Here is a 52654-nt window from a genome sequence, read left to right on the forward strand (position 1 = left end):
ATGTCGCGCAGCGCCCGCGAGAGGTGGCCGATCTCGTCCGAGCGGGTCGTGAAGTCGGGGATCTCCTGGCGCGACTTGATGCCGAGCCGCACCCGCTCGGCCGCCTCCGACAGCCGGCTCACCGGGCCGACGATCTGGCCGGCGACGAGGAGGGAGAGCACCACCATCACCAGGGCGGCGATCAGGAACACCTGCAGCAGGGCGAAGCGCTCGGAGGCGATGATCTTGTCGATGTCGCCCTCCTGCGTCGAGAGCAGGAGGGCGCCGCGCACCGCGCGGGCGCGCAGGATCGGCACCGCCACCGACACGATCGTCTCGCCATGCGCGTTGCGCCGCACCAGGGTGCCGCGGCTGCCGGCGAGCGCCCGCTGCACCTCCGGGAGGCTACGCCCGTCGGAGGGGCCGGCATCCTCCGCGGCGGCCTCGCGGTGGGGCAGGGGCAGCAGCCCGCGCACCCCGTCCCAGGCCCGCTCCATCAAGCTCGGCTTCTCCTTGCGCACCGGCACCTCGGGCCGGGCGAGGTCGCCCCGCACGTTGAGGTTGCGGGAATCGATCAGGCTCGTCCCGTCGAGGTCGTAGACCCGCGCCCGCGTGCCGGTGGGCGTGATCAGCCGCCGCAGGAGCGGGGCGACCCGCTCCGGATTGAGGGAGAATTCCAGGGCCGAGGGCGGCTCCTCGCCCGCCGCGCCCGGATCCCCCGCCTGGAGCTGCAGCAGCCGGTCGGGGTCGATGCTGATCGCGTCGGTGTCGACCGTGGCCGAGGCGGCGATCGCGCCCGCGATGATGTCGCCCTGGATCAGCAGGCTCTTCACCCGCGCCTCGATCAGCCCCTGGCGGAACTGGTTGAGGTAGAGGAAGCCCACCAGCAGGGCGATCAGCCCGGCGAGGTTCAGGACGACGATGCGCCGGGTGAGGCTGGAGGAGGCGCGCTGGGCGATCCAGCGGCCGACCATGCGCGGCGAGAAGGCTTCCCGCGGCGCCTCGGCCTCGGGATCGGCCTCGCTGCCCGTCCCGGGTGCCCCGGCCCCGAGGAGACGCCGCACGGCGCCGAGTGCGAAACCGCTGCTCACTTGGCCAAGTCTCACGCTTCCTTGAAGCGGTAGCCGACGCCGTAGAGCGTCTCGATCATGTCGAAGTTGGTGTCGACCACCTTGAACTTCTTGCGCAGCCGCTTGATGTGGCTGTCGATGGTGCGGTCGTCGACGTAGACCTGGTCGTCGTAGGCCGCGTCCATGAGGGCGTTGCGGCTCTTCACGACGCCCGGGCGCTGGGCGAGCGCCTGCAGGATCAGGAACTCCGTCACGGTCAGCGTCACCGGCTCGCCCTTCCAGGTGCAGGTGTGCCGCTCGGGATCCATCATCAATTGCCCGCGCTCCAGCGAGCGGGCGGCGGCGGCCTCGGCCTCGCGGGCGGCGGCCGCCGGCCCGGCCTCCTTGGCGGCGAAGCGGCGCAGCACCGCCTTCACCCGCTCGACCAGCAGGCGCTGCGAGAACGGCTTCCGGATGAAGTCGTCGGCGCCCATCTTCAGGCCGAACAGCTCGTCGATCTCCTCGTCCTTCGAGGTCAGGAAGATCACGGGCAGGTCGGACTTCTGGCGCAGGCGGCGCAGCAGCTCCATCCCGTCCATGCGCGGCATCTTGATGTCGAAGATCGCGAGGTCCGGCGGCGAGTGCTTGAGTCCGTCGAGGGCCGAGGCGCCGTCCGTGTAGGTCTGGATCCGGTACCCCTCGGTCTCGAGCGCGATCGACACCGAGGTGAGGATGTTGCGGTCGTCGTCGACGAGGGCGATGGTCGGCATGGAGGAATCCCTGGGACGAGGGTGGCGTGCCCCGCAGGATCGCAGGATCCTCCTGAACGCCACCCGACTTCCGCCGGTGCGAGCCCGGCCTTGGCGGAGGCCCGTGCCCGTCCCGCAAAATGGCTGGACAGTGGCGGGCGGGCCACGGTTCGGACACCCTTACGGCGAAAGCCATCAAAAAGCGAGCGCCCGACTCGGCGAGGCCGCGGGCCGCGACGCGAGGGGCGCTGGACGGCCCCGATCGCCCGCGCCAGGGTGCCCGGCGCACGAGGGAGACCGGACGCCATGGCCGAGACCGAGAGACCGCAGGCGGCTCCGCTGCCCGCCGCGCAGGCGCCCTTCGACGCGATCGGCCTCGCCAAGGACATCCTGCGCAGCACCCGCGCGGGGGCGCTGGCGACGATCGACCGGAGCGAGGGCGCACCCTTCGCCTCCCTGGTCACCGTGGCGACCGACCTCGACGGCGCGCCGCTGATGCTGCTCTCGCGCCTCTCGGCCCACACGCTCAACCTGGAGGCGGAGCCGCGCTGCTCGCTCCTGCTCAGCCCCGGCGGCAAGGGCGACCCGCTCGCCCATCCGCGCCTCACCGTGTCGGGCCGGGCGGCGCGCAGCGACGACCCGCGGGTACGCGCCCGCTTCCTCGCCCGCCACCCCAAGGCCAAGCTCTACGCCGACTTCCCGGACTTCGCCTTCTTCCGCCTGGAACCGCAGGCCGGCCACCTCAACGGCGGCTTCGCCAAGGCCGCCACCCTGAGCCCGGCCGAACTTCTCACCGACCTCGCCGGGCTGGAGGCCCTGGCGGAGAGCGAGGCGGGCGCCGTCGCCCACATGAACCAGGACCACGCCGACGCGCTCGCCCTCTACGCCGCGCATTTCGCCGGCGCGGAGCCCGGACCCTGGCGCCTCACCGGGCTCGACCCCGAGGGGCTTGATCTTCTCGCCGGAGACCGGACCGCCCGCGTCACCTTCCCCGAACGGCTGACAAGTCCCGGAACCCTGCGGCAGACCCTGGTCGAGATGGCGCGGAGCGCGCGGGAGGTTCCGGCGCAGTCCGGACAGGCGGAGTGACAGAAGATCCGGTCTGTTACCCCAGTCTCGCGCCTTTGCGATTGAACCGCGAAGTTTCGCCACCTACTAACGGCCCTGGTCCGGCCTCGCGCGTGCGCGGTCCGGGTGCGGCGGTCGCCACGTCCGGGAACCGGCAGCGTCCGACGAACGAGGGCATCGGCGCGCGCCGGGTGGACCCCCGCCCCCCGGCCCGGCGCCAGGAGGAACACTCGTGAGCGATATCGGCGTCCACAACGCTGCGGTCGGCCCCGACCGGGTCGGCCTGCGCAACCTCAAGCGCGTCTTCTGGAACCTGGAGGCCCCGAGCCTCTACGAGCAGGCCCTGCAGCGGGGCGAGGCCCAGCTCGCGGCGGGCGGCGCCCTGGTGGCCGAGACCGGCGTCCACACCGGCCGCTCCCCGAAGGACAAGTTCGTCGTCCGCGACGACGCGACCGAGAACGAGGTCTGGTGGGACAACAACGGCGCCATCACGCCGGCTCAGTTCGACCAGCTCCACGCCGACTTCATCGCCCAGGCGGAAGGCCGCGACCTCTTCGCGCAGGACCTCTACGGCGGCGCCGATCCGGCGCACCGGGTCCGCGCCCGCGTCTACACCGAGTATGCGTGGCACTCCCTGTTCATCCGCAACCTGCTGATCCGGCCGGAGCGCGACGAACTCGGCACCTACGAGCCCGACCTGACGATCATCGACCTGCCGAGCTTCAAGGCCGACCCGGCCCGCCACGGCGTGCGCTCCGAGACCGTGATCGCCTGCGACTTCACGCGCAAGATCGTGCTGATCGGCGGCAGCTCCTACGCCGGCGAGATGAAGAAGTCGGTCTTCACCTACCTGAACTACATCCTGCCGAAGGCCGGCGTCATGCCGATGCACTGCTCGGCGAATGTGGGCGCGGCGGCCGACTCGGCGCTGTTCTTCGGCCTGTCGGGCACCGGCAAGACCACCCTGTCCAACGATCCGGCCCGGGTGCTGCTCGGCGACGACGAGCACGGCTGGAGCCCGAAGGGCATCTTCAACTTCGAGGGCGGCTGTTACGCCAAGACCATCCGCCTGTCGCGGGAGGCCGAGCCGGAGATCTACGCCACCACCGAGCGCTTCGGCACGGTGATGGAGAACGTGGTCATCGACCCCGTCACCCGGCTGCCGGATTTCGACGACGCCTCGCGCACCGAGAACACGCGCTGCGCCTACCCGCTGCCCTTCATCCCGAACGCGAGCCCGACCGGCCGCGCCGGGCACCCGAAGAACATCGTGATGCTGACCTGCGACGCCTTCGGGGTGCTTCCCCCGATCGCCAAGCTGACCGGCGCCGAGGCGATGTACCACTTCCTGTCGGGCTACACCGCCAAGGTGGCCGGGACCGAGAAGGGGCTGAAAGGGCCGGAGGCGACCTTCTCGACCTGCTTCGGGGCGCCCTTCATGCCGCGCCACCCGAGCGTCTACGGCAACCTGCTGCGCGACCTGATCGCCCGCCACCACGTCGATTGCTGGCTCGTCAACACGGGCTGGACCGGCGGGGGCGTGGGCACCGGGCGGCGCATGCCGATCCGGGTGACGCGCCGGCTGCTGACCGCGGCCCTCGACGGTTCGCTCGCCAAGGCCGATTACCGCCGCGACCCGTATTTCGGCTTCGCGGTGCCGACCTCGGTGCCGGGCGTCGAGCCGCACATCCTGTACCCGGTCAAGACCTGGCAGGACAAGGCGGCCTTCGCGGAGACCGCCAAGAAGCTCGTCGAGATGTTCCAGGCGAACTTCAAGCGCTTCGAGGCCCATGTCGACGCCGACGTGCGCGCCGCCGAGCCGACCATGTCGATCGCGGCGTGATCGGTTGAGGCGCCGTGCCCCCTCCCCCCTCTGCAGGGGAGGGTGGCGAACGGAGTGTGCGCAGCGGGACGAAGTCCCCCCGAGAGGGGGTGGCGCGACGCTGATTCAGGTGGCGCCCGTCACCACGGTCCCGCTGCATCCTGACGCGTGGTTCCCCTCTCCCGCCCGGCTCCGCCGGGCACCCTCCCCCGCATAGGGGGGAGGGGGAGGCGGGCGAGAGAGACGGACGGGCATGCTGATCCTCGTCATCGGCGCCGGCGTGGTCGGGCTCGCCTGCGGGCGGGCGCTGGCGCTGCGCGGCCACGAGGTGATCGTGGCGGAGGCCGAGGGCCACATCGGCACCGGCGTGTCCTCGCGCAATTCCGAGGTCATCCACGGCGGCATGTACTACCCGGCGGGCTCCCTGCGGGCGCGCCACTGCGTCGAGGGACGGCGCCGCCTCTATGAATTCTGCGCGAGCCACGGCGTGCCGCACGCCCGGACCGGCAAGCTCATCGTGGCGGCGACCGAGCCCGAGCGCGCCAAGGTCGCGGCGATCTACGATCAGGGACGAGCGAACGGCGTCGAGGGGCTCGACCTCATCGACGGCGCCGAGGCGCGCCGGCTCGAACCCAACCTCGCCTGCGTCAGCGCCCTGCACTCGCCCGAGACCGGCATCGTCGACAGCCACGCGCTGATGCTCGCCCTGCAGGGCGACCTGGAGGCCCATGGCGGCGCGCTCGCCCTGCGCACGCCGGTCGAGCGGCTGCTGCGGGACGGGACCGGCTGGGTGGCGCAGTATGGCGGCGAGGCGCCCGGTGAACTGCAGGTCGATGCGGTGGTCAACGCCGCGAGCTTCGGGGCGCAGGACATCGCCCGGGCGACCGAGGGCTACCCGGAGGCGCGGATCCCGCGGCTCGTCCTCGCCAAGGGCAACTATTTCGGCTGCCTCGGCCGTCCCGCCTTCACGCGGCTGATCTACCCGGCCCCGGTCGAGGGGGGCCTCGGCATCCACCTGACCATCGACCTCGCCGGGCGCATGCGCTTCGGCCCCGATGTCGAGTGGATCGACGCGCCCGACTACGCGGTCGATCCGGCCCGCGGCGCGCTGTTCTACGCGGCGATCCGGCGCTACTGGCCGGACCTCCCCGACGACGCCCTCTTTCCCGACTATGCCGGCATCCGCCCGAAGCTCTCCGGCCCCGGCCAGCCCGCGATGGACTTCGTGCTCGACGGCCCGGCCGGGCACGGCCTGCCCGGCCTCGTTCAGATGTTCGGCATCGAGAGCCCGGGCCTGACGTCGAGCCTTTCGCTCGCCGAGGAGGTCGCGGACAGGCTCGGCGCCTGAGCCTGTCCGTCGGGAGCGTGCGGCCCGCCGCCGACATCCTCCGTGCGGCCCGCCGCCGTCTTGGCGCGGCGGGGACCCGCTGCTATCTCCCGTCGGCCTCTTTCCATTCGACCGCCGTGCGCCACGCCCCTCGGTGCGCCTGGGCGCCGGAGACCGCCTGCTGATGACCGCGTCCCCCATCGACAACATCCGCAACTTCTCGATCGTCGCCCATATCGACCATGGCAAGTCGACGCTCGCCGACCGGCTGATCCAGATCACCGGCGCGGTCGCGGCCCGCGACATGAGCGAGCAGATGCTCGACTCGATGGACATCGAGAAGGAGCGCGGCATCACCATCAAGGCGCAGACCGTGCGCCTCGAGTACAAGGCGCAGGACGGGCGCGACTACGTCCTCAACCTGATGGACACGCCCGGCCACGTCGATTTCGCCTACGAGGTGTCGCGCTCGCTCGCCGCCTGCGAGGGTTCGCTGCTGGTCGTCGACGCCTCGCAGGGCGTCGAGGCGCAGACGCTCGCCAACGTCTACCAGGCGCTCGACGCCAACCACGAGATCGTCCCGGTCCTCAACAAGATCGACCTGCCGGCGGCCGAGCCCGACCGGGTCAAGGAGCAGATCGAGGAGGTGATCGGCATCGACGCCAAGGACGCGGTGCCGATCTCGGCCAAGACCGGCCTCAACATCGAGGCGGTGCTGGAGGCGATCGTCACCCGCCTGCCGCCGCCGAAGGGCGACCGGACCGCGCCGTTGAAGGCGTTGCTGGTCGATTCCTGGTACGACGTCTATCTCGGCGTCGTCGTGCTGGTGCGCATCGTCGACGGCGTGCTCAAGAAGGGCATGACGATCCGCATGATGGGGGCCGATGCGGCCTACGGCGTCGAGCGCCTCGGCGTGTTCCGGCCCAAGATGCAGGACGTGTCCGAGCTCGGACCCGGCGAGGTCGGCTTCTTCACCGGCTCGATCAAGGAGGTCGCCGACACCCGCGTCGGCGACACCATCACCGAGGACAAGCGCCAGACCAAGGAGGCGATGCCGGGCTTCAAGCCGGTGCAGCCGGTGGTGTTCTGCGGCCTGTTCCCGGTCGATGCCGCCGACTTCGAGAACTTGCGCGGCGCGATGGGCAAGCTCAGGCTCAACGACGCCTCGTTCTCCTACGAGATGGAGACCTCGGCCGCGCTCGGCTTCGGCTTCCGCTGCGGCTTTCTCGGCCTCCTGCACCTGGAGATCATCCAGGAGCGGCTGGAGCGCGAGTTCAACCTCGACCTGATCTCGACCGCGCCGAGCGTGGTCTACCGCCTCAACATGGCGGACGGCGAGGTGCGCGAGCTGCACAACCCCGCCGACATGCCCGACGTGATGAAGATCGCCTCGATCGAGGAGCCCTGGATCCGCGCCACCATCCTGACACCGGACGAATACCTCGGCGGGGTGCTGAAGCTCTGCCAGGACCGGCGCGGCACCCAGGTCGACCTCAACTACGTCGGCAAGCGCGCGATGGTCGTGTACGACCTGCCGCTCAACGAGGTGGTGTTCGACTTCTATGACCGGCTGAAGTCGATCTCGAAGGGCTACGCCTCGTTCGACTACCACATCTCGGATTACCGCGAGGGCGACCTCGTGAAGATGTCGATCCTGGTCAACGGCGAGCCGGTCGACGCGCTGTCCATGCTGGTCCACCGCACGCGGGCGGAGTTCCGCGGCCGGGCGATGTGCGAGAAGCTGAAGGACCTGATCCCCCGCCACCTGTTCCAGATCCCGGTCCAGGCGGCGATCGGCGGCAAGATCATCGCCCGCGAGACCATCCGGGCCCTGTCCAAGGACGTCACCGCCAAGTGCTACGGCGGCGACATCTCGCGCAAGCGCAAGCTCCTCGACAAGCAGAAGGAGGGCAAGAAGCGCATGCGCCAGTTCGGCAAGGTCGAGATCCCGCAGGAGGCGTTCATCGCCGCCCTCAAGATGGACAGCTGACAAAAATACAAACGGCTCCTGCGAGAGACTTCCCGTGCCGCGCGCCGGGGTGGGGGTCTGTTAACGCTAGGTCAGATGCGGAGTCGCGGCTCGTTTTCCCTTGAGGTACCGTTCCGACGGTGTTGCGTCAGAACGGATGAGCCGCTTGATGCCGGGTTTCCTCTCCCATGCGATGCGCTGCTTCGCCGGTGCCCGGGGGGGCAACGTCGCGCTCATCCTCGGGGTGGCCGCGCCGGTGCTGTTCGGTCTGGTCGGGGTCGCGGTCGACTACGCGTCCTGGCGGGCCCACACCCAGACCCTGCAGCAGGCCGCCGATGCCGCCGCCCTCGCGGCGATGTCCGACATGCAGATCGCTGCCGCGACGGCGGAGCGGATCCAGGCGGTCGCCGAGCAGCAGGTCCGCGCCCAGGTGCCGATCCGCGACGGCGACGGGCCGCTGACCGTGCGGACGCAGGCCGTATCCCGCTCGCAGGAGGGGGGTGATTTCGTTCCGACGCCTCTGGGAAGCGACTCCGCCCCGCCCACCGGCGTGACCGTGACGCTGAGCCAGCGCAAGCGGGCCGTGATGAGCCGCATGGTGACGCCGCAGCTCACCGACATCGTCGTGACCGCCACGGCCGAGACGTTCGGAACGGTGAAGGTCTGCGTGGTGGCTCTGGATCCGGCCGGCGAGGCCGCGCTCGGCCTCACCGACAGGGCCCAGGTCTCGGCCGGCAACTGCTCGATCTACGCCCTGTCGACCAGCGGCGCGGGGCTGCGCGCGGACGCGTCGTCGCAGGTGACGGCCCTCAAGACCTGCACGGTCGGCGGTTACGGCGGGAGCAGCGGCAACTACCGGCCGACGCCGATCACCCGCTGCCCGCCGATCAGGGACCCGCTGGCGGCCCGGATCGCCCCCGCGGTCGGGGGATGCAAAGAGCGCAAGACAGTCGTCATCAGGAACGAGACGCGGCTCCTCGCACCCGGCACCTATTGCGGCGGTCTGGTGATCGGCCCGGGTGCCGTGGTCACGCTCTCCCCGGGCATCTACATCATGAAGGACGGACCGCTGGTGGTCGGCCCCCCGGATACCGAGACGCGAGCCATGGTCGGCACCGCCACGGCCTCGGCGACGAGCTCCACCTCGACGAGTTCCAGCAGCCTCGCGTTCGACGGGACCGCCACGGCGAGCGTCAGCGCCGGGGGAGCCACGGTCAACGCGAGCGCCAGCGCCAGCGGTGCGAGTGTCAGCGCGGGCGTCGGCGGCGTCAGCGCCGGCTTCGGCTTCGGTTCCGGCTGCGGGAGCGCCAGCCTCCCGTTGCTCGGCACCCTGGGCCAGACCTGTTCGAGCGGAACGGCTCCCCCGTCCAACTCCGATTCCACGTCTACGACGACCTCCTCGCGCTCCTCGTCCGAGACGGTCGCGCTCCCGGCGGGTTCGCTGAAGGGCAGCGAGGTCGGCTTCTACTTCACCGGGGCGGTGGACGCCGATCCGGACGGGGTCGTGCGTCCGGTGAACTTCATGCAGGACTCGACCGTGACGCTCACGGCGCCCAAGAGCGGTGACATGGCCGGCCTGCTGTTCCACGAGGACCGCTCAGCGGCGGCGGGCCACGAGTTCCGGGTGGGCAGCGACAACGCCCGGCGGCTCGTCGGCACCATCTACCTGCCGGAGGGCACCTTCGCGGTGCGGACGAACCAGATCGTCGCCGACCAGTCGGAATACACCGCCATCGTCGCGCGGCGGATCGCCCTCGCCAAGGCGCCGAACCTCGTGGTCAACGCCGATTACGGCAAGTCCGACATCCCGGTGCCGAAGGGCCTCGGTCCCACGAGCGCGATGCCGACGCTCACGCATTGAACGCACAGGTGGCGTACATGGAGTAACACAACCTTAACGCACTTCGCCGGCCGCCCCGCTCCGGCAAGGTCGCGTTAGCCAGAGTGGCCGCCTGATGCGTCCGTCGAGGACGACAGGGTTGCGGCGATGGTCGGGCGCGTCTGGAGAGCGCTGCGGCGGTTCGGGGCCGAGCGGGCCGCGAACGTCCTGGTGATGTTCGGGCTGGGGGCGCCGGCCCTGTTCGGCGCCGTCGGCGTCGCGCTCGACTACGCCTCCTGGCGGTCGCAGGTCCAGGTTCTGCAGAACGCCGCGGACGCCGCCGCCCTGGCGGTCGTCTCCGACATGCAGGTGGCGGCCGCGACCTCGCAGCGCATGCAGGCCGTGGCGGAGAGCCAGGTGCGCGCCCTGGCGGCGTCCCGGGACGGGGACGGGCCGGTGAGCGTGGCGACCCAGGCGGTCTACCGCGCGTCGACCGGCGGGGCCTTCGTGCCGACGCTCGTCGCCGGCGACAGCACCCCGCCCACCGGCGCGACCGTGACACTCACCTGGCGCAAGCGGGCGATCATGAGCCGCCTCGTGACGCCGCTCCTCACCGACATCGCCGTGACCGCGACGGCGGAGACGCTCGGCACCGTCAAGGTCTGCGTGGTGGCCCTCGACGCGGCCGGGAGCAGCACCGTCGCCCTCACGGACCTGGCGCGGGTGGAGGCCGGCAACTGCTCGGTCTACGCGAGTTCGCCCAGTCCCACGGCCCTCGACGCCCAGGCCGCGTCCCTCGTCACCTCGCTGCGAACCTGCGCGGTCGGCGGCTACGCCGGGTCGGGGGCGAATTTCCGGCCGGCGCCGATCACCGGCTGCCCGGCGATCCGCGACCCCCTCGCCGACCGGGTCGCCCCGGCGGTGGGCGGCTGCAGCTACACCAACCTCACGGTCTCCGGCGAGAGCCGGGTCCTGTCGCCCGGCACCTATTGCGGCGGCCTCACCGTGGCCGGCGACGCGACGGTCACGCTCAATCCCGGCGTCTACGTGATGAAGGACGGCCCCCTGGTCGTCGGCCCCGCGGCGGCGCGCCTCGGCGTGACGGCGGCGGGGCTCGGAACGCCGAGCGCCTGCGCCGATCCCACGGCGACGATCAACGTCAACCTCCTCAACTGCACGGTGGGCCTGAGCGTCGCGATCGGGTCGCTGAAGGGCACGAATGTCGGCTTCTACTTCACCGGGACGGTGGCGCCGGATTCGGACGGCGTCGTGCGCCCGCTCAACTTCCTGAAGAATTCGCGGGTGGAACTCACCGCGCCGCGGACCGGGGACATGGCCGGGCTGCTGTTCCACGAGGACCGAGCCGCCCCGGAGGGCCGCCGCTTCGAGATCACCAGCGACAGCGCCCGCCGCCTCGTCGGCACGATCTACCTGCCGCGGGGCACCTTCGCGGTGGCGGCGAACCAGGTCGTGGCCGACCTGTCCGAGTACACGGCGATCGTGGCGCGGCGCATCACCCTCGCGCAGGCGCCGCGCCTCGTCATCAACGCCGATTACGCCGCGACCGACGTCCCGGTCCCCAAGGGGCTCGGCCCCACGAGTTCGATGCCGGTGCTGACGCGGTGAAGCAGAGCGATCGGCCGACGCCGCCCCGCCGTGGGATTACGGCTTCGCCGACGGCGCCTCGCCCTCGGCATCGGGGCGGGGCTCGGCATTGGCCCAGGTCTTGGTCTCGATCACCGGCTTGAGCTGCTGCTCGAGGGCCTGGGCGAGGTGGCGGGTATAGGCGCCGCGAAAGTAGCGCGCTCCGGTCCCCGCCCCGTACCGCCGGTCGTGATCGCGCATCATGGCGTCGACCTCGGGGCGGCAGAGATAGCCGATCACACCGGCCGCCTCGTACCAGCGCCCAACCCGGGCGTGGTTCAGCGCCGCCGGGTTGCTGCCGATGCTCTCGGCGAAGCAGGCGGTCGCGGCCGATTCCGCGGGCGGCACGGCCGCGCGCCGGTCCTGAGTGTCGCGGGCGACGGCCGCGCTGGTGGCCGCCGCGCAGAGCATGCCGAGGAGCAGGGGTCTCATCATCCGGTGCCGGCCGAATCATCTGGAGGATCAGTCCGGCGAGCCTGCCCCCCGTCCGGGGCGATTCTGCGGCAGATGCCGCGGCTTGCGGCGGGTGATCCGGTTTCCGACCGATGGCGTCGCGATGCCGAAACCGGCGTCGCTCGGGCGTGCGGAGCGACGCTCCGCCGCGCGGGCCCCCTGACCTGCCGCCCGCTTGATCAGCGGATGGCGGGTCAGCCGCGCTTCTCGGCGTTCCAGTGGCCGCCGCAGCGGGTCGAGCCGGAACTGGTCCAGGTGCCGTTGCCCCAGCCGTCGGCGAGGCGGCCCACCACCTGCGCGCTGGCGTCGCCGCGGCTGATCGACCCACGGACCGCCCCGTTCGGCTGGACCCGGCCCGCGATGACGAAGTCCGAGCCGCCCGCGTAGCGGGCCTGCCCGTCCTGGATGATGATCCCGTAGCGGTAGGCCCGGTCGCAGGTGCCGGACTCGGTGATGACCTCGACGCTCCAGCTTCCGTCGAAGCGTTTGACCGACGGGGCCTGGCGCTTGGCGGCCAGCGCCGGCGCGGCGGCCGTCAGGATGAGGAGGCCCGCGCAGGCCGCCCGCAGCATCGTCGTCACTCGTGTCCCTCCTGGCTCAAGCCCCCGCCACAAACGTGCGAATCCGGCGACGGTTGCCGCTCCGGTCAGGCCGGCTGCCGCGCGAGGCCCTGCGCCTCCTCCAGCAGCCGCAGGAGGTCGCAGCCGGCGTAGAGGTCGCGGCTGACGCCCGCCTTCCGCAACTCCGCCTCGAGGGCGCCCGGCCGGCCGGCGAGGTAGAGGGTGCGGGCGCCCGCCGCGGCGAGCGCCGCCGCGGCCGGGACGGCCTCTGCCGCGTAGATCTCGTCGGAGGCGCACAGGCAGGCGAGCGGCGTGCCCGCCTCCCGGAAGGCCGCCGCCATCGCGGCGTGGTCGGGGAAGCCGTCATTCGTCACGGCCTCGATCCCGCCGGCCTCGAAGGCATTGCGGGCGAAGGTCGCCCGGGTCGTGAAGGCGGCGATCGGCCCGAGATTGGCCAGGAACACGCGCGGGCGCCGCCCGGTCTCGGCGAGGAACGCGTCCGAGGCGTCGCGCAGGCGCTCGAAGGGCTCGGCGAGGCGCCGGGAGGGGAGGGCTCCCGGCGGCACCGGCTCCGGCGCCGGGGCCGGCCGCAGCACCGCGACCTCCGGCTCGGCGAGGAGCGGGAACTCGCTCGTGCCGGTGATCGGCTCCCGGCGGCTGGCGAGGTCGCGGTCACGCGCCTCCCGGGTCGCGGCGAGCCGGCCGGCCAGCCGGCCCGACGACAGGCTCTCCACGATGCCGCCCTCGCGCTCAATCTCCTGGAACTGCGCCCAGGCCTGGGCGCAGAGATCGGCGGTCAGCGCCTCGAACCCGCCCGCGCCGGCCGCCGGGTCGACGACGCGCCAGAGGTTCGACTCCTCGAGGAGGACGAGCTGCGTGTTGCGCGCGCAGCGCCGCGCGAAGGCGTCGGGCAGGCCGAGCGCCGCCGTGAAGGGCAGCACCGCCACGGCGTCGGCGCCGCCGAGGCCGGCCGCGACCGTGGCGCAGGTCGTCCGCAGCAGGTTCACGAAGGGATCGCGCCGGGTGGTCATCCGCCACGCGGTCTCGGCGTGGATGCGCAGGGGCTTGGGCGCGAGGCCGCAGCTCTCCTCGATCCGGGCCCAGAGCCGGCGCATCGCCCGGAACTTGGCGAGGGTCAGGAACTCGTCCGCATCGGCCACCAGCAGGACCGCGAGCGCGTCGCGGGCCCGCTCCAGGCCGATCCCCCCCGCCTCCAGGGCGCGCAGCAGCGCCACCGCGCTGGCGAGCGCCGCGGCGAGTTCGCCGGCCTCTGTCGCGCCGGCCTCGTGGAAGGGCCGGGCATCGGCGAGTACCGCCCGGCCGGCGAAGCCCTTCGCGTCGAGGTCCCGCAGCAGGGCGGCGAGCTCTGCGCTCGTCTCGGGCCAGGGTGCCGGAAGGGCGCCCGTCGCCGCGAGGGTGCCGACCGGGTCGATGCCGAGGTCGAGGTCCAGGGAGCCGAGCGCCTCGCCGCGCCGTTCGGCGAGGGCGACGAGGGCTCTGGCGGCCTCGACGGCGCGGGGGCCTGCATCGAGACGCAGGCCGATCAGCGGCAGCATGACGCCGTCGAGGGCCCGCTCGATCGCCTCGGGCCCGGGCAGGCCGAAGCCGCGCGCCGCCGGCGCTCCGGCGAGGACCAGGGCGAGGGCGTCGGCCCCGCCGTCGAGATCGGCGAGGGCGAGGGCGTTGGCCTCCGCCGGGTCGGGGTGGTCGACGCGCTGGACGACGCGCCAGGGCGCCGGCTCGCCGGTAGCGCGCGGGGGTTGCGGGGCGGGCTCGGCCGCGTCGTAGAGGGGTTCGATCCGGATGCCGTCGCGGGTGCGGCGCACGAGGCGCTTCTCGAATTCCGCGCCCTTGAGGACGCCGTCGACCAGGGCGCGCCACTGCTCCCGCGTGGCGGGGGGGAAGGCGGCGGCGAGCGTCAGATCGTCCATGGCGTGTCCCTTGCCCTGTCCCTTGCCCTGTCCCTCAGGCCGGATCGTGCTTCCTTGCATCACAGGAGACCGCGAGGCCAGCCGTCAATGGTCGAGCCAGGCCGAGCCCGGCCCGCCTTCGCTGCCGAGATTGACTTCGGCCCCGCGCCTGATAGGGGCCGGTTCCGGACGCGAGGCCGGCCCGCCATCGCTTGACGGCGGCGCGCGCGTGGCAGCGGAGCGCGGCGGCCCGTCGTCCCTCGACGCGCGGACCCGGCGGTGGTCGGGAGCATTCCGAGGATCCCTGAATGGACACTGGATCGCGTGCGGCCGGTCCGCTCCCGGTGGAAGCCTCCATCATCCACGGCGTCACCTGCACGATCATCTGCAAGAACGAAGAGGACGTCATCGAGACCTGCATCCGGTCGGTGATGGGGCTGGTTCGGGAGATCGTCGTCGTCGACTCGGGCAGCGTCGATCGCACCGTCGCGCGGGCCGCGTCGCTGGGCGCGCGGGTCGTTCACAACCCGTGGAAAGGGTTCGGGCCGCAGAAGCGCTTCGCCGAGGAGGTCGCGTCCTACGACTGGGTGCTCAATCTCGACGCGGACGAGTGGTTGAGCGAGGCGGCGCGCGCGGAACTCACCGCCATCCTGAGCGCTCCGATCCCGCAGGCCGTGCAGGGTTTCCGCTTCCACATCCGCACCGTCTACCCGGGGCGCGACCGGCCGCGCCTCTGGGCCGACAGCCACAACTACGTCCGTCTCTACGATCGTCGCAGATGCCGGTTTCCGGAGAGCCTGGTTCACGACGAGATCAAGCTGGCGGCCGGGCAGTTCCTGCAGGTGAAGTCCCCCGTTCTGCATAATAATATGCGTTCCTTGGGATTTTTGATTGAGAAGAATCTCAACTACTTCAAATTGCAGCAAAAGGAGATTCCGAAAAACAAGTGGGGATCGCTCGCGCGCATCCCGATCGAACTCGTCTACAACTTCTTCAAGTACTATATCGTTCGTCGGCACTTTACGGGTGGCGCCTACGGGTTGGCCGTAGCAACCGTCCTCGCGTATCTGCGTGTAAGACGACTGATCATCTTGTCGTTTGGAAGGTAGGTGTCCGCCGTTACAGCATTTTCGTCAGTATCGATTTCGGTTCGTTGCAGAAAATGCGGCAGAAACAAAGACGGAGAGCGACGCCCGATCGTGGCGCGATCGGGCGTCGCTCTCGTCGGGGGGACTGGGCGCTCGGGCCAGAACCGATGCCGTCGGGCGTCACAGCACCCCGCGGCGGATCTGGTCCTCCTCGATCGACTCGAACAGGGCCTTGAAGTTGCCCTCCCCGAAACCGTCGTCGCCCTTGCGCTGGATGAACTCGAAGAAGATCGGCCCGATCGCGTTCGAAGAGAACAGCTGCAGCAGGATCTTGGTGGTGCCGCCCGCGACCACGCCCTCGCCGTCGATCAGGATCCCGTTCCTCTCAAGCCGGTCGAGCGGCTCGCCGTGGCCCGGAATCCGCTTGTCGATGCGCTTGAAGTAGAGCGGCGGTGGCGAGGGCATGAACGCGACACCGTTCGCCCGCAGGGTCTCGATCGTCTCGTAGATATCGCGACAGCCGCAGGCGATGTGCTGGATGCCCTCGCCGTTGTAGGCGTGGAGATATTCCTCGATCTGGCTCTTGTCGTCGGCCGATTCGTTGATCGGGATGCGGATCTTGCCGTCCGGACTGGTCAGCGCCTTCGAGAACAGGCCCGTCTGCTTGCCCTCGATGTCGAAGTAGCGGATCTGCCGGAAGTTGAAGAGCCGCTCGTAGAAGCCGGCCCAGACGTCCATGCGCCCGCGATGCACGTTGTGGGTCAGGTGATCGAGGTAGTAGAGCCCGTGGCCGACGGGCGAGGGGTCCCGCTCGCCGAGCCAGTCGAACTCCGCGTCGTAGACCGAACCCTTGGCGCCGTAGGTGTCCACGAAGTACAGCAGCGAGCCGCCGATGCCTTTGACGGCCGGCACGTCGAGCGCCTTCTCGCCGTCCCTCGGGTCGGCGGGCTCGGCCCCGAGGGCCACGGCGCGGGCGAAGGCCCGCCGGGCGTCGACGACGCGGAACGCCATCGAGGGCGCGCATGGACCGTGGGCGGCGACGAAGCCGTGGCCGTGCGTTCCCGGCTCCTCGTTCACGAGGTAGTTCACGTCGCCCTGACGGTACAGGGTGATGGCCTTGCGGCGATGCTTCGCCACCGGGATGAAGCCCATCGCGCGGAACAGGACGTGGAGCTGCCGCGGGTCCGTGTGAGCGTATTCCACGAACTCGAAACCGTCGGTGCCCATCGGATTGGCGTCGGTGATCCGCGGCGGCGGCGCATCGTGCGGATAGGGGCCCATGGATTTCCTCCTGTGCTCGGGCCGGAGGAGCCTCCGGACCGCGGCCCGTGTTCGGGCGCCCCAAGACCACCACGACGCCGCCGCGCAGTCCGTGCGAAATATGCGAAGATGACGCCGATTCATGCACGCTTCGTGCGAGGAGAGCTCCCGCCATGCTCGATCCGGACACCCTGGACGGGTTCGACCTCAAGATCCTCGCGGCACTCCAGGCCGACGGGCGGCTCACGAACCAGGATCTTGCCGAGCGGGTGAACCTGTCGCCGAGCCAGTGCTCGCGGCGGCGCATCCGCCTGGAGGAGCGGGGGATCCTGCGCGGCTACCTGGCCGACATCGATCCGGGCCGCCTCGGCCTCGACGTCGTGGTCTTCACCAAGGTGGCCCTGGCCGCCCACAGCCGCGACAACGCCCGCCGCTTCGCGGACCTCGTCCGCGGCCTCGACTGCGTGCTGGAGGCTCACGCGCTGACCGGCGACAGCGACTACCTGCTCAAGATGATCCTGCCGGACCTCCGCGCGCTGTCGGCGGTGGTGAACGAGATGCTGCTGCCGCACGAGAGCGTGGCGAGCGTGCGCACCTCCGTCGTCCTCACCACCCTGAAGGAGGCCGGGACGCTTCCCCTCGGCAGCGTGCCGCGCCTCTCCGAACGGGAGGTGTCCCCTCGGACGCCTGGGCAGGGCGGTCAGGTCTCGTCGATGGCGACCTCGAGGCGGGTGCCGACGACCCGCACCGGATAGACCCGCAGGTCGACGCAGACTGGCGCGCCCTGGGCCTCGCCGGTCGCGATCGCGAAGAGACCGAAATGGAGTGGGCACTCGATGCAGCCCTCGACCACCTCGCCCTCGCTGAGCAGGGCGTTCTGGTGAGTACAGACGTCCGAGGTCGCGTAGTAGCGGCCGGCGACTCGGTAGAGGGCGATCCGGTGCCCGGCGCAGTCCCGGCCGATGACGTCCTTCTCCGCGAGGTCCGCGATGTCCGCCGCGTGGTGCCAGGTCATCTCTTGCCACCTCATCTCGTGCCAACTCATCGGCCCGCCTCCGTCGATGGCCAACCTTCCCTGCCGCAGCGCGCAGATGCCAGGTACGGATGCGTCGCGGCGGTTCGCGCTGGACCCGGGTCGCGATCCGGTGACGCTGCATGCACCCGGAAGAGGGGTGAGCGTGCCGTCAGGCGAGTGCCATCACGATCCCTCGGGCGGCCGGTATTCGTCGTGCGGTTCGTGACGAGCCGCCGCGCGATGGACGTGGACCTCGCACTGCCGACGGGGTCAGGATGCGACGGGCAGGAGATCTGACGGCCATGGACACGACCGCGATCGAGGAGATGTTCGCGGGCCTCGGCCCTGTGACGGTGCGCCGGATGTTCGGCGGCAAGGGCATCTACCACCTCGGCCGGATCGTGGCGGTCGAGCTGCGTGGCGAGGTGATGCTCAAGGCGGACGCGGTCAGCGCCCCGGCCTTCGCGGCGGCCGGCGCCACGCAGTGGCGCTACGAGGGCCGCGAGGGAAAGGGTGTCGCGATGCCCTACTGGTCGGTTCCCGTCGACGCGTTCGACGATCCCGACGCCATGGCGCGCTTCGTGCGGCTCGCCGACGAGGCGGCGCTCCGGGCCTCGAAGAAGCCAGCGCCTGCCCCGCGACGCGCCAAGCAACCGCGCCGCCCCGCCCCCTGACACTACCCGAACACGATCAGCCCGGCGAAGCCCGCCGCGCCCACCAGGATGCGCCACCATGCGAACAGCCCGAAACCGTGGCGGGAGACGTAGTCGAGGAGCTTGCGCACCACGAACAGCGCCGAGACGAAGGCGACCACGAAGCCGATCGCGATGAGGCCAACGTCGTCCCGCGACAGGTTCTTGTAATTGTCGAGGAGGTCCTTGGCGAAGGCGCCCGCCATGGTCGGCATCGCGAGGTAGAACGAGAACTCGGTGGCGGCGCGCTTGCCCGATCCCATCAGCATCGCGCCCACGATGGTGGCGCCCGAGCGCGACACGCCCGGGATCATCGCGAGGCACTGGAACAGCCCGATCTTCAGGGCCATCGGCAGCGAGAACTGGTGCACGTCGTCGTATTTCTGCTCGAGTTCGGTCTCGTCGACCACGAGCAGCACCAGCCCGCCTGCGACCAGCGTCGAGCAGACGATCCACGGATTGAACAGGTAGAGCTTGATCACCTTCGAGAACAGGCCGCCGATGATCGCCGCCGGCAGGAAGGCGATCAGGATCGCCAGGATGAAGCGGCGGGCCTTCGGATCACTCGGCGCGCGCAGGGCGAGATCGAGCAGGGTGTGGAAGTAGACGCTCACGATCGCCAGGATGGCGCCGAGCTGGATCAGCACCTCGAAGGTGTTGTTCGGCGACTGGAAGCCGATGAAGTGCCCGACCAGGAGCTGATGGCCGGTCGAGGAGACCGGGATGAACTCGGTGGCGCCCTCGACGAGGGCGAGCACCACGGCCTTGCCGATCCCCGCGATGTCCATCAGCAGGCTCCCAGGGCCGCGCGGGCCGTCCGCGCGCGCATCGCCGCGTTGGTCATCGTCGCTCGCTCACCTCGGTGCGGGCCGCGCGCGGCGGCGGGACCACGGGCCGTGCGGCACCCTCGCGGCGGCCCCGTTGCGGGTCGGTTACCAGCCCGGCGCCGCCGTGTTAAGGATGCGCGTCATTCTCCGCGGGGACGTTTGACCGCCCGTTAATCCGTTCCGGGCTCAATCGCCGCGCAAGGCCTGCCCGCGGCCTGCCCACGAGACGAAGCGCGACACGGCCCTGATGGCGACGCTGCACCACTCCCCCTTCTGCCCCCATTCCCGCTTCATTCGCCTGGTGCTTGCCGAGATGGGCATGGAACCCGTGCTGGCCGAGGAGCGGCCGTGGGAGCGGCGGGAGGAGTTCCTGGTCCTCAACCCGGCCGGAACCACGCCCGTGCTGGTGGAGGAGAGCGGGCTGGTGGTGCCGGGCGCCGGGCCCATCGCTGAGTATCTCGACGAGACCCGGGGGCTCGGCCTCACGGGGCGGCGGCTGCTGCCGGAGGCGCCGGCCGCGCGGGTGGAGGTGCGGCGTCTCCTCGACTGGTTCCTGGCGAAGTTCGACCAGGAGGTGACCGGCTACCTCGTCACCGAGAAGATCCACAAGCGCTTCATGACCCCGGATCTCGGGGGCGGCCCGCCGGACATGAACGCGATCCGGGCGGCGCGCAGCAACGTGCGCTACCACCTGAAATACATCGGCTACCTGATCGCCCGGCGCAAATGGCTGGCGGGCGACCATCTGACCTATGCGGACCTGGCGGCGGCGGCCCATCTCTCCTGCGTGGACTACCTCGGCGACGTGCCATGGGACGAGGACGAGATGGCGAGGAACTGGTACGCCCGGCTGAAGTCCCGCCCGTCCTTCCGCAGCCTGCTCGCGGACCGGGTGCCCGGGATGGCGGCGGCCGACCACTACGCGGACCTGGACTTCTGACACTCGACGGGCCGACCCTGCGGCGCCTCCTCGCCGAACGGGCGCGGGCGCTCGGCTTCGACGCGCTCGCGGTGACGGGGCCGGAGGCGGTGCCGGACTTGCCGGAGCGGCTGCGCGCCTGGCTCGCGGACGGGCACCAGGCCGGGATGGGCTGGATGGCGGAGCGCACCGCCGAGCGCGCCTCGCCCACCGCCCTTTGGCCGGCCGTGCGCAGCATCGTGATGCTGGGGGTCAATGCGGGGCCGCAGGAGGACCCGCTGGCGGTGCTCGCCGCCCGCGACCACGGCGCGATCGCAGTCTACGCGCAGCGGCGGGACTACCACGACGTGATCAAGGGCAAGCTGAAGGAACTCGGCGCCGTGCTGTCCGCCCGGGGCGGTGCCGACCTCAAGGTCTTCGTCGACACGGCGCCGGTGATGGAGAAGCCGCTCGCGGCGGCGGCCGGGCTCGGCTGGCAGGGCAAGAACACGCTCCTCGTCTCGCGCGGGCACGGCACCTGGCTCCTGCTCGGGGCGATCTACACCAGTGCGGACCTGCCGCGGGACCCGCCCGGGACGGATCATTGCGGCTCCTGCCGGCGCTGCCTCGATGCCTGCCCGACCGCGGCCTTCCCGGCGCCCTACCGGCTCGATGCCAACCGCTGCATCGCCTACCTGACGATCGAGCATCCCGGACCGATCGCGCCGGAATTCCGCGCACCGATCGGCAACCGGGTGTTCGGCTGCGACGATTGCCTCGCGGTCTGCCCCTGGAACAAGTTCGCGGGCGCGGCCCGGGAGGCCCGGCTGGCGGCGCGGGAGGATCTCGCGGCGCCGCGCCTGCGGGACCTGGCGCGGCTCGACGAGGCGGCCTTCCGGGCGCGGTTCGCCGGCACCCCGATCAAGCGCACGGGGCGCGCCCGGGTGCTGCGCAACGTCCTGATCGCGATCGGCAATTCGGGCGAGGCCGGGCTCGCGGACGAGGCCCTGCGCCTTCTCGACGATGCGTCCCCGCTGGTGCGCGGGATGGCGGTGTGGGCGCTCGCCCGGCTCGCGCCCGAGCGTCTTCCGCCCGCACCGCCGGAGGCCGAGGAGGATCCCAGCGTCCTGGCGGAGTGGCGCGCGGCGAAAACCGGGTGTCCAGAGGGCGAGCCCTCTGGCGGGTGCGGGGCGGAGCCCTGCATAAATCCCGTACGGATAGGACCAGCGGCATGAACCTCTTCGTCTTCGGGCTCGGCTACACGGCGCGGCACTTCGTGGCGCGCGAGCGGGCGCGCTTCGCGACCGTCACGGCGACGCTTCAGGCGGCGCGGCCGGACCTGCCGGCGGGCGTCACCCTGCGGCTGTTCTCGCCCGAGGCGGCCGACCCGGCCATCGCGGCGGATCTCGCGCGGGCCGACGCGATCCTGGTCTCGGTGCCGCCGCAGGACGGCGACCCGGTGCTCAGGGCCTACGCGGACGCGATCGCCGCGGGTCCGGCGCGCTGGATCGGCTACCTGTCGACGATCGGCGTCTACGGCGACCAGGGCGGCGCCTGGATCGACGAGGACACGCCCGTCGCCCCCACGCACGGGCGCACCCGCGACCGCGTCGCGGTCGAGGCGGCGTGGCGCGACCTCGGCACGCGCAGCGGCAAACCCGTGCAGGTGTTCCGCCTGTCCGGGATCTACGGGCCGGGACGCAACGCCTTCGCGAAGCTGCGGGAGGGAAGGGCGCAGCGGATCGTCAAGGCGGGTCAGGTCTTCAACCGGATCCACGTGGACGACATCGCGACGGTGCTCGCCGCCTCCCTCGACCGCCCGCGGGCGGGCGCGATCTACAACGTCACGGACGACGAGCCGGCGCCGCCCCAGGACGTGACCGCCTTCGCGGCGGATCTCGCCGGGCTGCCGCTGCCCCCCGAGATCGATTTCGAGACCGCCTCCTTAAGCCCGATGGCGCGCAGCTTCTACGGCGAGAACAAGCGGGTGCGGAACCGGCGCATCAAGGAGGAGCTGGGCGTCTCCCTCCGCTTCCCGACGTTTCGCGAGGGGTTGCGGGCGCTGGTGGACGAGGGGCGCTGACGCGCCGGGTCAGCGCCGCGTGCAGGCCGCCGGCCCGCGGGTGCAGGCGATCCCCGGCGTGGTGCAGCCGGTGGCGTCCCCGTCGCGGATGCAGACCGAGCAGCCATCGGTCCATTCGCGGCAGGTCGGGTCGGACGCCGGCGAGGGGGCGGGGCGCGGGGTGCCGGGCGCGAGGTTCGCGATCAAGATCACCGCGACCACGAGAGCGGCGACGCTTCCGGCGATGCGCGCGTCCCGGGAGCGATCGGGGGCGGGGAGGGCGGGTGCGACCATGGCCTTGTCCTCGCTGCCGGGGCGGGGCCTGTCAACCGGCCGTGCCGCGTCACGCGTTCGCCGCAAAAACCGCGCACAGGGCCGGGGCTTGGCGCTTGTCCGGGACGCACACCTTGTCGAATCAGACCGAGACCGTTCGGCCCCTCAACCACCAGTCGGCGCTCCAGATCCAGCTGCAGGTCCTGCACGCGCTGATCCTGCGCGACATCCGCACCCGCTTCGGCCGCACCATGTGGGGCTACGCCATCGTCGTGCTCTGGCCGGTGGCACACCTGCTCATGGTCGTCGTGATCATGACCGTCCGCCACCTGCCGCCGGCGTTCGGCGAAAGCACAACCCTGTTCGTCTACACCGGCTTGATGCCCGTCATCGTCTTCATTTATTTGTCGCGTAAGATCATGGAAGGTGTGGCGGGAGGAAAGCCGCTGATTTCGTTTCCAGACGTTAAGGTGCTCGATCTTTGTCTGTCGCGCGCCATTGTCGAGGTGCTCAACGCCTGCATGAGTTGCACAATCATTATGTTCATTCTGTTTTGTATTGGTGTAGATCCTATCCCGCAGGATGAGTTCCTGGCAGTGCGGGCGATGCTTGTATCGATTTTTTTCTCTTTCGGTATCGGAGTTTTGCTATCAAATATTGCTTATGTTTATCCGATGTTTATGATGGGATTTGCTCTGCTTGTGATCATTGTCTACGCCGCCAGTGGAGTTTATTTCATACCCGAGGGTATGCCCAGTCAAATCTACAACATTATGATTTGGAATCCGATTACCCATATGATTATGCTTTTTCGCCAAGCGTATTATCCCGAATACGTTAATGAGGGCTCGGCAGCTTACGTGATTTATGTTGCGGGTGCGATGACGCTCATCGGATTGCTCGTGGAGCGGTTCTTCACCCGCCATCAATAGAGCAGGTCCCGCTGAAGTGGTTGCCGGTTCAGCGGAGGACATGCGTCAAAATCAAAGACCGAGAGCAGGCTTCACGTTTCAATCTGACCGAGGCCTGCTCTCGCCGCCCTGCCCCCGCTCCTCGCCGCCGCGCCGCGTGCTCTCGCCCGCTCAGGCGGCCCGCGCCGCGGCGGCGAGGAGCGGGGGCAGGGCGGCGAGGTCGAGGGGCTTCGACAAGAAGCCGTCGAACCCTGCCGCGCGGGCCTCGGCCTCGTCCTCCGCGGACGCGTTGGCGGTGAGCGCGACGAGGCGCGCGGGGGCCGCCTCCTGGCCCCGTTCGAAGGCGCGCAGGCGCCGCGCCGCCTCCAGCCCGTCGAGGCCCGGCATGCGGATGTCCAGGAAGGCGAGGTCGAACCCTTCGGCCTCGCCGGCCGCGGCCGCCTGGAGGTGGTGCAGCGCCTGCGTTCCGTCCGGCACCCAGGTGACGGCCGCGTCGAGCCGCTCCAGGGCCTTGCGGGCGAGAAGCGCGTTGATCGGGTTGTCCTCGGCCAGGAGCACCCGGGCGCGCCGCCGCGCGGTGCCACGCGACGCCGCCGTGGCCGGCGGGCGGGTGCCGCTGCCGGGCTCGGCCTCCTCGGTGAGGCGGGCATCCAGGGACGCCGCGCGCACCGGCTTGATCAGGTAGCGGTCGAATCCCGCTGCGGCCGGCGAGCCGAAGTCGCGCCGGTCGAAGGGCGACAGCAGCACGATCGCCCGCGGGACCCCCGCGGCCTTCGCGGCCCCGGCGATCCGGCGGACCGCCTCGTCGCCCAGCGCGCGGTCGGCGAGCACCGCGTCGAAGGGCGCCCCGGCCAGCGCGTCCCGGGCCGCTGCCTCGGTCGCAACGGTCGCGACCTCAGCCCCGCGCCGGGCAAGGCGCGCGCGCAGGACGGGCGCTTCCACCGCCGAGGCGGCAGCGACCAGGATCCGGCGCCCGGCCAGGGAGGGCGGGACCGGCCGCGCCCCGCCGCGGGCGGGCAGGGGCAGCACGACCCGGAACAGGCTGCCCGCCCCCGGCCGCGAGGTCACCGCGATGCGCCCGCCCATCCGGTCGACGAGGCGGCGGGTGATGGCGAGGCCGAGGCCGGTGCCCTCGTGGCGGCGGCTCGCGCTGCCGTCCCCCTGCTCGAATTCTTGGAACAGGAGCGGCAGGCGCTCCTCCGGGATGCCCGGCCCGGTATCGCGGATCGCCAGGACGAGGTCGCCGCCCTCCCGGGTGGCCGTGACGCCGACCCCACCCTCCTCGGTGAACTTCACGGCGTTGCCCGCGAGGTTGAGGAGGATCTGGCGCACCCGGTCCCGGTCCCCGACGATCTCGAGCGGGAGGTCGTCGGCGATGTCGGCGGCGATCTCCAGGCCCTTGTCCTGGGCGCGGGGCGCCAGCAACTCGACCACGCCCTCCACCAGCGCGGCGGGGTCGAAGGGCTCGGCCGCGAGGTCGAGGCGCCCGGCCTCGATCTTCGAGAAATCCAGGATGCCGTCGATGAGCGTGAGCAGCGCCTCGCCCGAGGTCTTCACCGCGCGGATGTAGGTCTCCTGCTCGGGGCTGAGCGGCGTCTCCAGGAGGAGGGCGGCCATGCCCAGGATGCCGTTGAGCGGCGTGCGGAACTCGTGGCTGACGGTGGCGAGGAACCGCGACTTGGCGACGCTCGCCGCCTCCGCCCGGCTGCGGGCCTCGTCGAGGGACCGCACCGCCTCGACGCGCTCGGTGATCTCGCGCCCGGCGCGCAGCACCTCCGGCCGCCCGTCGCGGCCGACCACGGCGGTCTCGACGATGGCGAACCAGCGCGGGCTGCCGCCCTCCGGCGGCGCGATCGCCACGTCCTCGCCGCGGGTCCCCTCGGGACTGTCTTGGGTCGGCAGGCGCGCGACCACGGCGGCCTGCGCGGTGGTGCCGAGGAGGTCCACCGGGCTGCGGCCGAGGAGGCGCGCGAAGCCCTCGTTGGCGAAGGTGATGCGGCCCTCCGCGTCGCGCTGCACGATGAGTTCGACCTGCGCCTCGACGAGGCGGCGGTAGCGCTCCTCGCGCTCGGCGAGCCGCCAGAGGCGGTCGTGGAGGTGCTCGATCTCGCGCTCGCGGCGGGCGCTCGCGCGGCGGGCGAGGTGGCGGATCAGCCCGGCCGCGAGGAGCGCCAGAAGAGCGACGAGCAGTTCCACCCCCGCGGCGGTGCCGTAGACCGCGCGGCCGATCGCGCCCTCGCCGGGGGGCGGAACGGCGAGTCCGGCCTGCAGCACTGCCTCGCCCCGTTCCATGCCGCGCGCCCCTGGTCCCGTCCCGCCCCACAGGATGGCGCCCGGACCTGAAGGATGGCTTGCGCGACAGGCTTAGCGGAAGGCGAATGGCATCGGGCGCAATCGCGCGGTCGGCGCCGGCAGGTGGGAGGTGGGTCGGGGTGCCCCGCCGCCGATCAGGCGGCGCTGCGCGCTCCCGCCCGGCTCCGGTAGGACAGGGCCTCGGCGAGGTGCGCCCGGCGCACCCTCGCTTCGCCGTCGAGGTCGGCGAGCGTACGGGCGACCCGCAGCACCCGGTGGAACCCGCGCGCCGAGAGGCGCATCGCCTCGGAGGCGTCGCGGATCAGGGCCAGCCCGTCCGGATCCGGCCGCGCGGCCTCCTCGATCTCGGCGGCGGGGCAGGAGGCGTTGGTGGTGCCGGGCGGCAGGCCCGCCCCGGTGTAGCGCCGGTCCTGCAGCACCCGGGCCGCGGCGACGCGGGCGGCGGCCTCGGCCGAGCCCTCCGGCGGGGGCGGCAGGATCAGGTCGGCCGCGGTCACGGCCGGCACCTCGATCTGCAGGTCGATGCGGTCGAGCAGGGGACCGGAGAGGCGCGCCTGGTACTGCGCCACGCAGCGCTCGTTGGGCCCGCGGCGGCAGGCATAGCCCGGCTCGTTCGCCTGGCCGCAGCGGCAGGGATTCATGGCGGCGACGAGCTGGAACCGGGCCGGGTAGGTCACCCGGTGGTTCGCCCGCGCGATCATCACGCTGCCGGTCTCCAGGGGCTGGCGCAGGGAATCGAGCACCTGGGGCGAGAATTCCGGCAATTCGTCGAGGAACAGCACCCCGCCATGGGCGAGCGACGCCTCGCCGGGCCGCGCCCCGGCGCCGCCGCCCACTAGGGCGGCCATCGAGGCGGAGTGATGGGGCGCCCGGAACGGCCGGCGGTTCGACAGGGCGCCGTCCTTCAGCTCCCCGGCCACCGACTGGATCATCGAGACCTCCAGCAGCTCGCGGGGCCCGAGCGGCGGCAGGATCGAGGGCAGGCGGGCGGCCAGCATCGACTTGCCGGCCCCCGGCGGCCCGTTCATCAAAAGGTTGTGCGCGCCGGCCGCGGCGATCTCCAGGACGCGCTTCGCCCCTTCCTGGCCCTTGATCTCGCGCAGGTCCGCCTGTGACGGGCCGGGCGCGGCCACGGCCGGGCTCGGCCGGGCCATGACCTGCGTGCCCTTGAAGTGGTTGGCGAGCTGGATCAGCGAGCGGGGAGCGAGCACGTCGAGGTCGCTGGCCGCCCAGGCGGCCTCCGGGCCGCTCGCAGCGGGGCAGATCAGCCCGAGGTTACGGGCGTTGGCGGCCATGGCGGCCGGCAGCACGCCCGCCACCGCGGTGAGGCCACCGTCGAGGGCGAGTTCCCCGAGCACGCAGTAGCCCGCCAGCGCGTCCGCCGGGAGCGCGCCGATGGCGCCCATCACCGCGAGCGCGATGGGAAGGTCGTAATGCGAGCCCTCCTTGGGCAGGTCCGCCGGGGCGAGGTTGACGGTGATGCGCTTGGCCGGCAGCGCCAGCCCCGAGGCGACGAGCGCGGCGCGCACCCGCTCGCGGGATTCCGCCACCGCCTTGTCGGGGAGCCCGACCACCGTGAAGGCGACGGCCCCCGGCGCGATCTGCACCTGCACGTCCACGGCCCGCGCCTCGATCCCCTCGAAGGCGACGGTGGCGACGCGGGTGACCATGGCGGATTCAGTTCCGGAGGAGCTTCCGCAAGGGTAGGCGGAGCGCCGCCGCCGCACAACCCGCCGGGCACGGCTCCTGCATTCGGGTCGGGCACGGCACCGCAGGATCGGCGGCGCGTTGACCGGGTGGGCCCGCCCGACGGGCCTCCCGGCGCGAGAGGAGGCAGCATGACCACGCCCCCGAAACAGAACCCGCTGCTCGCCCTGACCTATCCGGTCGCCTTCCTGGCCGGGGCGCTGGCCCTCGGGACGCTGGCGAACGGCTGGGTGCGCCCGGCCCCCGTCGTCGCCCAGAGCTTCGAGCCCTGAGCGGCCGCGTTCGGGGAAACGGTCTCCCCGGACGCGGCCTCGGATCAGGCGGCGGACTTGCTGTTCAGGAAGGCGCGCTGCTCCTCGGCCGGGGCGCTGAGGAGTTCGTCCATCGCTGCCTTGGGCATCGGGGCGCCGAACAGGTAGCCCTGGCCGTAATCGCAGCCCTGGCCCGAGAGCCACTCGACGCTCGCGGCCGTCTCGATGCCCTCGGCGGTGGTGGTGAGGCCGAGGCTGGTGCCGAGCTTGATGATCGCGTCGACGAGCTTCGCCCGCTCCTCGCTCATGGTGATCGAGTCGACGTAGCTGCGGTCGATCTTCAGCTTGTCGAAGCGCAGCTCGCGCAGGTGGTAGAGGCTGGAATAGCCGGTGCCGAAATCGTCGAGCGCGATGCGCACCCCGAGATTCTGCAGGGAGGAGAGGGTGGCGCGGGTCGCCTCCAGATCCTGCACCAGGGCGGATTCGGTGATCTCCACCTCGAGCCGGTTCGGCGGGAAGCCGGTCTCGGTGAGGATGGCGAGGATCCGCTCGGCGAGCCAGCGGTCCTGGAACTGCTGCGGGGCGATGTTGACGGCGAGCCGCAGGTGGGGCGGCCAGGCGCGCGCGTCGAGGCAGGCCTGCCGCAGCAGGCGGTAGCTGAGATCGGCGATCATGCCGGTCTCCTCCGCCGCCGCGATGAACTGGCCGGGCGCGAGCAGGCCGCGGACCGGGTGGCGCCAGCGGGCGAGCACCTCGACGCCGACGAGTTCCTGGTTCGGCAGCGCCACGACCGGCTGGTAGAAGGGCTCGATCTGCCCACCCTCGATCGCTTGGCGCAGCTCGGTCTCCAGGAGGGCGCGCTCCTTGAGTTCGAGATCCATGGCGCTCTGGAAGAAGCGGTAGGTGCCCCGCCCGTCCTTCTTGCCCTGGTACATGGCGAGGTCGGCGGCGTGCATGATCGCGTTGGGATCCGCGTCGTCGTGGGAGATCAGGGTGATCCCGACGGTGGCGCCGACCTTCAGCTCGACGTTCGACCATTCCACCGGGCGCGCGATGGCGGCGATGATATGCTCGGCGAGGCGGGCCAGGACGTCGCTGGCGATCTCGGTCTTGACGAGGAGGGCGAACTCGTCGCCGCCGAGCCGGGCGGCAAGCCCGTGGACCGGCGCGAGCGCGCGCAGGCGGTCGGCCACGGCGCAGAGCACAGCGTCCCCGGCCGCGTGGCCGTAGAGGTCGTTGACCGGCTTGAAGCGGTCGATGTCGATCAGCAGCACGGCGCCGGTCTCCGGCCCGCCGCCGGCGCGCAGGTGCCGGCCGATCGCCTCGAGCAGGAGGCGGCGGTTGGCGAGGCCCGTGAGCGCGTCGTGGCGGGCGACGGATTCCGCGTGGGCCGCCGCCGCGTCGCGCTCGCGCATCACCCGCCTGAGCTTCAGCGACTTGCGGATGGTGACGCCGACCATCGTCAGGCCCATCAGCATGCCGAAGGTGAACAGGTCCGACAGCCCGTATTCGAGGATGAGGTGGTTGAAGGCCCGGAACACGCCGGCTTCGGCGCCGATCAGCCCCCAGAAACCCGCGATCACCAGCAGGCACAACGCCTCGTAGAGTTCGCCTTCTCCCCATGTCGATCGCGTCTTGGCGGCCATGCCTCACCCCACTGCTGGCGGCTCGGTGATCGCATCCGCGGTTTAAGAAACCTGACGGGGATGTGGCGCCGCGGTCCGTGGACCGTCGCCGTGGTTAAAGCGGGCTTGCCCGCGATCGCGTCGGCGCGGGCCTTCGCCGCGAAATGCCGGGTGACGGCCCGCCTCCGCTGCGGTAACGGTCGACGACCCGCGCCGCGGGGCCCGTAGCTCAACGGTTAGAGCTGACCGCTCATAACGGTCTGGTTGCAGGTTCGAATCCTGCCGGGCCCACCATTGTCTTCAAAGGGTTAGCCCACTTGTTGCGGACATCTTGCGGGTTCATCGAACCTATGGGCCCCTAACAGGGCAGCAGGGGCGAGCACCCAGCGCATCGGGCTCGCATGGCCCGAACCTTTCTTCTTCACGATCTCTGGACCGGGGTCGCTCAACTTGTGCCCGAGCTTAAGCCGAGCCTGAAGGGCGACCGGCCGCTGGTCGCGAACCGAGCCGCCCTGACAGGGATCCAATCCGTCCTGCGCTCGGGCATCCGATGGGAGATGCGCCTGATAGAGATGAAGTGCGGAGGCGGGGATCAAGCGACACATAGTCACGGACGCCCGCTACACGCCGCTTGGCCTCGTTCTGACGGGTGCCAAGCACCGAGGCAGTCCGATTTTGGCTCCGACTATAAATACAGTTCCAAGCCTTCGCAGTAGGCAGCAGGAGCGCCCGCGCCGTTGGCGCGCAAGTTGCACACCTACAAGGCGCGGCGGCAGAAGTGTTGTGCCTGCGGGATTGTGCTGCGCATCTCACCGCGCAGTATCGGGAGCAGCGGCTAGCTTGGCCATAACCACCGGGTCGTAAAGCGCACCTACGCGTGGTTCAACTGCTTTAGCCAATTGCCCATCTGCCACGAGCCTCGTGTCAACATCTATGAGGTATCCACTGACCTTATCACTAGTTTGATCATTTTTCACCATATTATAGCGTGCCGATTTGCACTCTCAATATGTCTTAGAGAATGAACCCGCGGTCGTTGTTGTCTGGTTTCCAACTGTGACTTCGATCTGTCCGTTAGGGCCGCTCTGACCATCGCCTAGCTTCCGACCACCACCACCAGCGACGCCGTTGGCGCCAGGTCCCCGGCCTCCTCCACCACAGTGCCCACCTGTATTACCTCTTGGTCCCCCAGTGCCAATCATCCCAGGTTGCCCAGGCTCACCGCCTGAGCCATGGCTTCCTCCGTTCGAGATAACATTGATTGTCGATCCTGGCGTAACAGTCTTAAATTTCAAAATAACAGTTCCTCCGGAACCGCCGTTACCACCTCTACCGCCATCCCCGCCGGCTCCGGAGTTGCCGCCTTGCCCTCCGTTCCCAGGGCCACTTTTGCAATCAAAGAACCCGTTGACTGAGTCGCCTCCGCGACCGCCAGCCCCGCCGTGCCCTCCTGAGCCGCCTGAACCGCCGTTGCCACCAGCTTGGCCAGAATTTACAATTCTAAGATTGCCGGTAAAACTATCGGCTTCTATACGTACATCACCCGGTGTAGTACCAGATGCTCCGTCAGTACCAGCGGCGCCAGACCCACCATCGCCGCCCTTGCCGCCAGAGCCCTGCGCGCCATTACCACCATTGCTTCCATTAGTGCCCGTTCGCCCGTCTTTTGCACTTACTCCGGCTGGATATGCTCTGATCTCGGTTTGACCAGTTAAAGCTTTTGCTCTAATGTTTACCGGCCTACCGTATGTATCAATTGTGGCGGGCAGATCAACATCATTAGGTTGATCTGGATTAGGGGAGGATGCGGTCGCTTTTCCGATTAATATGTTGACAACACACTCGTGATACAGTTTAAGGCCGGCTAATCTATCAGCCGCAGGTAGTGAATTCAAGAAGTCGGCTGATGTGATCAGCTTAGCGCCTTTTGCATCTACAACCTTGTCTTTATATACTGACTCAAAATTCCCTTTTATTTCTCCGGTCAGAGAAATATTTGAACCGGCTGCGCATAAGGTGAGTATGTTATTAAATTCCTCTAATGAAGGTAGCTCCCTCTGTTGACAATATGCTGGTGACATCTCAAATATCAAAATGATACCAAGTACGATTTGTGCGAAATTCATCTGAAACTCTCCATTTTAGATTATCTAGTCGGGATTTCCAGGTCGCGTATTCACACCAATAACAGCAGATATAGCGCCGATCAAAGCAGCAAGCACGAGTTTGAAGCCTTCGGATGCCATAGGAAGAATTGCATCTCGTACACTAAGCGAAAAATTATCGCTGACCAGAAGAAGCAAAACGCAAATAATCATTAAAAAAAAATACATAGATATTGCCACCAACTGCGATTTATTCATTTTGTTTCACCTCGACAAAATACTTGATGACACTGGTCGCGCCGTTTTGGATAGATCGGAATTTTGATTTGACTTATACCAGATCTGTCGGGAAATGGCAATGCCACAGAGTGTCGAAATTTCACGTCATCCGCCAGATCAAATATTCGCAGAGTAATATAAAAGCTGATTTGCAAATCTTTTTGGTGTTTAAACGCACGTAAAAGCAATTTCACGGAATATGTTATCCGATAGTATTCTATTTATCTCCAGAATTGACGAATAAACTCATCAACATATGCTTTTTATTTTCCAATTATAACCGCATGATTTGATTTGCAAAATTTAAATGCCGCGCGCAAGCAAGATTGTCGGGCGCGTCTTCTAAGAATTTATGGAACGAACTCTTGTGAAGTCCAGCACGTCGGCAGCGCGGCGCAGGTGCGTAGGCGAGAAGCGACCGTAGACGCGCTCAGTCACAGCCGTGTTGGAGTGCCCGAGCATCTGAGCGACCTCGGCCATTGGTACGCCCGCCTCGACCATATGGACGGCCGCGGTGTGGCGCAGGACATGGGGTGAGACGCTGTCCAGGCCAGCCGACTTCACTGCAGCGTTGAACCCGGTCTTGATGCTTGCCACCTGTCCGCCGGCCCACTCGATCACATAATCGGACAGCGCTTCGCCTCGCGCCTTGCTGAGCACGGCGCGCAGCCCAGCGTTCATCGGGACGATCGCGCGCCCCTTGCGCGGGCCGGTGTCGCTGGTGCGCAGGTTGATCTGGCCTCGCTCGAAATCGACGCGGTCCCAGGTCAGTTCGAGGACCGCGCCAACGCGGGCGCCGGTCGCCAGCATCAGGTGGATGGCGTTCTTGATGTGCGGGGCGGCCGGGGCGTCGAGGAGCTTCTCGATCTCGGCTATTGTAAGGTAGCGCTCTTTCGGGGCCGGCTTGGCGGGCCGCTCGATACGCGGCGCCTTCTCGGGCCCGAGCGCCCACACCAGCACCGTCCGGAGGTGACCGAGTTCCGTCCAGATTGTGCCGTCGTGCTTGCCGGCTCTCCGGCGGGCGTCGGTGTAGGCGCGGCACGTCGCCGTCGTGATCTGATCGGGTCGAAGGTGCCCGAAATGCGGGCTGACCGCCTTCCACTCGTGCTTCATGGCCGCTGCGACACGGCGGCCTTCCTTCTCGGCCCGATAGCCTTCCCAGAGGTCGGCGATTGTGGCTCCCTTCGGCGCGGCAACCTCGCGCCTGATCACGTCGAGGGCTTCACGCTCCGCGTCCTTGGCCGTGAGTGCGTCAAGACGATAACGCCGTCGCTTTCCGTCAGCCCACCAGGAGACGACGTAGCGTCCGTTAAGGCGTCCGATCCGGTAGTCTCCTGGCATCGCTCAAATTCCAGCACGGCATCTGGGGGTACTCTAAGCAAGCGGGAGCCGACCCGAAAAGCGCGAAGCTCGCCGCGCCTGATCAGGTTGCGGACATGGTTGGCCGAGCAGTCCCATCGCTCGGCGACCTGCTCGGGCGTCAGGGGGCGCGGGCGTGGCGTGCTCACAGCTGTCTCCTCAGGATCCTCAAGGCGATTGTCCTGACGCATCGGAGCGTTGCTCACCCTTTCCGCCGCTGCACCAGCCACACCGCTCGCAGGTACGGCCGGCTGGACAGCACCACCTCCGGCGCTCGCCAGGACGGTCTGGCCCCTCGCTCGCGCCGATCCTCCTCGCGGTAGATCGAGGCCAAGCGGTTGAGCGCCGACAGTAGCTTGAGCGAGCGGGCGAGAGGGCGTTGGAACCGGAACGCCATCCAGAGGTCGTAGACCTCGGCGCCGCGCCGCGAGCGCCGGTTGTTCCACTCCTGGCGACAGCTGGAGCAGCAGAACTCGGAATGGCGCATGGCGGCTTCGTAGGCGTGGCCGCATTCCAAGCAGGTCCGCGCGTACCGGAGGGGTGCGGTTTCGCGTTCCTGAACCGCCTGAGCTGGTGCGTTCAAACTCATGGCGCGTGGCTCACCGAAGCCGCTGCTCGTCGGCGGTAGAAGGGCGACCGACGCCTAGAAGGTGGCCAGCAGCTTCGGGATTACCGGCACGATCGCGAGGGCGATCAGGATCGCCACAAACAGCCAGTCCAGCAGGATGGTGAGATGCCGCTGCGTCATGGCGTGAGCAGGGCATGGCGCCGGTGGGCGCGTCAACGGGCATGGCGCACCTTCGCGTTGTCGATCGCCATGTCGGGGGCGAGCCGGGCGACGGTCATGTCGCAGCAGGCGGTCAGGTCCGTGTCCGCGAGGCTCAGGGAGCTCCTGACGGTGCCGTCGAGGCTGACCAAGTCGATTGCCGCGAGGCCTCGCATGCCGACGATTCGCCAGTTGATGCCGCCGAAGGTCACCAGGCAGTGGTCATCGTGCTGGGCTGTGTGACGGCGCTGGCGAGGGCTACGCGCGGCGCACCGGGTGATCGGGTTCCATGTGGGGTCGGTGCGCTCGACGGGGCTGTGCGCGGCCATGGTCACTCTGCTGCTTCCGCAAGCCCGACCGGGCTGCCTGCGAGCCTCTGGAGCACCTCGTCGAGCGAGATGCAGATGTCGGTCGCGAGGAGCTGCATTAGCTCGGGCTCCTCACCATCCTGCGTGAGGATCAAGCAGCGCTTGCCGGCGCCGCAGAACCATCCGGCTTCCAGGTGCGCCGATCGCCCACAGGGCAGCAGCAGGACGCAGGTGTCCGCCCACTGCATGCCGCGAAGGTCCGACACGAAGCCGCGTGCGGCGATCGGGTGAGTGGTCAGGAGACGCCGGTACTCGGCCGCGGACCAGGCCTGCCACTCGGGATCAATTTCGGACCATGCGAAGCCCGGCACGCCGTTGAACGGGTTGCGGAAGTCGTAGACCTCGTGCCCTGCGGCCCGAAGGGTGGCGACCACCTCTGGCTGCTTCGGATTGCGCCAGGACGAGGCGACGTAGATGCGATGGGACACGGTTAAGCTCCAGCGGGTCAAGTACGCTCTACGTCTGGCGAGTGGTGAGAGAGGGTGGCGGCGATCAGGTCCAGATCGGCCGCGTAGTCGCGCAGGCGTGTCGCGTTCGCGTTGTAGAGGACTGGCGGGGACTTCCCGGCTGCAGCCCAGAGCGGGTCGGCGATCTCGGCCAGCCGAGGCCCGATCCGGCCGCTCAGCTCGCGGTACCTGTCGCGCCAGAACTCGGCTTCGGCCGCCAGTTCCGCCGATGCACCGGCTGGCCCAGCGAATACGGCAGTCGCGATCGTGCGTCGGCACCGCTCGGAGAGGAGGCCGAAGGTATCGTCTTCCACCGCCCAGGTCATGGCTTGTCGAAGGAGTGAGATGATCTCCTCCGCACGAGCGGCCCGAGTGCTCGGATCCGGCGCGGCTGATGCGTCGAACAGAACGGGTGCGGAGGTGCTCTTATGCATCGACGTGATCTGAATTGAGATACTGCCTTGCAGCATCTTCGAATTCACTGTAGTCATGCCCAGAGGATTTCAGCCTGAGAGGCCTGACGGCATGAAGATACTTGGAGCTATCACGGCTGCGGTTGGCGTTGTTATTCTTGCTTACAGCTTCATTGGCCGAGAGCGCCGTGATGATCGAACCAACAGCCTTCTTTTGCTGGCAGCCTTTTCTCTTAGTATCGGTGGGGCGCTGCTCGTCATATTTTAGGTTCGACAACTGGAATGGGCTGGGTGTCATGATCTCGACTCCGGCACGAAGAGGGAGCGCCGCGGCGGGAGCGGCCTACCGAGCGGCGCGGTGGCGCGATGGGCGGGCTCGCCAGCGTGGAGCGGGCGGCTGCCGGCGATCGGGTGCCGCGACCGGTGCGCGCCGATATGGCGGGTCTCGCGGCGCACGGCCTCGGCGTGGTTGGCGGCGTCCTGCTTCGTCTTGCGCCGGTGGCAGTCCCGGTGCGCCGGACGCATGTTGTCGTCCGTGTCGGCGAGCCGGCCGAGCAGGTTGCGCGGGATCACGTGTTCGATGTCCCACGGCTCCCGGGTGCCATCGATCGCGCGGTTGCAGATGTGGCAGATCCGCTTGTGGAGCAGGTAGAGGCGGACGCGCTCTCGGTCGGAGAGCTTGGGGCGGGGATCCGTCATGCCGCTCTCCCGCCCTGGCGGAGCAGCTGCGGGCTGGTGACGCCGATCATGTCGGCCACGACGGCCAGCACGGCATCCTTCGAACGCTGGAACTCGGCGCTGCCCATCGCGCGCATGGACTGGCTCTGAGCCGTCCAGCGGATGACGACAGCCTCGCGAACCGAGATGACCGCGAACTCGTCGACCGGTTGAAGGAAGGCGGCCAGTCGCCGTGCCTCGGCCTTCGAACTCGCGACGAAGGTCTGCTCGTCGCGGAAGCCCGCCTTGATCAGCGCATATTTCCGGAGGTGCTCCGGGGTGGGAAAGCGGGCGGCCTCCGCCTCCGGCAGGCTCTCCCAGGCATCGCGCAGACAGGCGAAGTAGTGGCCGTGAGCGGCGGAGCTACGCGGCTCGTGCTCGGCGAGGACGTAGTGCTCGCCGATCGTGAATTGGCGGTCGCAAAGCTGCCGGAAGCGGGCCAGCGGCACCATCGACTCGCCGTCCCACTCGCACGCGATGGGGAGGGTGGCGCTCATTCGGCCGCCTCCGGGCGACGCCTCTTGGCGGGCCAGCCGAGGGCGACGAGACGGTCCCTGGCGTACTCGCGGACCCCATCGCGGATGCCCGGCGCGAGGCAGGCGAGCCGCTGCTGCGTCTCGGGGTCGAGCATCAGGTCGGTGACCGCGTTGATGGTCTTGGCTTTGTCGATGTCAGCCTTCAGCCCGACCTCGATCGCAGCCGGCCCCTCGTCGAAGTCGGCATCCTTGCGGTTCCGCTCGGATGGTGGCCGGTTCGCTGTGCTGGCTTGGCGTCGCTCCTGGGCGTCAGCGTTCGCCTCTTTGAACTCGTCGGCCTCGTCTTCCGAGTAGAGCAGCCCGTGGAGCCCCACGAGCTTCAGGATCACTCGATCCTTCCCGCGCTTCTCTGCCATCGCATAGACGTATGCCGCCTGCTTGCCAGAGACCCTGTAGTTCATGCCGATCAGCGCCTCGCCGATCGACCACTCGGTGCGTTCGCCGCTCGGGCTCGGCATGTGCCCTGTCACCAGGATCACCGCCTCGTCGCGTTCGGCGCGGACGAGAACCGGAGCATCGAAGCGGATGCGCGCCTGAGCGGCGATGCGCTCAAGCGCCTTATGGTAGATCACGGCGGTGCCCTGCACCCGCCACACGTTGCCGGCCAGCGGCTCCCCGTAGGTCGCGAGGATCTCCGCGATCTGCTTGTCGCTCTCGGCACCCATCACACCACCTGCCGCACTTCGTGAAGGGTCACGCCGGGGAGCTCGCGCTGCCCGGCAGCGGTCCGGCGCTCGGCGATGGTCGTGAGGTGGCCGATCATCTCGTCGCGGGCATTCGCCCAGACCCAGCGCGCGAAGGCGGTCGGGTCGGTCAACTCGGCGCGGTAGGACGTCCGGAGGGTGGTCGCGCGGGCGCCTCCACGTGCGGCAGCGCGGTCCTGCTCGGCCCGATCGGCCGCGCGCTCCGCAGCGCGGGCTTCGGCCGCCAGGACCTCGGCCTGCTCGCGGCCTTCGAGATCTCCGGGCGAGCTGACGGCGAAGGCCAGTGAGGCCTCCCGGGCGCGTTCCTCGGCCTCGCGTCGGGCGGCCTCGGCCGCGGCCCGCTTCTCCGCCTCCTGCCGCTCGAGGTACGGTGCCAAGGCTGCCTTGCAGGCCTCCGCGAGCAGAGTCGCCTTGCCCTTCGGACCCTTCACCGAGCCTTTGAAGCCGGCGATGAGCGTGTTGTAGCGGGCCTGCACCTCGGCTGCAGCCTCGTCATGGGGCCGCTTTTCCGCGATCCGGCGCTCGTCGGCGCGGTTCGCCGCTTCCCGGGCCATGGCGAGGAGCTTCGCCACGCTGTCGGCCTCGACCTGCGTCGTGACCGGCGAGCCGTCGAGCCAGTGCTTGCCCTCTGTGTAGAGGGCGCTGATCTCGTCGCGCGAAAGTTCGAACGGCGTGAGCTCCGGCGGGTGGTTGTGATCCCGCGGGGGGAGGTCGGTGGCGGAGGCCGGCTCAAGCATGGCGCTGCTCCGGCGCCCGGCCGCCGAGGAGGCTCGCCATCTCGCTGAGGGCCGCCCAGGGCATGCGCCAGAGCGCGGCGATCGCGATCTCGGCGGCCGTCCAGGCCACGGCCATCAACTCGGCGAGGGACAAGGACGCGGGCACGAGGGTGTCGGTGCTGGTGGTCATGGTCACGCTCGGTTGGGCGGGGAGGGGGAGCGTCATTCTGCGGCTGCGGCGGGTCGGCGGGCCTGCAGCTCAGCGGCTTTGGCGTAGCTGATGCCGGCATCGCCCCTGGTTGAGTGGGCGATGCGCCAGTGCTCGGGGCAGTAGGAGCTTCCAGGCCGGACCGGAGCGCCGCAGAAGCGATGGCGGCCCGGCGGGACGCGGTCCGCGGTGATCGGGTAACGACACCCGCGGGGCGGGAGATTCGCCAGGGCAAACCCCGCCTCGGGCGCCGGCACATCGCCGTCCGTCAGCGCGATCATGCGCGCGAGCATGGCGACGGCGGAGACCAGCAGGTCGCGCCGAAGCGCCGGGAGGTCGGCGCCGTCCGCCGCGAGGCCCGCGAACACGACGGCGTCGCCGAGGTCGCTCATCCAAGGATCCAGCGGGCCTGAACCGGAATACCGGGTGGAGCACACGGACCAACCGAGGCGGACGGCCTCCCGCGCAGCTACCGCGGGAGCCCCGGCCAGCACCTCGGAGGCGCGTCGCTGGGCCTTTTCCCCGATGCCGACGTGCTCGCTGGCGATTGCGGCGGCCCGGCGAGCCTTCAGGATCGCGGGGCGTGCGGCGCTGAGCTGCGTCAGGTCCGTAATCTCCGGCAGCGCGGTGAGCCGGTCAGCCGCCTCCGACAGGCCGGCTTGTCGCAGCCAAGCCGGGGCGTGACTGCGCAGGAGCCAGTCGGCGGCGACGGCGGCCCGGCGAGCCGCCAATGCGGCGGATCCGCGGCTGCCGAGGAGGCGCGGCAGCAGCGGCAGCAGGATCGGGCGCTCCGACTCCGGCAGGCGCTCGTGCAGCGTGAGGCTGGCCTCTGCGAGCACTTCGCAGGCGCGCGGGTCGGGCATCCCCACGCTGCCGATCAGGCCCGCGACGCGCTCCAGGCGCTCGGGGTCGATGAGGGGGCGGGTGGCGGCCATCACGCGGCAGCCCCACGGACGGACGTGCGTCCCGCAGCCGGAGCCCGCGCGGTCAGGTCAGCCGCTACGGCTTTCCGCCCGTCCTCACCCTCGGCCAGGGTATGGATGTGCAGCTCGGTCGCGCCGCGCTGGCAGCAGGCGGCGAGCCAGCCGAGGTATCCGGGATCGCGAACCGGGCAGGCCCGCGCGGCGACGATGGTTGCGTGGCCCTTGCCGTCGCGGTGGACCGCCAGGGCCACACCCGCGGCAGCGTCGAATGCGTCCTCGCGGGTGAGGTGCAGGATCGTGGCGACGTAGCGCCGGCCAGAGAGGCCTCGCCAGGCGGTGAGCTTGCCGCTCCCGTCAGCGCGCCCGGCGCTCCGGAGGGGCAGCTCGCGGACAGGGGAAAGGGGCGTGCGGTCCTGCTCGATGCTGCGCATCGCGGCAGACCAGGAGATGTGGCGGCGAGAGGACATTAGAGCGGCCCATCCGTTATGGATGGCCAAGTGCATCACATGCACAAATGTGCGTCAACTGGAAAAGTGCATCAGGCGCACATTTTGCGCGATCGGCTTTTCCACAGCTCTCCACAGGCTCGACGGCGATCGCTCCGAAACACGTTGACCTAAGGGCATGTTCTTGCTTTGTTCCACAGCATTACGCAACCTGTGGTGCGGCTCAGGAGCTGCCATGCCCACTCTGACACGATTCACCGTGCAATCGTATCGTCGCAATGACGCCGGGGATCTTGTGGCCGAGGACCCATTGCACTTTCACCATCCAGACCAAGCGCGGCAAAGGCTTGAGTATCTTGCAACTCGCCGCGCTGGGGTAATCGCATACAAGTGGATGGGCAATATGAGGACCGGAGAAATGGGCAGAATCAGCCTGCTCTGCCGGTCCGGCGTTGTGCCGAAGTACGCTGCAATTGCACTTGGCCTTGACGACGAGGCAGCTTAGGAGTGAGAGTTTGCTCGTTTGTGGAAGAGCTGACGAGTGCCTTGGCAACTTTCACAATCTGTTCTCGTTCTGCCGGTTTAGCTTGATCCCAAATGGACCAGATACCTTCTGGGTCGCTGGGATCGCGAACCAGCAAATCTGAGATCTCACAATTGTAGAACTCGGCCAGCTGCTCTAATAAATCTTGTGAGTAGGGCACTTCGCCCTTCTCAACACGGCCGAGATTCGGCCCCGTCATTCCGATCTCAGCGCTAACCTCAGCGAGTGAATACCCGCGGTGCTTGCGCCACTGGCGAAGGAAGTTCGGGCGCCGCTCGCGCTTCGGCTTAGGCACAGGAGGCATGAGCCAGTGTCGCCGATGCTCCACGGAGCGCTACGCTCAGCGATGCACAAAAGTGCTTGACATACATAGTGTATGGCATGCATTTTTATCCCATGAAGCTCGCTGACTGGCTCAAGCAGAACGGCAAAACCGCGACTTGGCTCGCTGGCCAGCTCGGGCGGGATCCGTCGTTCATCACCCGCGTGAAGAACGGCGACGCCATGCCGTCGATAACGGTGGCCGCCGAGATCCAGCGGATCACCGGAAATGAGGTGACTGCGATCGACTTCGTGCCAGAGGCAATCGATCCGTCGCCGGCTGCGGCTATCGCCCCCGCCCAAGCGGAGGCGTCAATATGACCACCGCGCTCGTTCACTTGGCGCAAGGAGCCTTCGATGACCGACGAGCAAATAGTTCGCGCCATGGCGACAATGGCGGTGTTAATTCGCAATCCGGCGGATCATTTCCAGCGAGAGGTCGAGGGTTATACTCTCCTGATCGCGCATATGGCAGGCGTCGAGTTGACCGAAGCGATCCCCGATTTTCGGGACGCGCTTCGGCAAACCGTGCCTCCGTCCGCCAGAACCGGAGATCAGTCGCCGCTCCCCTGATCCCGCAGCTTCAGGTTTGCAGTCTGCTCGCAGAGCCGAACGAGATCCATGTGCATCCGGTGGGCGGCCTCCCTAACGTAGTCCATGGGATCGACTTCTTCCCGTTTGATGTACACGGGGAACAAGATCTGCTGTTCTCCCCGAGAAATCAGAAATTCTACAACACAGAAATCGGTTTTTGCCGTGATACTACTTGCCTCAAAATCTTGCCCGATAACATGGCGGATATCTCTGAATGCAATAGAGAATTCATTGCCACCACTTGGTTTGACAATATGGCTCCGGTTTCTTTCGTGTTCCAGCTTCTCAAGAATATTGCTCCAGCCGCTCTTGTTTTCCGTCGTCATTTTCATTCTCCAGTCGGTGAGTCGCAATCGCTGATCGTAGAGGCTGTGCCTAGGCTGTCACTCGTGGCGACCTGGGCGCGGTCACTTGTCCCCGTCGTCCACCAGCGGCGCGCCAAGGCCAGCGCCTCCCATCCCGCTGCAGGAGCCTGACATGCGCCTCCCTCTCGGCGCGATCGCGGTCGCGCACCTTGCCGTCGTCGTCGCGATCATCGGAACCGTGGCCGCGGTCGCGGTATCTCGGCTTCTTGTCCTTCCGGATCCCGTGAACGGCCCCGTCCGCGTCCTCACGGAGGCCAAGCCGTGACGACGCTCTCCCGCATCTCGCAGATGAGCCGCGCCGGTCACGTGCTCGCGTCGAGCAAGTTCCAGCTCACCCCGGCCAACCGTCTGCGCCAGATCCTCGAGGATGCCGGCGGCCGGGCGGAGATCGAGTACGACGAGCCCGCCCTCGAAGCCCTGATCCGCGACGCCGAGACGGCGCTGAGCCGCCTGCGCGCCGAGCGGCAGGCCCGCGGCATCCGCGCCGAGGGCGGCTACCTTCCCGTGCAACGCCGCCTCTCCGCGGATGGCGATGTCCTAATCGATTGGGGGCAGCGATGACCGCCCCATCGCAACGCGCGGCACTCCGCAGCGCGTCCGCCCGCTCCGGCATGCATCGCGACTCTTGCCTCGGTGCGGGCGGTCCCTTTTCCAGCTCGCGAGGCTGCACGGGCGAGAAGCCTCACCCGCGCGCGTACCTCCCCCTCGCGACACTCGCGGCCAGCCGCGTTCCGTCCGCTGGCCGCGCCTTTTCTGCTCCGCATGCCCCGGCCGGTCCGCCAAGATCTCGCCCGGGCACGCGTCTCGTGTGCGCTGTTGCAGCGCTCGTCGTCCTCGTCGCGGGGAGGCGCTGAGATGTCCTTCGCCCCCGCCATGTCCCTGTCCTCCTTCCCTGAAAATCAGTCCCCGATGTCCACAGCATCGGGGATCAAAATGGGAAAGTCTGGACATGATGTGCGAAAGTTTTCGCAAATCGACGCCCGAACATTAGCAGTACGCGTCTGCGCCTTCCTGCGGCGGATCTACCCGACGAAGACGGCCATCTACGTCGAAGCCGACACGGGCGTGCCATCAGGCACCGTCCGCAAGTGGCTGGAGCAAGGGCACTGCCCGTCCGGCCCGGCCTACGACGCGATGACCGCCACCTACGGCGTGCCGTTCCTCTGTGCCGTCCATCCCGATGAGCCCGACGCGTGGTTCCACCGGGTCCTGCGGGCGGAGCGGCAGGCCGCACTTGAGGAGCGCGCCGCGGCGATCGAGGCGCAGCTGGCCGACCTGAGGGGAGGGCGGTGATGCGTCCCCTCTTCCGGCTTGCCGCGAGCGCGCTCCGCCTCCTCGCCCTGCCTCTGCTCTGGATCGGTGAGGCGGCCGCCCCGGTGCTCGCCGCCGCTCGCTGGTGCGAGGACCGGGCGTGGGGCTTGGTGGGCCTCACGCCGCCCGAAACCGGCCGGCCCGCTCCGACCGATGCGAAGGCGGGAGGCCGGCGATGACCGCGCCCGTCGCCGGCATGGGCCTCACGCCGAAGGCCCTCGAACTGCTCCGCTACATCGGCACCTGCGTCGAGAGCCGAGGCGTCGCGCCCTCCTACCGCGAGGCCGCTGATGCGCTCGGCCTTGAGAGCGTCTCCGGCATCCACCGGATGATGCAGCAGCTCGAAGCCCGCGGGCACATCCGGCGCCTGCCGCACCGGGCCCGCGCCGTCGAGGTGGTGCAGCCCGTTCACGCTGTCACCCTCCCGCCGGCCGCCGAGGCGTGGCTCCGGATCGCGTCCTCGCGGGCCGGCCTGGAGCCCGCCGCCTACATCGCCAAGCTCGTCGAGGCGCAGCTTCGGAGCGGGAGCGCCTCGCTATGACGAAGCGCTTCATCCGGCTGCGCCGTTCAGGCCCCGACAACCCGCACGCGCTCCAGGCGTCGCAGCCAAGCCGGGTCCAGTTCCAATGCGGTCGAGATCCGATCCAGCACGTCGAGCGTCGGCACCTTCCGGCCCTGTTCGACCTCGCTGTAGTAGCCCTGGGTAATGCCTGCGGCCTGGGCGACCGCGTCCTGCGACAGGCCTCGGTGCTTGCGCAGTCCGCGCAGAACGCTTCCGTCGCCTTTGGCGGCTGCGTCCGCAAACCAGCCGGGCAGCCCGATTTCGCGGCCGGTTTCCAGATCGGCCTTGGCTTCGGCGGCAAGGAGAAGGGTCATCTCATCCTCTGCGTCCTCGTCACCGGCCCGGGCGCGGAGCGCCAGGTATTCCCGGCGGGTGATGACCACCAGCTCCTCGCCGAGGTCGGTGCGGATCATCTGCGGCTTCATCATGCACTCCGTTCAGCGATAGATCTCGCGCCGGTGGCCGGCGGCGAGGATGACGAGGCCGGTCGGGGTCTCCTCGAAGATCACCCGATAGTCGCCGTCGCGCATCCGCACGACCGGCGAGCCGACCATGCGCTTCACGTCGCCCTCGCCGGTCAGGCCGTAGCGCAGCAGCCGTTCGGTCAGGCTCTCCTGAACCGCCTCGGGCAGCTTGAAGAACTCTCGGCCCGCCGCCGTGGTGAAGATCAGCGTCTTGTTCATAGCCATAATATAGCTATGACGTTGGGTAAGCGCAAGCCCACCGCACTCCCCGCCCTCGACCGCCGCCACATCCTCAGCCGCTACGGAGCCCGTCCGTGACCGCGCTCGCCACCGCTCGCCCGCCGGAGCCGAATGCCCTGGACGCCTACCGCGCCATTATCGCGCGCAAGCGCGCCGCGGCCGAGCCGCAGGGCTTTCCGGATGTCGGCAGCCAGGACCTCCTCCCGGGTCTCTTCCCGCATCAGCAGCACTGCCTGGAGTTCGCCCTCCGCGTCGGCCGCGCCGCGATGTTCCTCGACACAGGCCTCGGAAAGACCGCCCTTGCCCTCGCCTGGGGCAACGCGGTCGCCCGCCGAACCAACCGGCCGGTGCTGATGCTGGCGCCCCTCGCGGTCGCGGCGCAGCACGTGGCCGAGGCCGAGCGGGTCGGAGTTGACGCCCGGCTGTCGCGCTTCGGGACGGTCCCCGATCGGCCCTGCATCGCGATCACGAACTATGAGCGGCTGGAGCGGTTCGACCCGGCCGACTACGCGGCCGTCATTCTCGATGAGAGCAGCATCCTCAAGAGCTTCACGGGCGCCACGAAGCGCAAGCTTGTGGAGGCGTTCGCGGCGACGCCCTACCGGCTCGCCTGCACCGCGACCGCGGCCCCGAATGACCACACCGAACTCGGCCAGCACAGCGAGTTTTTGGGCGTGATGCGGCCGCCGGAGATGCTGTCGCGGTGGTTCATCGCCGACCAGAACAACGCCGGCCGGTACCGGCTGAAGAAGCCCGCCGTGCGCCCGTTCTGGGATTGGGTCGCGTCCTGGGCCCGCTGCGTGTCGCGGCCGTCGGATCTCGGCTTCCCGGACGACGGATTCACGATGCCCGAGCTCGTGATTCGCCGGCACGTCGTGCGAGCGGATCGCACCACCGACGCAGGAGAGGAGAAGAACGGCCAGGGCCTGCTCTTCCGCATCCCCAACGCCTCGGCGACCTCGATCCATCGCGAGAAGCGCCTGACCAAGGACGACCGCGCTGCGCGGGTCGCCGAGCTGGTACGGGCCGAGCCCAACGAGTCGTGGATCCTGTGGGTGGAGACCGACTACGACGCGGACGCTCTGCACGAGGTCCTGCCGGAGGCGATCGAGGTCCGCGGCAGCCACCACGTCGATGTGAAGGAGGAGCGGCTGGCCGCCTTCTCCACCGGGCAGACCCGGATCCTCATCACGAAGCCGTCGATCGCCGGATTCGGGTTGAACTGGCAGCACTGCGCCCGCATGGCCTTCATGGGCCTGAGCTTCTCCTACGAGAGCTTCTACCAGGCGGTGCGCCGCTGCTGGCGCTTCCGGCAGCTGCGGGACGTCCACGCGCACGTCGTCTGCGCCGACACCGAGGCGTCGATCTGGGACGTCGTGAACCGGAAGTCCGGGGATCATGAGGCGATGAAGCGAGAGATGGCTGCGGCGATGGCCCGCGCCGCCCGCTCGCACCGCGTCCTCGAGACCTACGATCCGCAACAGGGAGCGCGCCTGCCGGCGTGGATGGTGCCGTGACCGCCAACGTCTTCAACTCTCATATCGGTCAGCACTTCGCCGCCTACAACGTCGATACTGTCGAGTTCACGGCAGAGATGCCGGACGACATCATCGACTTCTCTGTCTACTCGCCCCCGTTCTCGTCGCTTTATATTTACAGCGAGAGCGAGCGCGACATGGGCAATGTCGGCTCGGACGACGAATTCCAGGCTTGCTACCGCCACCTCGTGCGCGAGCTGTTCCGGGTGACCAAGCCCGGCCGGTTAACCGCGATCCACGTCAAGGATCTGGTCTACTACTCCAATGCGTCGGACCGGGGAGACCGCGGCCTGCGCGACTTCACCGGCGCCTGCATCCGCACGCACGTCGAGGAGGGCTGGACCTTCCACCGACGCATCACCATCCCGCGCTGCCCTGTGCGGGAGATGCAGAAGACGAAATCGGACCGGCTCCTCTATAAGCATTTCCGCACCGACGCGGCCCGCACGGGCGGCGGCCTGCCCGAATACGTCGTCGTGTTCCGGAAATGGGCCGAAGGCATGGAGGCCGTGCCGCCCGTCCTCCACGATCCCGAGCAGCACCCGCTGGAGAGCTGGCAGGCCCTCGCACAGTCGGTCTGGACAACGAATGGCGCAATCGTCCCGCCCGGCATGGAGTGGCTGATCGAGGATGTCTGGCCGGACACCGACGAGACCAACGTGCTCAACGTCAAGGTGGCTCGGGACGACGCGGCGGAGAAGCACCTCTGTCCGATGCCGCTCGACCTCACCGAGCGCCTGATCCGCCAATACACGAACCCCGACGAGACGGTCTATTCGCCGTTCATGGGAATTGGCTCGGAAGGGTACCAAGCCCTCTTGCAGGGGCGCCGCTTCATCGGGACGGAGCTCAAGCCCTCCTACTACGCGCAGGCCGTGCGCTACCTGCAGGAGGCCGAGCAGCGCGGCACCCTAACCCTTCTCGCCGCCGAGTAGCGGCCATGGACGCGCCTTCCGCTCCCACGATCCAGCAGCAGATCGACGAAGTGGAGTGCTGCCTTCTGTCGATGGAGGCGGCCGTCAGTGCGTGGGAGCGGGCGCCTGAGAAGCGGCGCGCCGTCGAGACGGGCTGCTGCCGGTCCAAGCTCGTGCCGCTGCGCGCGGCGGTCCGCACGCTCAAGACCGTCCGCGACAACGCCGACGAGTTCCGGGCTGCCCTCCAGGCGAAGCGAAGGGGGACCTGATGCCAGCTTGTAAGTGCGGCGGCGCCGAGAAGATGGACAAGACCGGCAAGGTTTATGTCGTCTGCACATGCCCCGACATGTTCGCGCCGATGCCATCCCTGAAGTACGGCATCAAGCAATCTGAGTGGAAGCAACTTCGCCTCCGCGTTCTCGCGCGGGACGGTTATCGCTGCACATATTGTGGATCTAGCCGCGCACCGCTTCAATGCGATCATATCGTTCCGTTCACGCGCGGTGGCACAAACGATTGTGATAATCTTACGACCGCATGTGGGAATTGCAATCGCAGCAAAGGCAACCGCCCTCTTGAGACGTGGGCGGGGCCTCGATGAGCATCTCGGCCCTGAACTGGGCGCTCAACGTCCAGGTCGGCAGCGCGAGCCAGAAGCTCGTTCTCCTGCTGCTGGCGAATTTTGCGGACGAGCAGGGCCGCTCGTGGCCGTCGCAGAAGGTGATAGCCGAGAAGGCGTGCCTCTCTGTCCGCAGCGTTGTCACGGCGCTCGCCGAGCTTGAGACCGCCGGCTTCATCCGACGCGAAGCTCGCTGGCGGCCTGGGGGCTCTCGTGGGACAGACATCATCCATCTCGCGATCGATGGACCAAACGCGCAAATTTTTCATCCATCGAGCAAAGGTGAAAATTCCGCACGTATGGGCAAACATGCAAAATCTGACGACCAAACACGCAAAAACGGCGCGAGCAAAGGTGCAAACGCTTCACCCCTCGCTACGCTTGAACCATCATCTGAACCATCAGAGACACCTTCCGAGGCTACCGCCTCGGGCAAGCCGGACGTGCCGGATTTGCCGGCCCCGCTCAGCCTGAAGGACCGGCTGTGGGCTGAGGCGAAACCGGGCCTGATGGGGCTCGGCGTCACCGAACGCGAGGCCGGCAGCATCATCGGGGGAGCCCTCAAGTTCTGCGGCGACCCCGGCCGGGTGCTGTGGGCCTGCGGCGAGGCGATCCGTGCCCGCACCGGCGACCCGCGGCCCTACGTGATGCGGCTGCTGTCGAGCGATCCGGCCGCCCGCGCTCCGCCCTCCGCCAAGCCCCTCTCCGCCGCCACCCGCCGCACCCTCCTGCTTCGCCAGATTGCCCGAGGCGACCATGCTCCCGACGAAGACCACGACGCAGGCGACCACGACGGCCCCGTCATCGACCACGAGGGCGATGGCCGACCTGATCGGCCGCTACAGCGCGCAGCTGGAGGAGATCCCCGGCGATTTCCGGCGCAAGGCCATCTCCGCCTCGCAAGCTCCCGGGACGGCTGACCGGGAAGCGCTCGCAGCAAGGCGCGATGAGCTCGCGGCGGCGCTCCGGCCCGGCCGGCGGGCCCACGCGCCGGCGATGGCTGAGCTGCAGCAGGCCTTCCCGGGCTACGGTGCCGACGACCTGGTCACCGCGGCGACGATCGACAGCTACGTGGAGGCGCTGACCGGCCTGCCGGCCTGGGCCGTCGCACGGGCCGTGCGGCGCTTCAGGGATGGTACCGCCGTCACACCCTGGGACCGCAACCGCTGCCCGACCGAGCCGCAGGTCGCGGCCGAGGCGCGCCTGCTGATGCGGCCGGTCGAGGCCGAGCTGCACCGGATAACCACCATCCTCGACGCCAGCATCCTGCCGGATCCGTCGCCGGAAGAGCGGGCAAAAGTTGCGAAGCTCGCCGCGGACCTCGCCGCGCATCTGCGCCAGCCACCGGGCGCCGAGAACGCCGAAGCCCATCTCGCCCGCATCGCCGAAGGCGGCATGGGCGGCCTCAAGCTCGATCCGGGCATCGCCGCACGCATGCGCGCCAAGGCCGGCAGCGCCGTGCCTGGCTGAGCTCCCCTGACACCCTCGCGGGCCAACTCTCCCACGCGGGCTCACCCCGAGGCCTCCGGCCTCTCTCACCGCAGGATCACCACCATGCCGTCCAACGACATCGACTCGGCCTTCTCCGGCCTCACCGCCTCGATCGTCGCCGCCTACGTCGCGAACAATCCGGTGCCGTCCGCCGCGCTGCCGGAGTTGATCGCGTCCGTGCACGCGAGTCTCGCGAAACTCGGCGCTCCCCAGGAACCCGTGGCAGAGCCGCTCGTCCCGCCGGTTCCGATCAAGAAGACCGTCACCCCGGACCACATCATCAGCCTGGAAGACGGGAAGCCCTACAAGTCGCTGAAGCGGCACCTGTCTGGACGCGGGCTCACGCCCGAGCAGTACCGCACGAAGTGGGGCCTGCCGGTGGACTACCCGATGGTGGCCGCGAACTACGCCGCGCAGCGCTCGGAACTCGCCAAGAGCATCGGGCTCGGCCGGAAGCCAGCCGATCGCAGCGCCGCGTGATCCTGCTGGCGGCCGGAGCTGATTCGGCCGCCGCTCACCCCTGATCCGTCGAGCAAGTCGGAACCAGTCCCATGAGCCGGAAGCGGAACCGCCGGAAGCATCGCGAGAAGGCCAGGTACAGCGATGCGAAGGTCACCCCAACGCACTTCATTCGGCTGGAGCGGTTGCGCGTCATCATCGACGCCGATCGCAGCTGGTACGTGATCCGGATCGATGGCCGGCAGGAGAAAAAGGTTCGCAGGGGGCTCGAGGCGGCGGGCTTCGCCGTCTGCTCGCCTGCTCACACGTCGGTGGTGGAGAGGGCAGGGCGGTTCCGTGAGCTGCGGCAGCGCGCTGCTCCTGGTTACCTGTTCGTGGGGGTGGAGCGAGGGATTGAAGGCCGCACTGCACTCTGGGCGTATCACGATCGCACAATGGCGAACTTGCCGTTGGTCAAGATCGAAAACAAAGATGACCATCGGATGATTTATGCACGTTGCCGGGGAGATGAGGAACGTCCTTTCTACGCCGTAATGGGGCCCGTCGAGCACGGTGACATTCAGAAATTCGTGGAGTGCGTTGGAGATGAACTCGTTGCGATTATATTCGATGGTTTTGACGCAATTGCGCATTTTCCCGCTGCTGCTGCCAACATTCTTGAAGGGCAGCAAATCGGCCTAATTAGACTCAATTCGACAGTCTATAATAAAACATAAATACCCATTACCCAATTTATTCGTCTGAAAATATGTCGACCTCATCATTCTATAGTTTTTCTTCATACTTAAGATCTAGTCTATTAAAACTTTGTTGTATTTTGTTTAGAACATTTTGGTCGATGCGATGTTCGGAGATCGACGATCATTTTTAGCAAATGTATGAAATTACATTGGGAAAAGCGACGGAATTCCACGCCAGCGAATGACAAATTATGACTGCATCGCCCATCAATGAAAAGATGCCTTCAAAGAGCCGGAGATTATATTGCATGGAGGGCAATTGACACGATTGGGCGCTTCCATTATCAATATATCCCTATGGCAGAGTTCAACAATTGTTTTTATGGATCAATAGGCGAACGCTGGCGATGATCGATAAAGTCCTTGCACTGAAAGTATTAAAATTCCTTAATCGGCCTTTCAGCGATTTTTATTCGGCATACAAACATGGAAGTCCAACGATAATTATATGTGGAAGAGGAGGAGCAGGAAAGTCAGAACTTATCAAGGCAATAAAAGAGAGGAAAATTCAAGATCCATCCTTGTATATACAGTCGATAGGTCGCGAAAACGGATCTGTCGGCAAGAGATTTTTCTTCAACGTGATTGCCTTACCTGGGCAAATGGCACTCCAAAAGTCAGAGATCTTAGACGATTTGCAGTCGATTGTCAATCCTATTTACAGGAGGAACGCACTTAAGGCTGAGCTAAGTGAGACATCACAGGACGCGTGGCTGTCGAAATTAGCGAACATTTTAAAAATTGAAGCGCAAGATTTGTTTTCTCGCGACGGTTCAGGGCGCTTGCTAGTCGTTCATTGTGTCTGTTTCGGATATTCGGCGCAAACGGAGAGGGAGGAAGCTCAATATGCTGAAAAAGAGTTTAGCGAATATTGTGAATATAGTAAGAAACAGGAAATCGAATACATAAAATTCGTACTCGAACAGATACCTTATGACATGAAATTCAAGCTGATTACTCTTGTGAATAAAAAAGATTTGTGGTTTGAGCGTAAACACGACGCAGCTTTATATTATACGGAGGGACTTTATGCCACTGAGGTGAATAATTTTATCAGAGGTAGATTTGGAGTTGAAGGCGGGAGAGTGCCGGCACAAGAGATTTTATATTGTTCCGTTGCGCGTGGGCCACTGAAAACTGCGTCCGGAAAAATTATAGCCCAGCCTACTGGTTGGTACGAGGAACATACCGCAAAAATTGAATTTGAACGAGTTCTTAATCAGTTAATACACGCAGTCGAATCTATGTCAAAGAGGCGAGATGCTTAATCATGAATGCAACCGAATATAAGCATGGCAGTAATCCTGATAAAAACGTGCCAATATTTTTAGGAATTTCCACGATTGGGCTTTTAGAAACGTATTTGCTAAATATACAAAACTCCAAGTTTCAAATTTTTTCCTATATTATAACGGCTGGCTTGGCAGTTTTTATGGCCTTAACTTTAAATACATGGTTCTGGATTTTATTCTTTTTTGCATTGGCATTCGCTATAGGTTCGATAACAAAACATTTTGCCCTCTTAACCCGAGCACAAGAGGCCGTTGTTTATTCTCGCAGAATATCTGCGTCGATAGCCAACTCTGCTGAGAGTGCTGACGCTGATAAGGGTAGTTCTTTAGCATTGCAATACAGAAATATTTTTGCAACATTGCATCATCTTTTGTTTAAAATTGACAACGAGACGTTGCGTTTCAAAGCAATAAAAGATAGAATTTTAAAAACTAATCAAAAGGGGCAATAAAGTAATGCGCTGCCGATAATAGCGGATCATTGTTGTGTCATACCGCCGCGCCTCGGCGGTGACTCGAACGTGAGTTGGTTGTGAGATACGTCCGTGCTTGCCTGGTGCGCGCGCAGCAGGAGGCCGCCATGGCACGACCGGGCCTGATAATCCGCACCGACCTTCGAACCCCACAGAGTTACGCCGCCTGGCTCGGCGCGAGCCCCGCCGACGCACGATGCAGCGGCTCCTGGCTGTGGCCAACGCGCTGGAGGGCATGAGCCGCGCCGATGCAGCCCGGGCGGCCGGGATGGAGCGGCAGGCCCTGCGCGACGCAGTGATGCGGTTCAGTGCCGAGGGACTGGCCGGGCTAGTGGATCGCCCGCACGGCCACAGGCGGGAGATCCTCAGCGAGGGCGAGCAGGCGGTGATGGTGCATCGGATCCTGGTCGGGCGCGATCCCGAGCGGGGGCAGCCACAGCCGCCTCGATGACCTGCTGGCCTGGGCCTATCGCGCCGCACCCGCGGCCAAGGCCTGAGAACACCGCATCACCAATGCTCCGCAAACATGACAGCAGTTAAGTCATTGGTAGACTGGATCATGCTCCGGCTGTCCGCTAATGAAATCTTACCGGACTAGCTAGGATCCTCGCCGGAAATTTCTCTTACAATATCTCGGGCTCGTTGCCAATCCGCCGGGGAGAGACGTTGTTTCAAGGCCCTATAAAGCTCCTGGGTAAAATCCGAAATGGCAACAGCTACTTCTTCTTCGCAGCCTTTGTGGGCTGGCGGATCTACCGCAAGCCCGTTTAATCCCTTTTTTAGCACGGAAACTGTCTCAGCAATGCTTCGAAGCGATGCTAATTCGCCCTCGTCGGCGACTTTGACAGCTTTGCTCAATCGGTTCTGCAGTTCATTGGCTTCCGAGATAGCTTGGGAAACGACATCCCAATCGGCACGCCTTTGCGCCACAAGTGAATCTGCGGTGCGCCGGAAATCGATCAGCCGCTTATTGAGGCTATCGATCGACAACTGATCGGCTTTTGACGTCTTGTAGGCGAGCTTTCCATATTTCGTGGCGACGAGCTCGTCGAGCTCGTTGCGGATCGCCTGCCACGACGGATCTTCTTCGAAGCCGTCACGCCGTGCATTTGGTATGGCCGCGTTCGGCCTAATGTGGATTTCGCCGACATACCAATCAACGAACCGCGAATACGACGTGCGAGGTTTGCCGCCTAGGTGAGAAACGGCGAGGATATCCCGGATGATATCTGTGCCGTCGATCTGGATGTTCCGCACGCGCACCCTAATCCCTTTGGAGCTGACGTCCTTGATGGCGCCGGATACCCGCTTCCGCCCGACCCAGCCCCACCATTTTCCTCTCGGAGAGGCGACGTAGTCGATGGTGATAGGTACGCGCTCATTCTTCACTCCGAAGTCTTTGCCATAGGGTTTGAAGAGCTCCTCGAACTCGGCATCACCCCCTTGGAGGAACACGCGCACCCACTCGAT

At 67.6% G+C, this 52654-nt stretch carries 64 protein-coding genes, 1 tRNA gene and 1 pseudogene (2 of these 66 only partly in view); 34 read left to right on the top strand and 32 right to left on the bottom strand.

The genetic code is table 11. The annotated features are described in order from the left end of the window. Both ACW9J6_RS11660 and ACW9J6_RS11665 read right to left on the bottom strand, forming a co-directional pair. Positions 1-953, bottom strand: the 5' portion of a protein-coding gene (locus tag ACW9J6_RS11660) for a stimulus-sensing domain-containing protein (RefSeq protein WP_457116770.1). Its footprint begins 751 nt before the window's first position; 953 of the gene's 1704 nt are visible here — the first part of the coding sequence; the start codon lies at positions 951-953; its stop codon lies beyond the left edge, outside the window. A 128-nt stretch (positions 954-1081) separates the two neighbouring features. Next, positions 1082-1798: a response regulator transcription factor gene (locus tag ACW9J6_RS11665; protein ID WP_012330216.1), complete on the bottom strand. Its 717-nt coding sequence runs from the start codon at positions 1796-1798 to the stop codon at positions 1082-1084. Between the two features lie 285 nt (positions 1799-2083). Between ACW9J6_RS11665 and ACW9J6_RS11670 the strand changes: the two genes are divergently transcribed. From ACW9J6_RS11670 to ACW9J6_RS11695, 6 genes are all read left to right on the top strand, one after another. Next, positions 2084-2866 (top strand): HugZ family pyridoxamine 5'-phosphate oxidase, encoded by a 783-nt coding sequence (locus tag ACW9J6_RS11670; protein WP_457116639.1) that lies wholly within the window; start codon positions 2084-2086, stop codon positions 2864-2866. Positions 2867-3077: 211 nt separating this feature from the next. Beyond that, on the top strand, positions 3078-4688 hold the full coding sequence (locus tag ACW9J6_RS11675) for a phosphoenolpyruvate carboxykinase (protein WP_457116640.1): 1611 nt from the start codon (positions 3078-3080) through the stop codon (positions 4686-4688). Between the two features lie 232 nt (positions 4689-4920). Continuing rightward, positions 4921-6015 carry an NAD(P)/FAD-dependent oxidoreductase gene (locus ACW9J6_RS11680; RefSeq protein ID WP_457116641.1) on the top strand — a complete coding sequence of 365 codons (1095 nt, stop codon included), beginning with the start codon at positions 4921-4923 and terminating at the stop codon, positions 6013-6015. A 163-nt stretch (positions 6016-6178) separates the two neighbouring features. Next, entirely contained in the window at positions 6179-7984 is a 1806-nt protein-coding gene (lepA, locus tag ACW9J6_RS11685; protein WP_457116642.1) for a translation elongation factor 4, read from the top strand. 148 nt (positions 7985-8132) lie between these two features. Beyond that, entirely contained in the window at positions 8133-9824 is a 1692-nt protein-coding gene (locus tag ACW9J6_RS11690) for a pilus assembly protein TadG-related protein (RefSeq protein WP_457116643.1), read from the top strand. A 126-nt stretch (positions 9825-9950) separates the two neighbouring features. After that, positions 9951-11408 carry a pilus assembly protein TadG-related protein gene (locus tag ACW9J6_RS11695; protein WP_457116644.1) on the top strand — a complete coding sequence of 486 codons (1458 nt, stop codon included), beginning with the start codon at positions 9951-9953 and terminating at the stop codon, positions 11406-11408. A 36-nt stretch (positions 11409-11444) separates the two neighbouring features. Here the strand turns inward: ACW9J6_RS11695 and ACW9J6_RS11700 are convergent, their stop codons facing one another. The 3 genes from ACW9J6_RS11700 to ACW9J6_RS11710 all read right to left on the bottom strand — a co-directional run bounded on the left by ACW9J6_RS11700 (position 11445) and on the right by ACW9J6_RS11710 (position 14370). After that, a complete protein-coding gene (locus ACW9J6_RS11700) occupies positions 11445-11861 on the bottom strand; it encodes a hypothetical protein (protein ID WP_457116645.1) in 417 nt (138 codons plus the stop codon). A 212-nt stretch (positions 11862-12073) separates the two neighbouring features. Further along, positions 12074-12451: a hypothetical protein gene (locus ACW9J6_RS11705; RefSeq protein WP_457116771.1), complete on the bottom strand. Its 378-nt coding sequence runs from the start codon at positions 12449-12451 to the stop codon at positions 12074-12076. Between the two features lie 74 nt (positions 12452-12525). Continuing rightward, positions 12526-14370 carry a methylmalonyl-CoA mutase family protein gene (locus tag ACW9J6_RS11710; protein ID WP_457116646.1) on the bottom strand — a complete coding sequence of 615 codons (1845 nt, stop codon included), beginning with the start codon at positions 14368-14370 and terminating at the stop codon, positions 12526-12528. A gap of 287 nt (positions 14371-14657) precedes the next feature. On the opposite strand from ACW9J6_RS11710, the gene ACW9J6_RS11715 reads away from it, so the two are divergent. Further along, positions 14658-15458 (top strand): glycosyltransferase family 2 protein, encoded by an 801-nt coding sequence (locus tag ACW9J6_RS11715; protein WP_457116647.1) that lies wholly within the window; start codon positions 14658-14660, stop codon positions 15456-15458. A gap of 159 nt (positions 15459-15617) precedes the next feature. Here ACW9J6_RS11715 and hppD read toward each other — a convergent pair whose 3' ends face one another. Beyond that, positions 15618-16718: a 4-hydroxyphenylpyruvate dioxygenase gene (gene hppD / locus ACW9J6_RS11720; RefSeq protein WP_457116648.1), complete on the bottom strand. Its 1101-nt coding sequence runs from the start codon at positions 16716-16718 to the stop codon at positions 15618-15620. 152 nt (positions 16719-16870) lie between these two features. Between hppD and ACW9J6_RS11725 the strand changes: the two genes are divergently transcribed. Beyond that, entirely contained in the window at positions 16871-17452 is a 582-nt protein-coding gene (locus tag ACW9J6_RS11725; RefSeq protein ID WP_457116649.1) for an Lrp/AsnC family transcriptional regulator, read from the top strand. Here the strand turns inward: ACW9J6_RS11725 and ACW9J6_RS11730 are convergent. Further along, positions 17398-17727, bottom strand: coding sequence for a non-heme iron oxygenase ferredoxin subunit (locus tag ACW9J6_RS11730; protein WP_457116650.1), 330 nt, complete (start codon positions 17725-17727; stop codon positions 17398-17400). The genes ACW9J6_RS11725 and ACW9J6_RS11730 overlap by 55 nt on opposite strands. A 287-nt stretch (positions 17728-18014) precedes the next feature. On the opposite strand from ACW9J6_RS11730, the gene ACW9J6_RS11735 reads away from it, so the two are divergent. Continuing rightward, positions 18015-18386 (top strand): TfoX/Sxy family protein, encoded by a 372-nt coding sequence (locus tag ACW9J6_RS11735; RefSeq protein WP_457116651.1) that lies wholly within the window; start codon positions 18015-18017, stop codon positions 18384-18386. Between the two features lie 2 nt (positions 18387-18388). On the opposite strand, the gene ACW9J6_RS11740 is transcribed toward ACW9J6_RS11735, so the two are convergent. Continuing rightward, on the bottom strand, positions 18389-19192 hold the full coding sequence (locus ACW9J6_RS11740; RefSeq protein ID WP_457116652.1) for an undecaprenyl-diphosphate phosphatase: 804 nt from the start codon (positions 19190-19192) through the stop codon (positions 18389-18391). A gap of 286 nt (positions 19193-19478) precedes the next feature. Between ACW9J6_RS11740 and ACW9J6_RS11745 the strand changes: the two genes are divergently transcribed. The 3 genes from ACW9J6_RS11745 (at position 19479) to ACW9J6_RS11755 (ending at position 22212) form a co-directional block, all read left to right on the top strand. Continuing rightward, positions 19479-20171: a glutathione S-transferase family protein gene (locus ACW9J6_RS11745; RefSeq protein ID WP_457116653.1), complete on the top strand. Its 693-nt coding sequence runs from the start codon at positions 19479-19481 to the stop codon at positions 20169-20171. A gap of 89 nt (positions 20172-20260) precedes the next feature. Then, the gene (gene queG / locus ACW9J6_RS11750) at positions 20261-21364 is read left to right on the top strand and encodes a tRNA epoxyqueuosine(34) reductase QueG (RefSeq protein WP_457116654.1); all 1104 of its coding nucleotides are present in this window, start codon (positions 20261-20263) and stop codon (positions 21362-21364) included. Then, the gene (locus ACW9J6_RS11755; RefSeq protein WP_457116655.1) at positions 21361-22212 is read left to right on the top strand and encodes an SDR family oxidoreductase; all 852 of its coding nucleotides are present in this window, start codon (positions 21361-21363) and stop codon (positions 22210-22212) included. Before queG ends, ACW9J6_RS11755 begins: the two co-directional genes overlap by 4 nt. Positions 22213-22221: 9 nt before the next feature. Here ACW9J6_RS11755 and ACW9J6_RS11760 read toward each other — a convergent pair whose 3' ends face one another. Continuing rightward, positions 22222-22485 (bottom strand): hypothetical protein, encoded by a 264-nt coding sequence (locus tag ACW9J6_RS11760; RefSeq protein WP_457116656.1) that lies wholly within the window; start codon positions 22483-22485, stop codon positions 22222-22224. Between the two features lie 113 nt (positions 22486-22598). Here ACW9J6_RS11760 and ACW9J6_RS11765 point away from each other — a divergent pair, with 113 nt between their 5' ends. Next, entirely contained in the window at positions 22599-23396 is a 798-nt protein-coding gene (locus ACW9J6_RS11765) for an ABC transporter permease (RefSeq protein ID WP_457116657.1), read from the top strand. Positions 23397-23546: 150 nt separating this feature from the next. On the opposite strand, the gene ACW9J6_RS11770 is transcribed toward ACW9J6_RS11765, so the two are convergent. Then, on the bottom strand, positions 23547-25667 hold the full coding sequence (locus ACW9J6_RS11770; protein ID WP_457116658.1) for an ATP-binding protein: 2121 nt from the start codon (positions 25665-25667) through the stop codon (positions 23547-23549). 155 nt (positions 25668-25822) lie between these two features. Then, positions 25823-27358: a YifB family Mg chelatase-like AAA ATPase gene (locus ACW9J6_RS11775; protein ID WP_457116659.1), complete on the bottom strand. Its 1536-nt coding sequence runs from the start codon at positions 27356-27358 to the stop codon at positions 25823-25825. A 168-nt stretch (positions 27359-27526) separates the two neighbouring features. Here ACW9J6_RS11775 and ACW9J6_RS11780 point away from each other — a divergent pair, with 168 nt between their 5' ends. Continuing rightward, a complete protein-coding gene (locus ACW9J6_RS11780; RefSeq protein ID WP_457116660.1) occupies positions 27527-27667 on the top strand; it encodes a hypothetical protein in 141 nt (46 codons plus the stop codon). Between the two features lie 44 nt (positions 27668-27711). Here the strand turns inward: ACW9J6_RS11780 and ACW9J6_RS11785 are convergent, their stop codons facing one another. Continuing rightward, positions 27712-29292: a putative bifunctional diguanylate cyclase/phosphodiesterase gene (locus ACW9J6_RS11785; protein WP_457116661.1), complete on the bottom strand. Its 1581-nt coding sequence runs from the start codon at positions 29290-29292 to the stop codon at positions 27712-27714. A 197-nt stretch (positions 29293-29489) separates the two neighbouring features. Here ACW9J6_RS11785 and ACW9J6_RS11790 point away from each other — a divergent pair. Together ACW9J6_RS11790 and ACW9J6_RS11795 are read left to right on the top strand one after the other, a co-directional pair. Beyond that, positions 29490-29565: transfer RNA gene (locus tag ACW9J6_RS11790), tRNA-Ile, on the top strand. Positions 29566-29672: 107 nt separating this feature from the next. Continuing rightward, positions 29673-30296, top strand: a pseudogene (locus ACW9J6_RS11795) (IS5/IS1182 family transposase). On the opposite strand, the gene ACW9J6_RS11800 reads toward ACW9J6_RS11795, so the two are convergent. The 16 genes from ACW9J6_RS11800 to ACW9J6_RS11875 form a co-directional block, all read right to left on the bottom strand. Continuing rightward, positions 30276-31397 carry a hypothetical protein gene (locus ACW9J6_RS11800; RefSeq protein WP_457116662.1) on the bottom strand — a complete coding sequence of 374 codons (1122 nt, stop codon included), beginning with the start codon at positions 31395-31397 and terminating at the stop codon, positions 30276-30278. The pseudogene ACW9J6_RS11795 and the gene ACW9J6_RS11800 overlap by 21 nt on opposite strands. A 600-nt stretch (positions 31398-31997) precedes the next feature. Further along, on the bottom strand, positions 31998-32978 hold the full coding sequence (locus ACW9J6_RS11805) for a tyrosine-type recombinase/integrase (protein WP_457116772.1): 981 nt from the start codon (positions 32976-32978) through the stop codon (positions 31998-32000). Next, positions 32864-33205: a helix-turn-helix domain-containing protein gene (locus tag ACW9J6_RS11810; RefSeq protein WP_457116663.1), complete on the bottom strand. Its 342-nt coding sequence runs from the start codon at positions 33203-33205 to the stop codon at positions 32864-32866. The genes ACW9J6_RS11805 and ACW9J6_RS11810 overlap by 115 nt, the downstream gene beginning before the upstream one ends. An 11-nt stretch (positions 33206-33216) precedes the next feature. Beyond that, a complete protein-coding gene (locus ACW9J6_RS11815; protein ID WP_457116664.1) occupies positions 33217-33603 on the bottom strand; it encodes a hypothetical protein in 387 nt (128 codons plus the stop codon). Between the two features lie 191 nt (positions 33604-33794). Then, a complete protein-coding gene (locus ACW9J6_RS11820; protein ID WP_457116665.1) occupies positions 33795-34109 on the bottom strand; it encodes a hypothetical protein in 315 nt (104 codons plus the stop codon). 2 nt (positions 34110-34111) lie between these two features. Continuing rightward, positions 34112-34576: a hypothetical protein gene (locus ACW9J6_RS11825; RefSeq protein WP_457116666.1), complete on the bottom strand. Its 465-nt coding sequence runs from the start codon at positions 34574-34576 to the stop codon at positions 34112-34114. Between the two features lie 17 nt (positions 34577-34593). Further along, positions 34594-34920 carry a hypothetical protein gene (locus ACW9J6_RS11830; protein WP_457116667.1) on the bottom strand — a complete coding sequence of 109 codons (327 nt, stop codon included), beginning with the start codon at positions 34918-34920 and terminating at the stop codon, positions 34594-34596. 100 nt (positions 34921-35020) lie between these two features. Further along, positions 35021-35305, bottom strand: a complete 285-nt coding sequence (locus tag ACW9J6_RS11835; RefSeq protein ID WP_457116668.1) for a hypothetical protein — start codon at positions 35303-35305, stop codon at positions 35021-35023. Then, positions 35302-35706 carry an HNH endonuclease gene (locus ACW9J6_RS11840; RefSeq protein WP_457116669.1) on the bottom strand — a complete coding sequence of 135 codons (405 nt, stop codon included), beginning with the start codon at positions 35704-35706 and terminating at the stop codon, positions 35302-35304. Before ACW9J6_RS11840 ends, ACW9J6_RS11835 begins: the two co-directional genes overlap by 4 nt. Continuing rightward, complete coding sequence (locus ACW9J6_RS11845; protein WP_457116670.1) at positions 35703-36221, bottom strand: hypothetical protein; 519 nt, start codon at positions 36219-36221, stop codon at positions 35703-35705. Before ACW9J6_RS11845 ends, ACW9J6_RS11840 begins: the two co-directional genes overlap by 4 nt. Next, positions 36218-36925 carry a trna delta -isopentenylpyrophosphate transferase gene (locus tag ACW9J6_RS11850; RefSeq protein ID WP_457116671.1) on the bottom strand — a complete coding sequence of 236 codons (708 nt, stop codon included), beginning with the start codon at positions 36923-36925 and terminating at the stop codon, positions 36218-36220. The genes ACW9J6_RS11845 and ACW9J6_RS11850 overlap by 4 nt, the downstream gene beginning before the upstream one ends. Further along, positions 36925-37701, bottom strand: a complete 777-nt coding sequence (locus tag ACW9J6_RS11855; RefSeq protein ID WP_457116672.1) for a hypothetical protein — start codon at positions 37699-37701, stop codon at positions 36925-36927. The genes ACW9J6_RS11850 and ACW9J6_RS11855 overlap by 1 nt, the downstream gene beginning before the upstream one ends. Beyond that, complete coding sequence (locus ACW9J6_RS11860) at positions 37694-37870, bottom strand: hypothetical protein (protein ID WP_457116673.1); 177 nt, start codon at positions 37868-37870, stop codon at positions 37694-37696. The genes ACW9J6_RS11855 and ACW9J6_RS11860 overlap by 8 nt, the downstream gene beginning before the upstream one ends. Positions 37871-37902: 32 nt before the next feature. Next, positions 37903-38823, bottom strand: coding sequence for a GcrA family cell cycle regulator (locus ACW9J6_RS11865; RefSeq protein WP_457116674.1), 921 nt, complete (start codon positions 38821-38823; stop codon positions 37903-37905). After that, a complete protein-coding gene (locus tag ACW9J6_RS11870) occupies positions 38823-39242 on the bottom strand; it encodes a hypothetical protein (RefSeq protein WP_457116675.1) in 420 nt (139 codons plus the stop codon). Before ACW9J6_RS11870 ends, ACW9J6_RS11865 begins: the two co-directional genes overlap by 1 nt. Before the next feature lie 443 nt (positions 39243-39685). Further along, entirely contained in the window at positions 39686-40105 is a 420-nt protein-coding gene (locus ACW9J6_RS11875; protein WP_457116676.1) for a helix-turn-helix domain-containing protein, read from the bottom strand. Between the two features lie 92 nt (positions 40106-40197). Here ACW9J6_RS11875 and ACW9J6_RS11880 point away from each other — a divergent pair, with 92 nt between their 5' ends. Beyond that, positions 40198-40443 carry an XRE family transcriptional regulator gene (locus tag ACW9J6_RS11880; protein WP_457116677.1) on the top strand — a complete coding sequence of 82 codons (246 nt, stop codon included), beginning with the start codon at positions 40198-40200 and terminating at the stop codon, positions 40441-40443. 36 nt (positions 40444-40479) lie between these two features. Beyond that, positions 40480-40695 carry a hypothetical protein gene (locus ACW9J6_RS11885; protein ID WP_457116678.1) on the top strand — a complete coding sequence of 72 codons (216 nt, stop codon included), beginning with the start codon at positions 40480-40482 and terminating at the stop codon, positions 40693-40695. Here ACW9J6_RS11885 and ACW9J6_RS11890 read toward each other — a convergent pair. After that, entirely contained in the window at positions 40677-41042 is a 366-nt protein-coding gene (locus ACW9J6_RS11890) for a hypothetical protein (protein ID WP_457116679.1), read from the bottom strand. The genes ACW9J6_RS11885 and ACW9J6_RS11890 overlap by 19 nt on opposite strands. Positions 41043-41193: 151 nt before the next feature. Between ACW9J6_RS11890 and ACW9J6_RS11895 the strand changes: the two genes are divergently transcribed. From ACW9J6_RS11895 to ACW9J6_RS11915, 5 genes are all read left to right on the top strand, one after another. Then, complete coding sequence (locus tag ACW9J6_RS11895) at positions 41194-41346, top strand: hypothetical protein (protein ID WP_457116680.1); 153 nt, start codon at positions 41194-41196, stop codon at positions 41344-41346. Continuing rightward, positions 41343-41642 carry a hypothetical protein gene (locus ACW9J6_RS11900; protein WP_457116681.1) on the top strand — a complete coding sequence of 100 codons (300 nt, stop codon included), beginning with the start codon at positions 41343-41345 and terminating at the stop codon, positions 41640-41642. Before ACW9J6_RS11895 ends, ACW9J6_RS11900 begins: the two co-directional genes overlap by 4 nt. A 294-nt stretch (positions 41643-41936) precedes the next feature. Next, positions 41937-42374: a hypothetical protein gene (locus ACW9J6_RS11905; protein WP_457116682.1), complete on the top strand. Its 438-nt coding sequence runs from the start codon at positions 41937-41939 to the stop codon at positions 42372-42374. After that, positions 42374-42571 carry a hypothetical protein gene (locus ACW9J6_RS11910; RefSeq protein ID WP_457116683.1) on the top strand — a complete coding sequence of 66 codons (198 nt, stop codon included), beginning with the start codon at positions 42374-42376 and terminating at the stop codon, positions 42569-42571. The genes ACW9J6_RS11905 and ACW9J6_RS11910 overlap by 1 nt, the downstream gene beginning before the upstream one ends. After that, positions 42568-42933: a LexA family protein gene (locus ACW9J6_RS11915; RefSeq protein WP_457116684.1), complete on the top strand. Its 366-nt coding sequence runs from the start codon at positions 42568-42570 to the stop codon at positions 42931-42933. The genes ACW9J6_RS11910 and ACW9J6_RS11915 overlap by 4 nt, the downstream gene beginning before the upstream one ends. 26 nt (positions 42934-42959) lie before the next feature. Here the strand turns inward: ACW9J6_RS11915 and ACW9J6_RS11920 are convergent, their stop codons facing one another. Then, entirely contained in the window at positions 42960-43382 is a 423-nt protein-coding gene (locus ACW9J6_RS11920; RefSeq protein WP_457116685.1) for a helix-turn-helix domain-containing protein, read from the bottom strand. Between the two features lie 9 nt (positions 43383-43391). After that, complete coding sequence (locus ACW9J6_RS11925; protein ID WP_457116686.1) at positions 43392-43643, bottom strand: type II toxin-antitoxin system RelE family toxin; 252 nt, start codon at positions 43641-43643, stop codon at positions 43392-43394. An 89-nt stretch (positions 43644-43732) separates the two neighbouring features. Between ACW9J6_RS11925 and ACW9J6_RS11930 the strand changes: the two genes are divergently transcribed. The 11 genes from ACW9J6_RS11930 to ACW9J6_RS11980 all read left to right on the top strand — a co-directional run bounded on the left by ACW9J6_RS11930 (position 43733) and on the right by ACW9J6_RS11980 (position 51635). Then, on the top strand, positions 43733-45175 hold the full coding sequence (locus ACW9J6_RS11930; protein ID WP_457116687.1) for a helicase-related protein: 1443 nt from the start codon (positions 43733-43735) through the stop codon (positions 45173-45175). Then, positions 45172-46131: a DNA-methyltransferase gene (locus ACW9J6_RS11935; RefSeq protein WP_457116688.1), complete on the top strand. Its 960-nt coding sequence runs from the start codon at positions 45172-45174 to the stop codon at positions 46129-46131. The genes ACW9J6_RS11930 and ACW9J6_RS11935 overlap by 4 nt, the downstream gene beginning before the upstream one ends. A gap of 5 nt (positions 46132-46136) precedes the next feature. Next, a complete protein-coding gene (locus ACW9J6_RS11940) occupies positions 46137-46379 on the top strand; it encodes a hypothetical protein (protein ID WP_457116689.1) in 243 nt (80 codons plus the stop codon). Between the two features lie 89 nt (positions 46380-46468). Next, positions 46469-46711 carry an HNH endonuclease gene (locus ACW9J6_RS11945; protein WP_457116773.1) on the top strand — a complete coding sequence of 81 codons (243 nt, stop codon included), beginning with the start codon at positions 46469-46471 and terminating at the stop codon, positions 46709-46711. Then, complete coding sequence (locus ACW9J6_RS11950) at positions 46708-47649, top strand: helix-turn-helix domain-containing protein (protein ID WP_457116690.1); 942 nt, start codon at positions 46708-46710, stop codon at positions 47647-47649. Before ACW9J6_RS11945 ends, ACW9J6_RS11950 begins: the two co-directional genes overlap by 4 nt. Continuing rightward, entirely contained in the window at positions 47549-48199 is a 651-nt protein-coding gene (locus tag ACW9J6_RS11955; RefSeq protein WP_457116691.1) for a hypothetical protein, read from the top strand. The genes ACW9J6_RS11950 and ACW9J6_RS11955 overlap by 101 nt, the downstream gene beginning before the upstream one ends. 84 nt (positions 48200-48283) lie before the next feature. Continuing rightward, entirely contained in the window at positions 48284-48700 is a 417-nt protein-coding gene (locus ACW9J6_RS11960) for a MucR family transcriptional regulator (RefSeq protein ID WP_457116692.1), read from the top strand. Positions 48701-48771: 71 nt separating this feature from the next. Continuing rightward, positions 48772-49395 (top strand): transcription termination/antitermination NusG family protein, encoded by a 624-nt coding sequence (locus ACW9J6_RS11965; protein ID WP_457116693.1) that lies wholly within the window; start codon positions 48772-48774, stop codon positions 49393-49395. A 371-nt stretch (positions 49396-49766) separates the two neighbouring features. Next, complete coding sequence (locus ACW9J6_RS11970) at positions 49767-50687, top strand: hypothetical protein (RefSeq protein ID WP_457116694.1); 921 nt, start codon at positions 49767-49769, stop codon at positions 50685-50687. 2 nt (positions 50688-50689) lie between these two features. Continuing rightward, complete coding sequence (locus tag ACW9J6_RS11975; protein ID WP_457116695.1) at positions 50690-51163, top strand: hypothetical protein; 474 nt, start codon at positions 50690-50692, stop codon at positions 51161-51163. Positions 51164-51380: 217 nt separating this feature from the next. Then, positions 51381-51635 carry a helix-turn-helix domain-containing protein gene (locus ACW9J6_RS11980; RefSeq protein ID WP_457116696.1) on the top strand — a complete coding sequence of 85 codons (255 nt, stop codon included), beginning with the start codon at positions 51381-51383 and terminating at the stop codon, positions 51633-51635. A 143-nt stretch (positions 51636-51778) separates the two neighbouring features. Here ACW9J6_RS11980 and ACW9J6_RS11985 read toward each other — a convergent pair whose 3' ends face one another. Continuing rightward, positions 51779-52654, bottom strand: the 3' portion of a protein-coding gene (locus ACW9J6_RS11985; RefSeq protein WP_457116697.1) for an ATP-binding protein. The gene runs 690 nt beyond the window's last position; only the last 876 of its 1566 coding nucleotides appear in the window; the start codon falls outside the window, past its right edge; it ends in the stop codon at positions 51779-51781.

The sequence above is a fragment of the Methylobacterium sp. JK268 genome (assembly GCF_054052225.1).

Bases quoted from the DNA above. Each gene is read 5' to 3' on its own strand.
- ACW9J6_RS11665 (WP_012330216.1), bottom strand. From the start codon at position 1,798: ATGCCGACCATCGCCCTCGTCGACGACGACCGCAACATCCTCACCTCG.
- ACW9J6_RS11670 (WP_457116639.1), top strand. From the start codon at position 2,084: ATGGCCGAGACCGAGAGACCGCAGGCGGCTCCGCTGCCCGCCGCGCAG.
- ACW9J6_RS11680 (WP_457116641.1), top strand. From the start codon at position 4,921: ATGCTGATCCTCGTCATCGGCGCCGGCGTGGTCGGGCTCGCCTGCGGG.
- lepA (WP_457116642.1), top strand. From the start codon at position 6,179: ATGACCGCGTCCCCCATCGACAACATCCGCAACTTCTCGATCGTCGCC.
- ACW9J6_RS11690 (WP_457116643.1), top strand. From the start codon at position 8,133: ATGCCGGGTTTCCTCTCCCATGCGATGCGCTGCTTCGCCGGTGCCCGG.
- ACW9J6_RS11695 (WP_457116644.1), top strand. From the start codon at position 9,951: ATGGTCGGGCGCGTCTGGAGAGCGCTGCGGCGGTTCGGGGCCGAGCGG.
- ACW9J6_RS11700 (WP_457116645.1), bottom strand. From the start codon at position 11,861: ATGATGAGACCCCTGCTCCTCGGCATGCTCTGCGCGGCGGCCACCAGC.
- ACW9J6_RS11705 (WP_457116771.1), bottom strand. From the start codon at position 12,451: ATGCTGCGGGCGGCCTGCGCGGGCCTCCTCATCCTGACGGCCGCCGCG.
- ACW9J6_RS11710 (WP_457116646.1), bottom strand. From the start codon at position 14,370: ATGGACGATCTGACGCTCGCCGCCGCCTTCCCCCCCGCCACGCGGGAG.
- ACW9J6_RS11715 (WP_457116647.1), top strand. From the start codon at position 14,658: ATGGACACTGGATCGCGTGCGGCCGGTCCGCTCCCGGTGGAAGCCTCC.
- hppD (WP_457116648.1), bottom strand. From the start codon at position 16,718: ATGGGCCCCTATCCGCACGATGCGCCGCCGCCGCGGATCACCGACGCC.
- ACW9J6_RS11725 (WP_457116649.1), top strand. From the start codon at position 16,871: ATGCTCGATCCGGACACCCTGGACGGGTTCGACCTCAAGATCCTCGCG.
- ACW9J6_RS11730 (WP_457116650.1), bottom strand. From the start codon at position 17,727: ATGAGGTGGCAAGAGATGACCTGGCACCACGCGGCGGACATCGCGGAC.
- ACW9J6_RS11735 (WP_457116651.1), top strand. From the start codon at position 18,015: ATGGACACGACCGCGATCGAGGAGATGTTCGCGGGCCTCGGCCCTGTG.
- ACW9J6_RS11740 (WP_457116652.1), bottom strand. From the start codon at position 19,192: ATGGACATCGCGGGGATCGGCAAGGCCGTGGTGCTCGCCCTCGTCGAG.
- ACW9J6_RS11745 (WP_457116653.1), top strand. From the start codon at position 19,479: ATGGCGACGCTGCACCACTCCCCCTTCTGCCCCCATTCCCGCTTCATT.
- ACW9J6_RS11755 (WP_457116655.1), top strand. From the start codon at position 21,361: ATGAACCTCTTCGTCTTCGGGCTCGGCTACACGGCGCGGCACTTCGTG.
- ACW9J6_RS11760 (WP_457116656.1), bottom strand. From the start codon at position 22,485: ATGGTCGCACCCGCCCTCCCCGCCCCCGATCGCTCCCGGGACGCGCGC.
- ACW9J6_RS11770 (WP_457116658.1), bottom strand. From the start codon at position 25,667: ATGGAACGGGGCGAGGCAGTGCTGCAGGCCGGACTCGCCGTTCCGCCC.
- ACW9J6_RS11775 (WP_457116659.1), bottom strand. From the start codon at position 27,358: ATGGTCACCCGCGTCGCCACCGTCGCCTTCGAGGGGATCGAGGCGCGG.
- ACW9J6_RS11780 (WP_457116660.1), top strand. From the start codon at position 27,527: ATGACCACGCCCCCGAAACAGAACCCGCTGCTCGCCCTGACCTATCCG.
- ACW9J6_RS11785 (WP_457116661.1), bottom strand. From the start codon at position 29,292: ATGGCCGCCAAGACGCGATCGACATGGGGAGAAGGCGAACTCTACGAG.
- ACW9J6_RS11800 (WP_457116662.1), bottom strand. From the start codon at position 31,397: ATGAATTTCGCACAAATCGTACTTGGTATCATTTTGATATTTGAGATG.
- ACW9J6_RS11810 (WP_457116663.1), bottom strand. From the start codon at position 33,205: ATGCGTCAGGACAATCGCCTTGAGGATCCTGAGGAGACAGCTGTGAGC.
- ACW9J6_RS11815 (WP_457116664.1), bottom strand. From the start codon at position 33,603: ATGAGTTTGAACGCACCAGCTCAGGCGGTTCAGGAACGCGAAACCGCA.
- ACW9J6_RS11820 (WP_457116665.1), bottom strand. From the start codon at position 34,109: ATGGCCGCGCACAGCCCCGTCGAGCGCACCGACCCCACATGGAACCCG.
- ACW9J6_RS11830 (WP_457116667.1), bottom strand. From the start codon at position 34,920: ATGACCTGGGCGGTGGAAGACGATACCTTCGGCCTCCTCTCCGAGCGG.
- ACW9J6_RS11835 (WP_457116668.1), bottom strand. From the start codon at position 35,305: ATGACACCCAGCCCATTCCAGTTGTCGAACCTAAAATATGACGAGCAG.
- ACW9J6_RS11840 (WP_457116669.1), bottom strand. From the start codon at position 35,706: ATGACGGATCCCCGCCCCAAGCTCTCCGACCGAGAGCGCGTCCGCCTC.
- ACW9J6_RS11845 (WP_457116670.1), bottom strand. From the start codon at position 36,221: ATGAGCGCCACCCTCCCCATCGCGTGCGAGTGGGACGGCGAGTCGATG.
- ACW9J6_RS11850 (WP_457116671.1), bottom strand. From the start codon at position 36,925: ATGGGTGCCGAGAGCGACAAGCAGATCGCGGAGATCCTCGCGACCTAC.
- ACW9J6_RS11855 (WP_457116672.1), bottom strand. From the start codon at position 37,701: ATGCTTGAGCCGGCCTCCGCCACCGACCTCCCCCCGCGGGATCACAAC.
- ACW9J6_RS11860 (WP_457116673.1), bottom strand. From the start codon at position 37,870: ATGACCACCAGCACCGACACCCTCGTGCCCGCGTCCTTGTCCCTCGCC.
- ACW9J6_RS11865 (WP_457116674.1), bottom strand. From the start codon at position 38,823: ATGGCCGCCACCCGCCCCCTCATCGACCCCGAGCGCCTGGAGCGCGTC.
- ACW9J6_RS11870 (WP_457116675.1), bottom strand. From the start codon at position 39,242: ATGCGCAGCATCGAGCAGGACCGCACGCCCCTTTCCCCTGTCCGCGAG.
- ACW9J6_RS11875 (WP_457116676.1), bottom strand. From the start codon at position 40,105: ATGCCTCCTGTGCCTAAGCCGAAGCGCGAGCGGCGCCCGAACTTCCTT.
- ACW9J6_RS11880 (WP_457116677.1), top strand. From the start codon at position 40,198: ATGAAGCTCGCTGACTGGCTCAAGCAGAACGGCAAAACCGCGACTTGG.
- ACW9J6_RS11885 (WP_457116678.1), top strand. From the start codon at position 40,480: ATGACCGACGAGCAAATAGTTCGCGCCATGGCGACAATGGCGGTGTTA.
- ACW9J6_RS11890 (WP_457116679.1), bottom strand. From the start codon at position 41,042: ATGACGACGGAAAACAAGAGCGGCTGGAGCAATATTCTTGAGAAGCTG.
- ACW9J6_RS11895 (WP_457116680.1), top strand. From the start codon at position 41,194: ATGCGCCTCCCTCTCGGCGCGATCGCGGTCGCGCACCTTGCCGTCGTC.
- ACW9J6_RS11905 (WP_457116682.1), top strand. From the start codon at position 41,937: ATGTCCTTCGCCCCCGCCATGTCCCTGTCCTCCTTCCCTGAAAATCAG.
- ACW9J6_RS11910 (WP_457116683.1), top strand. From the start codon at position 42,374: ATGCGTCCCCTCTTCCGGCTTGCCGCGAGCGCGCTCCGCCTCCTCGCC.
- ACW9J6_RS11915 (WP_457116684.1), top strand. From the start codon at position 42,568: ATGACCGCGCCCGTCGCCGGCATGGGCCTCACGCCGAAGGCCCTCGAA.
- ACW9J6_RS11920 (WP_457116685.1), bottom strand. From the start codon at position 43,382: ATGATGAAGCCGCAGATGATCCGCACCGACCTCGGCGAGGAGCTGGTG.
- ACW9J6_RS11925 (WP_457116686.1), bottom strand. From the start codon at position 43,643: ATGGCTATGAACAAGACGCTGATCTTCACCACGGCGGCGGGCCGAGAG.
- ACW9J6_RS11940 (WP_457116689.1), top strand. From the start codon at position 46,137: ATGGACGCGCCTTCCGCTCCCACGATCCAGCAGCAGATCGACGAAGTG.
- ACW9J6_RS11945 (WP_457116773.1), top strand. From the start codon at position 46,469: ATGCCATCCCTGAAGTACGGCATCAAGCAATCTGAGTGGAAGCAACTT.
- ACW9J6_RS11950 (WP_457116690.1), top strand. From the start codon at position 46,708: ATGAGCATCTCGGCCCTGAACTGGGCGCTCAACGTCCAGGTCGGCAGC.
- ACW9J6_RS11955 (WP_457116691.1), top strand. From the start codon at position 47,549: ATGGCCGACCTGATCGGCCGCTACAGCGCGCAGCTGGAGGAGATCCCC.
- ACW9J6_RS11960 (WP_457116692.1), top strand. From the start codon at position 48,284: ATGCCGTCCAACGACATCGACTCGGCCTTCTCCGGCCTCACCGCCTCG.
- ACW9J6_RS11965 (WP_457116693.1), top strand. From the start codon at position 48,772: ATGAGCCGGAAGCGGAACCGCCGGAAGCATCGCGAGAAGGCCAGGTAC.
- ACW9J6_RS11970 (WP_457116694.1), top strand. From the start codon at position 49,767: ATGATCGATAAAGTCCTTGCACTGAAAGTATTAAAATTCCTTAATCGG.
- ACW9J6_RS11975 (WP_457116695.1), top strand. From the start codon at position 50,690: ATGAATGCAACCGAATATAAGCATGGCAGTAATCCTGATAAAAACGTG.
- ACW9J6_RS11980 (WP_457116696.1), top strand. From the start codon at position 51,381: ATGCAGCGGCTCCTGGCTGTGGCCAACGCGCTGGAGGGCATGAGCCGC.